Origin of the sequence: Gordonia asplenii (assembly GCF_012933505.1) — a bacterium.
GTDB classification, from domain to species: Bacteria; Actinomycetota; Actinomycetes; order Mycobacteriales; family Mycobacteriaceae; genus Gordonia; species Gordonia asplenii.
The window spans coordinates 230187-286390 of sequence record NZ_JABBNB010000002.1; the positions used below are offsets into that span (position 1 = coordinate 230187).

Below are 56204 nucleotides of genomic sequence, written 5' to 3' on the forward strand. Positions count from 1 at the left end.
GAGGATCGAGCGAGGGTGGTGTCGTGGTCGAGATCTTGAGCAGCAGGATGATTCTGCGGCCCGTCGACTACGCCACCACCCTGGCGTTTTACCGAGACACCCTCGGTTTGGCCATCAGCCGCGAATATCCCGGCGGCACGGTCTTCTTCGCGGGACAGACCCTGATCGAGGTCGCCGGACACCACGCCGACGACGCCGGGTCCGGGTTCAGCGGCGCGATCTGGTTGCAGGTGCGCGACGTCGCGGCAGTCGAAGCCGGTGTGCGTGCCGCCGACGTCGAGATCGTGCGTGCCGCGCAGACCGAGCCGTGGGGGCTCGTCGAAATGTGGATCGCCGATCCCGACGGCGTGCCGATCGTCTTCGTCGAAGTGCCCCCGAATCACCCCCTTCGCCGTGATCTGCGGTGACGCACCGGCGACGTCACCCTCGAGAATCGCGCGGTCGGTGTGACGGATCACACCGACTCGTGGCAGGGTAGATCGGTGACTTCCTCATCTTCGCCGCAACCCGACGCGACGTCGGAGCCGGCTGGACTCGATGCGCGCGTCCTCAAGATCGCCGGCGTGGTGATCGTCGGTGCGATCATGTCCATCCTCGACATCACCGTCGTCAATGTCGCGATCCCGACCTTCGTCGACGAATTCTCCACCAGCCTGACCTTCGCAGCCTGGTCGATGACCGGCTACACGCTCGCGCTGGCCACCGTGATTCCGCTGACCGGCTGGGCGGCCGACCGATTCGGCACCAAGCGGCTGTACATGCTCGCACTGGTGCTCTTCGTGATCGGGTCGGTGTTGTGCAGCACCGCGTGGAACATTCAGTCGCTGATCGGGTTCCGCATCATCCAAGGGCTCGGCGGCGGCATGCTGATGCCGCTCGGCATGACGATCATGACGCAGGCAGCCGGTCCCGACCGAGTGGGCCGCGTCATGGCGATCATGGGCGTGCCGATGCTGCTCGGCCCGATCGGCGGCCCGATTCTCGGTGGCTGGCTGATCGAAGACTTCAGCTGGCACTGGATCTTCCTGATCAACGTGCCGATCGGTGTCATCGCGCTGACCTTGGCGGCGATCGTGTTCGACGCCGACTCGCCGTCGCCGACGCAATCGTTCGACTTCGTCGGGATGCTGCTCGCGTCACCGGGTTTGGCACTGTTCCTCTACGGCGTGTCGTCGATTCCCGGTGAGGGAAAGGTGCTCGCGGTCAAGGTGCTGGTGCCGGGCATCATCGGCCTGGTGCTGTTGGCGGGGTTCGTGTACCACGCGCTGCGCACCGAACATCCGCTCATCGACCTGCGGCTGTTCAAGAATCGTGATCTCACCTTCGCGGTGTTGACGATGTTGTTCTTCGCAATGGCGTTCTTCGGTGCGGCACTGCTGCTGCCGACCTATCTGCAGCAGGTCCGCGGCGAATCGACGCTCGCGGCCGGCCTCCTCATCGCACCGCAGGGCCTCGGCGCGATGCTGACGATGCCGGTGGCCGGTCGACTCGTCGACAAGATCGGGCCGGGACGCATCGTCTTGACGGGTCTCGTCGTGATCTGCGTCGGCCTGGCGTTCTTCACCCAGATCAGCGCGACGACGCCGCTGTGGCACGCCGAGATCGCGCTGTTCATCATGGGTCTGGGCATGGGTGCCACGATGATGCCGACGATGACGGCTGCGATGCAGACGCTGACCCATGAGCAGGTCGCCCGCGGCTCGACGTTGATGAACATCATCAACCAGACCGGCAGTTCGATCGGTACCGCGACCATCTCGGTGGTCTTGACGACATTGCTGGCCCGCCAGGCGCTGGCTGGCCCGGCGATCGGCGCGACGATGAAACCGGAGCTGGCGGAGAAGATGCACATCCCGCCGGAGGTGATCCAGAAGGGCCTCGACCAGGCTTCCACCGCGTTCGCGCACACCTGGACGGTGTCGCTGTGCCTGGTGATCGTGACCCTGGTCCCGGCGTTCTTCCTGCCCCGGCGGCGCCCGCAGCAGATGGCCGATCTGGGCAGTGCGATGGCCCATTAGGAGGCTCCGCTGGTTGAGCCGCGACCATTTCGCTGGTTGAGCCGGGCCCGACGAGCGTAGCGAGACGCGCCCCCTCCGCTGGTTGAGCCGGGCCCGACGCGCCGTGCTGAGCGAGCGCAGCGAGTCGAAGTAAGCGTAGCGAGACGCGCCCGTGTCGAAACCCTGGCGAGACGAATTACCAACTGCTGCTACGTGTTTGGTGCGTTGACATCGTCGGCGTGCGTGGTTTCGACACGGGCCTTCGCTAGCGCTTCGGCCCGGCTCAACCAGCGGGGTGGTGGCCTTCGCTAGCGCGTCGGCCCACCTCAACCAGCGGAGATGGACGCCTCAACCAGCGAGGTGGCACCTCCCAGCGCCCGTCCGCGATGAGTTTTCGGCGTCGTCCTGGTCAGACTCGGTGAGAAGTTTCTTCCCGGTGAGGAGCCGACCATGCAACAGCAGATCGTCGCGTCCGGACACGGACTGGTCGAGTCGGCGCGGATCCGCGACGGCGAGTTCTGGTTCGCGGATTGGTTCGCGCGCAGCATTGTTCGGCTCGACGCCGACGGAGCCGAACACGTCGTCGGGGAACTCGCCTCGATGCCGGTCTGTTTCGACTGGCTGCCTGACGGCACCTTGGTGACGACCGGTGGAGGACTGGCGTTGACGTCGGTGTCCGACGCCGGGGCGCTCACCCGTGTGGCGGACCTGTCCGGGCTCTCCGACAAGGCGTACAACGACATCGCCGTCGACCCGCGCGGCAACGTCTTCGTCAACAACGTCGGATTCGACTTCCCCGGCGGTGAGTTCGCGCCCGGCTTCGTCGGCGTCGTCGGGCCGGACGGATCGGTACGGCGGGTCGCTGAAGATCTGGCCTTCCCGAATGGCATGGCGGTCACCGCGGATGGCTCGACGCTGATCGTCGCCGAATCCTATGCGGCGCGGCTGAGCGCGTTCACCATCGCCGACGACGGCTCGCTGACCGATCGTCGGGTGTGGGCGAACCTCGGCGAAGGCGTTGCGCCGGACGGCATCTCGATCGATCCGTCCGGCGCGGTCTGGTATGCCAGTGTGCCGCAACAACATTGCGCGCTGGTAGCCGAAGGGGGCGACGTGCTTGCCGAGGTGCCGCTGGACCGAGGCTGTTTCGACTGCGCGATCGACGGTTCGACGCTGTACGTGGCGACGGCCCAGTGGCGCGGCGAGATGGCGGGGTCGGGGCAGGTGGTGCGGGTCGACGTCGCGTGACGCCGCGGGCCGCGGGAGCCGACGCCCGCCGCGTCACCGTCGGAAACCGGCGAACGGAGGGGTGCTCACCGAACCGGCGCCGAGCCCACCCCGACGCCACCGTCGGACGTCACCGCACCGCGCGCGGCCGTCGCCCCAGGGCGATCGCGTCGACGATCGACCGTTGTCGTTCGCCCCGCGCCCTCGATGAGGCGTCCCGGCGCCTGCGCAGCACCACCGCGGTGACCGAATAGACACTCGCCGCCGAGCCGAACGCCAGCACCGCCGCGGACAGCGCAACCATGATCGGATACTGGGTGATCAACTGGTCGGCGAACCAATAGCTGCACAATTGCAGCACCGATACCGCCGCCGCGACCGGTGTCAGAATGCCCAGCACCAGAGCGACGCCCAGCCCGACTTCGATCAACGGCACTACGAACCCGAACAGTCCGGGAAATCGGCCCAGCACATCGTTGGTGAACAGCGTGTAGAAATGCGGAACACGCGGATTATTCGCCGTGCTGCCGACCACCAGCAGGATGTCCGATCGCCCGAATCCGGCGTGGTACTTCACATATCCCTCGTGCAGCCATAACAGTCCCAGAGCAACCCGGGCGACGGTCGCCGCGACGGCGACCGACCGCTCCCGCACGACGCTCACTTGCTCAACTTGGCGGCGCCGAACACCGCCAAGGCCTTGTCACAGTGCACCACCAGGTCGGTGTACTTGCCCGCGTCGACGCCCGCGGGCAGCGTGAACGTCTGCATCGTCTTGTCGTAGGCGACCGGGCTGATCTGGACGCCCGCTCTCACGGCCTGCTCGGTGGTGCCGTTGGCGAGGTACAGGTGCAGGTCGGGGCCCTGATCGGAGGAGTAGCCGGTCAGTGTCACCGTCATGCCGTCGATCATCGCCGACCCTGCCACCATCTTGCCGTTGAGTCCGCTGAAGGTGCCCGTCATCTTCGACATCGCCATGGCGGGCATCGACGTCGACGCCGACATCGGTGCGGCCATCGCGCTCGACGACATCATCGCGCTCGACGCCGAGGTGTCGGTCGAGTTCGACGAGCAGGCGGAGATGGAGGCTGCGGCGGCCAGGGCGGCGCCGGCGATCAGAAGTTTGGTGCGCATGAGCTTGATCCTCTTCGAGTGTCATTCTGCGGTGTCCGTCGCGACTGCGGCGGCTGCGGATGAGTCAACCAACGAATTCACCCCCGGTGACCACTCCTTTCAGCGCGGTAATCGATGATTTCGGTTCCGTAAGAAATGCCGTTCGACCCGCGGTGCGACCTACTCTCGGATACATGCAAGCAGGATCGACCGTGATGGTCGTCGAAGACGATGCCGCCGTGCGCACCGTGGTCACCGACCACCTGCGGCTGGCCGGCTGCCAGGTGATGCCGCACCGCGACGGGGCGCTCGCCTGGGAGGCGTTTCAGCAGACGCCGCCCGATCTGCTGATCTTGGATCGGATGCTGCCCGGGCTCAGCGGCGACGAACTGTGTCGCCGGGTCCGCGAGGTCTCGGCCGTGCCGATCCTGATGCTCACCGCGCTGGGCAGCCTCGAGCACCGCATCGACGGTCTCGAGAACGGCGCCGACGACTACCTGGCCAAGCCGTTCTCGCTGCGTGAGTTGCAGTTGCGCGTCAACGTTCAGCTGCGCCGGGGCAACCCGTCGGCGCCGCTGGCGTTTCACGCGGGCCCCTTCCGGGTCGATGCCGAGCATCGCCGTGTGTGGTTGGATGGGCGTGAAATCGCGCTCACCACAAGGGAATACGAGCTGCTCGTCTATCTCGTGCGCAACCCGGACCGGGTGATCAGCCGCGACGAAATCCTGCGTGAGGTGTGGCGGTGGGGATTCGGTGACGCGTCGACGGTCACGGTTCATGTACGTCGCCTGCGCGAGAAGATCGAAGCAGACCCCAAGATCCCCGCCTACCTCTGTACCGAATGGGGCGCGGGGTATCGGTTCGTGCTCGACGGGAACGGCTGATGCTCGCCGCCGACGCCCTGCTGACCATCGTGCTGACCTCGGTGGCGTGCACCGGCGCGGTCACCGCGGCGACCATGCTGACGTTGTGGCTCGCCCGCCGTCGAAGCCTGGCCGCCCGCTCGGCGATCGTGTTGGCCGGCGCCCTCGCCGCGGTGATCGCCTCGACCCTGGCGATCGCGGCCGAGATGTACCTGTCCGGCCACGACCTGGTGGTGCTGTGCTGGGTGATCGGCACGTCGGCCGCGCTGAGCATGATCGCCACCTGGGTGGTCACCGGACGTACGGTGACCGCGTCGGTGACCGAACTGATCGGCGCGACGCGGCGGGTCGGCGACGGCGACGTCGTCGACGCTAATCGAAGCTGGTGGCCGGAGTTCGACGCGGTGTCCGCCGAGTTGGCGACGACGTCGCAGCGCCTCGCCGAGGCGCGCGCCCAGGTCAATGAGCTCGACGCCGCGCGCAGGCAGTTCTTCGCCTGGATCTCGCACGACCTGCGCACTCCGCTGGCCGGGATGCGGGCGATGGCCGAGGCACTCGACGAGGGCACCGCACCCGATCCCGCGGCCTACATCAGAACCATCCGAACCAAGGTCGACACGCTGGGGACGATGGTCGCCGACCTCTTCGAACTGTCCAAACTGGAGACCGGCACGCTGCGGATCGCTCCGGAGGTGGTCGTGCTGCTCGACCTCGTCAGCGACGCCGTCGCCGACGTCGCCACGCAGGCCGCCGCCCGCGGCATCCGCATCGAACGCGACGGCATCGACGAACACCTGATCTGGGTCGATCCGCGCGAGTTGACCCGCGCGATCGGCAATCTGCTCAGCAACAGCCTGGCCCACGCACCCGACGACACCGTCGTGCTGATCCGCGCCGACGTCCTGTCCGAACGGGAACTGATCCTGTCGGTCATCGACCAGGGGCCCGGTGTCACATCGGAGAATCTCGGCCGGATGTTCGACGTTGGGTGGCGCGCGGACGCGGCCCGCTCCGGCGACGACGACTCCGCACCCACCGGGGCGGGTCTGGGACTCGCGATCGTGCGGGGCATCGTCGAAGCCCACGGCGGGGCCGTCGGCGCTCGACACACCGACGCCGGTTTTCAGCTCGAGCTGATCCTGCCGACCGGACCGCCGCCGGCCAATTGAGCCGCCACGCGGTCGGGGTCTTCGGTGCCGTCGAGGACCGACCACGGCGAAAACCATTGCGCCGCAGCCAACTCTCGGTAGGCCGCGTCGACCCGCGACTGGAGGTCGTCGTCGCGTTCGTAGGCGTCCCGCGCACGCGATGCGTCGCCCTGCGCGCGGCGTACCGCCCGCTCGGCGGCTACCGACATCGGAACCCCGAGGAACACTTGGTGGTCCGGCACCGGCAGCCCGAACCGCGTGAATTCGAGCTCGGCGACCCACCTCACCGCCTGCCCGTCGATCGACTCGCGCAGACGCGCCGCGCTGTAGGCGGCATTCGACGCGACGTAGCGATCGAGGATCACGACGTCGTTCGACGCCACCGCCGCGCGGATCGCCGCGGCACCGTCGCGGCGGTCCAGGGCGAACAACGTCGCCATCGCATACGCCGACGACGCGAGGTCGCCGTGTTCGCCGTGCAGCGCTTCGGCGGCGATGTCGGCGGTGACGGCGACGCCATAGCGCGGAAATGCGAAGGTCGCCACCGATAATCCGTGCGCCCGCCATCCCGCCACCAACGACGTCACCAATGTGTTCTTGCCCGCGCCGTCGAGGCCTTCCACCGCGATGAGTTCACCCACGCCCACGATCGTAAAGTGGCATGCTCGGACCCATGGCACTGCAGGTCCACCTCGTCCTCGAACCGCACGGCCCGGCGACCGCGATCATCCTCACCGACGACCAGGTCGAACAACTCGGCGGCGGCAAACGTGCGGCCGTCCTGGTCACCGTCGACGGACGTCGAGTCCGGCTTCGCCTCGGAGTGATGGGCGGCATCAACATGATCGGGCTGTCCAAAGCGGCCCGCGCCGATCTGGGCGTCGAGATCGGTGACGAGATCGACGCCACCATCGAACTCGACGCCGACGCCCGCACCGTCGAGGTGCCCGACGACCTCGCCGCGGCCTTGACGCAGTCGGGACTGCGGGAGACCTTCGACGCCAAGTCCTTCACCTACCGCAAAGAGGCTGCCCGTGGAGTCGCCGACGCGAAGCGCCCCGACACCCGGCAGCGTCGAATCGACAAGGTCGTAGCCGACCTGAGCTAGGTCCGACACAGCACGGCCAACCGTGTTGCCGAGGCTGCGCCCGCCAGCTCCCCGAGTGCCGAAGCGTGGCGACAACCTCGCTCCCCGAGTGCCGAAGCGTGGCGACAACCTCGCTCCTCGAGTGCCGAAGCGTGGCGACAACCTCGCTCCTCGAGTGCCGAAGCGTGGCGACAACCTCGCTCCCCGAGTGCCGAAGCGTGGCGACAACCTCGCTCCCCGAGTGCCGAAGCGAGGCACGAGCTTCGGTGTAACGAGGGGTCTGGTGAGCCGAAAAACCAAGCCGACCACCGCCGCTGGCGCGCGAAATCGGTTGCGTCACCATGATTTCGACTCGGCTAGTTCCTGGCTCAACCAGCACCCCGAAGCCACCACCACCACCGGCGACCCGAACCCGCCCACCTGTGAATGAAACGACACAATTCGCTCGCGCGGCGTGCCGTGCGGACAAGGAGGTCACGACAGTGTCACCATATGGTTATGAAGCCACGCATCCTGGTCGTCGATGACGACGCCGCGCTCGCGGAGATGTTGACAATTGTGTTGCGCGGTGAGGGATTTGAGCCATTCGTCGTCGGTGATGGCACCCAGGCCCTCACCGCGGTACGCGAGATCCGTCCCGATCTGGTGTTGCTCGACCTCATGCTGCCGGGCATGAACGGCATCGACGTGTGTCGCGTGCTGCGGGCGGATTCCGGTGTGCCGATCGTGATGTTGACCGCGAAATCAGACACCGTCGACGTGGTTCTCGGTCTCGAATCGGGCGCCGACGACTACATGGTCAAACCGTTCAAGCCGAAGGAACTGGTCGCCCGCGTGCGCGCCCGCTTGCGGCGGACCGACGACGAGCCGGCCGAAATGCTGTCGATCGGACCCGTCGAGATCGACGTGCCGGCGCACAAGGTGACCCGCGACGGTGTGCCGATCTCGCTGACGCCGCTCGAATTCGATCTCCTCGTCGCGCTCGCCCGCAAGCCGCGCCAGGTCTTCACCCGCGACGTCCTGCTGGAGCAGGTGTGGGGATACCGCCATCCGGCCGACACCCGGTTGGTCAACGTCCACGTTCAGCGATTGCGCGCGAAAGTGGAGACCGACCCGGAGAATCCCGAAGTCGTGCTCACGGTGAGAGGGGTCGGCTACAAAGCCGGACCGCCGTGATCTCTCGCCCCCGATTCGGGCCGCGACGCCGCGTCAACTCCCCTCTGGGCCGCATCACTCGTGCGGCCGGGCGGGTAGGGCGCGGCTTCGGCCATGTGTGGCGCCGATCGCTGCAGTTGCGCGTCGTCGTCTCGACACTTCTGTTGTCCTTCGTGGTCATTCTGATTCTCGGATTCGTGTTGATCTCGCAGATCACCGACCGGCTGCTCGACGCCAAGCTCACCGCGGCGACCGAGGAGATCGATCGTGCGCGGGTCGTCGTCGAACGAGATCTCACGACGTCGGATGCCAGCACGTCGGTGCAGGCACGGCTGCGTCAGACCAGAGCACTGCTGACCGAGCGCGACGATTCGCAGAGCGCCGGTGCGGTCGGCGCCTTCGACACGGTCCTGCTGTTGCCGCGGGGGAGTGGCAACGCCGACTCCGGCGTCGGCCCGACGTCGGAGATCCCGGCCACGCTGCGCACGATGGTGCAGGGCGGGCAGGTCGCCTACCAGTATTCGACGGTCGCCACTGACGGCGGCGGATCGATCTCGGCGCTGGTCATCGGCACACCCACCAATTCGGCGGTGTCCGGGCTGGAGCTCTACCTGGTGTTTCCGCTGACCAACGAGGCCAACACGGTCGCGCTGGTGCGCGGGACCCTGCTGACCGGCGGCATCGTGCTGTTGGGTTTGCTCGCCGCCATCGCCTGGCTGGTGTCGAGGCAGGTGGTGCTGCCGGTTCGGTCGGCCTCGCGGATCGCGGTGCGTTTCGCCGACGGCCGCCTCAAAGAGCGAATGCCGGTGCGCGGCGAAGACGACATGGCCCGCCTGGCCATGTCCTTCAACGACATGGCCGAGAGCCTGTCGAAACAGATCACTCATCTCGAAGAGTTCGGCGGATTGCAACGGCAGTTCACCTCCGACGTCAGCCACGAGCTGCGGACGCCACTGACCACGGTCCGGATGGCCGCCGACGTACTGTACGAGTCTCGTGACGACCTCGACCCGGTGCTCAAACGCTCGGTCGAACTGCTCAGCAAGGAAATCGACCGATTCGAGACGCTGCTGACCGAACTGCTGGAGATCTCCCGCCACGACGCCGGCATGGCCGAGCTCGCGTCCGAACGCATGGATATGCGCATCCCGATCGACCTCGCCGTCGCGACCGTCAACCATCTCGCCTCCGAATCGGGCACCGAGTTGGTACTCGACCTGCCGCGTGATCCGGTGATCGCCGAGATCGACCCGCGGCGTATCGAACGTGTCCTGCGCAATCTGCTGGCCAACGCGATCGACCACGGCGAACACAAGCCGGTGACGCTGACGATGCGCTCCGACGGCGACGCGGTGGCGGTGACCGTCCGCGACCTCGGTATCGGGTTGCGTCCCGGCGAGGAGCGGCTCGTCTTCAACCGGTTCTGGCGGTCGGATCCGTCGCGGTTCCGGCGTTCGGGCGGCACTGGGTTGGGCCTGGCGATCAGCGTCGAAGACGCGCGGCTGCATCAGGGGAGACTGGAGGCCTGGGGTGAGCCCGGCAAGGGCGCCAACTTCCGGCTCACGTTGCCGCTGGTGCGCGGGCACAAGGTGCTGGGGTCGCCGTTGCCGCTCAAACCGACGTCGGCGCGTAGTGGTCGTACGGCATCCTCGGGAGGCGGCAAATGAGGACCCGGCTGCTCGTCGTCGTGTTGGCCGCGGTGTGTGCGTTGGCCGGATGTGCTTCCATCCCGACCGATTCCGCGCCGCAACCGGTACAGCCGTTCAACCGTCAGGTGGCTACGAGCGCGTTGCCGACGCCGCAGAACGACATGGATCCCGACGCCTTGGTGCGCGCGTTCCTGCGGGCGTCGGCTGATCCGCGCGACGCGCACGCGTCGGCGCGGGCCTTCCTCACCTCGACGGCGTCCACCCAATGGGACGATCGCGGCGACACAGTGGTGCTCGACGACGCGTCGTTGCTGGTCGACGACCGCACCGACACCTCGGTGCGGATGCGCCTGATCGCCGATAACAGCGGCACGCTCAAGGTCAACGGGCAACTGCTCCCGGCCAACGGCCGCATCGAAGCGACGATGACGTTGAAGCGCACGTCGGACGGATGGCGTATCGACGGGGCGTTGCCGTCGGGTGTGATGCTCGACCGCAGACAGTTCGAGTCCTCCTACCGCCTCGCGATGCTGTACTTCCCGTCCGTCGCAGCGACCAACAGCGCGGGTGCCGTGACGCTGACCGCCGATCCGCGGTGGTTCTATCTGGGCAATTACACTCCGACCGACGTCCTCACCCGGCTCATCGCGGGGCCGACGCCGGAATTGGCCGGTGCGGTGCAGAACTCGTTCCCCAGCGACGCGCGGCTGAACGGGAAGGTGCGCAGCGTCCGCGGGGAGGGCGTGACAGCCGACTTCAGCGGGCTCGCCGGACTCACCGCCGCGCAACGGAATCTTCTCGCCGCGCAAGTGATCTGGACGTTCAACGACGCCGACGTCGCCGGGCCGTACACGCTGACCGCCGATGGTGCGCCACTGCTCCCGGGGCATGCGCCGCAGTGGCGAATCAGCGACGTGGAGTCATCGAATCCCAGTGCGGTGCAACACACTTCGGTCGGATTGAACATACTGCGAGGTGGTTCGCTGCTCGCGGTCACCGACGGTGGTGCGACGCCGGTCGCGGGCCCGCTGGGCACCGACACCAGGTTGGTGGGGGCCGCGATCTCGGCTGACGGAACGAGGGTCGTCGCGGTGCAGCGATCGGCCGACACTCCCGCGCTGACGTTGGTGGCGGGCACCTACGGCGGCGCGGTGAGTCCGATCACCAGCGGCACGGTGATTTCGCGGCCCAGCTTCGCTGCGAACAATCGCACGATATGGGCCGTCGTGGACGGCAAACCCACCCAGTGGGTACTCGCCGACGGCGGCGCAGCGCGGGTGACGGTGGCCGATTCGTCGGCGATCGGGGTGGTGGCACGTGGCCCGATCATGCAGTTGAAGGTGTCTCCCGACGGCTCGCGGGCCGCGATGCTCGTCGCCGGGCAGTTGTTGTTCGCCTCCATCGTCACGCACTCGGACGGCAGCATCGCGCTGTCCTCGCCCCGGATCGCGGCCTACAACTTGGGCAATAATGCCACCGGAATAGCTTGGGCCACACCGACAACGCTGATGATCGTGCGCGACAGCCCGGAGGCGCCGGTCGCGCAGATCTCGATCAGCGGCCTGCCGGCCGTAGGTTTGCTCAGTGGCAACCTCACACCGCCGTTGCGGTCCGTCGCTGCGAACGCGACCACCGTCTACGTGGCCGACGCACGCGGCGTGCTGCGACTGGGCAGTACCAACGGCCAGCCCGACCGGTCGTGGACCGAGGTGGTCTCGGCGATGACGCCCGACGCCCTGCCGGTGCTGCCCACGCCTTAACCTGCTGGTTGAGCGGGGCCCGACGAGCGCGGCGAGACGCGCCTGCCCCTGCTGGTTGAGCCGGGTCCGACGAGCGCAGCGAGACGCGCCTGCCCGCTGCTGGTTGAGCGGGGCGCGACGAGCGCGGCGAGACGCGCCTGCCCCCTGCTGGTTGAGCGGGGCCCGACGAGCGCGGCGAGACGCGCCCGTGTCGAAACCACGGTGACATGAGTTACCAACTGTCGCTACGCATTTGGTGCGCTGATATCCCCGACTTACCTGGTTTCGACACGGGCCTGCGCTAGCGCTTCGGCCCGGCTCAACCGGCGGGTGGACGGTCTGCGCTCACGCTACGGCCTCAGCTCAACCAGCGAACGGCGGCGAGCGAGGCGAAGCCGATCCCGCTGGTTGAGCGAGGCGAAGTCCATCCCGCGCGGCGAGCGAGGCGAAGCCGATCCCGCTGGTTGAGCGAGGCGAAGCCGAGTCGAAACCCTCGCGAGGCGAGTTCTCAACTGCTTCAAGGTGTTCGGTGCGTTGCCAGCGTCGACTCACGTGGTTTCGACACGGGCCTGCGCTTGCGCTTCGGCCCGGCTCAACCGGCGGGTGGACGGCCTTCGCTTGCGCTTCGGCCCGGCGAAACCAGCGAGTTAATGCTGCGCGCTAGCTGCTTCGGCCCGGCTAGCCACCAGCGGAGACGACAAACCGCTCAGCACGACCTCACGCTCCCGCGATCACGACGACGCTGTGTACGCGAAGCCCTTGTGCGCCAAGCACTCTGACCGACTCGGCCGCGGTCGCGCCGGTGGTGAGGACGTCGTCGATCAGGACGAATCCGTCGGTGCCGGCGTCGGGTCGGCGCAGGCCGGCGGGCAGCGAGCGGCACACGATGGCCCCGGACATGTTCGACGCGCGATGGCGCGCGTCGAGGCCCATCGAATCGCGGACGGAGCCGACGGTGTGCAGCAGCGGGGTGACCCGGACGCCCGCTCCCAATTCGGTCGCCGCCGCGGCGGCGAAGGCGGTCACGGTGTCGCCGCCCCGACGTCGCGCCGAGAGCGCGCGCGTCGGTGCGGGAATCAGGTGCAACCGATCGACGTCGGGCAATTCCGACCAGGCGGCGAGTGTCCGCAGGGCGCCGGCGAGCGCCGCGCCGAGGGGTTCGGCCAGGTCGCGTCGGCGATGTTCCTTCATGGCCAGCACCGACGTCGCGTAGGGGGCTCGGTAGCGGCCCAGCGCCCACGTAGCAACGCCGACGTCGACTCGCGGCGACAGTTCGACCGGGGCGTCGGACATCCGGCTGCGGCAACGCCGGCACCAACGGGTACCGGCGACGCCGCAGCCGCCGCATTCCACGGGCAAGATCAGGTCGGCGAGCGCCGAGAACATCCCCGCCTTGTCCATGACAGAAGATTCTGCGCCGCGTGCGTGCGTCGTGCGAACATACTCGGCAAACACAGTTGCGACATTGGTGGTCGGAAACGTGGCCGGAACGCAAACTTCCGGCTACGGTCGAAGACAACGCATCGAACCCGATGTTTGCGTGTGCTCCCCAGGAGGTGATGCCGCTGCAACTGAGTACCAGCCGTCGGCTGGTGCGCTTACGGGTCCAGTCCTGCGCTAGGCGTGAAAGATGTTGTGCTGCACACTCTTTCAATACTCACGAATCCGCGTTGAGGGCGCAGAATTCTACTGGACGGTGAAACAAGGAGGAGAGTGAATGTCGACAGTCATCCACCGCAAGGGTCACCGCGAATCCAAGGTCGCAGAACCGCGTCCCAATGAAGCGGAGGTGGTAGCGAATGCCTTTGTCCGGCCGCCGGGATTGGTGGAATCCGAAGATCCAGCACAACCGGACGCGAAGGTCACGTTCAACGGTCGCAACGTCGAGATACCCGAGCATTACCGAATCCACGTCAGCGACAAGCTCGCCAGGCTTGAACGCTACGACTCCAAAATTTCCCGATTCGACGTCGTGCTGTACCACGAACGCAACCCCCGTCAGGCCAAAGCATCACAGCAGGTGGAGATCACCGTCACCGGCAAGGGGCCGGTGGTTCGCGCCCAAGCGTGCGGTGAGAATTTCTACTCGTCACTCGAGGCCGCCCTGGATAAGGTCGATGCACGCCTGCGCAGGGTGAAGACGCGCCGCGAAGTCCACTACGGAAACAGAACGCCCAAGTCGGTCGCCGAGGCCACCGGTACGCTGCCCGACGATCTCACGGCGCTGGCCGCCACAAACGGCAATGCAGCCGTCCAGACCGAGTGGGACGACGGCGTGACCGAACACACACCCGGCCAGGTGGTCCGGATCAAGGAGCATCCGGACACGCCGATGACCGTCGATGACGCGCTCTACGAGATGGAACTCGTCGGACACGACTTCTTCCTGTTCCACGACAAGGAGACCGACAAGCCGTCGGTGGTCTACCGACGTCACGCCTTCGACTACGGGTTGATCCGGCTGTCGTAGCTTCCCTCAGCTGACAGCGGCGGTCGCAGAGTTTGCGGCCGCCGCTGTATTCGTTTGGGAGACAAGAGGATCGGTGATCAACGCGCAGATCCGGTCATTCGTCGTCGAAAACGTTTGTGCACGGCCTGCCTGCTGACGCCGAGTGCGGCGGCGATCGCCTCCCAGCTGACATTTCGCTCCCGCAGCTCGAGCACGAGAAAGTACTCCTCCCGGTCGAGTTCGGCCCGACGATCGGCGAGTGCGCGCAGTTGCATCAATCTGGAGACCGGGTCGTCGCCCTCGGGATCACTCTGATCGAATCCTGTCTTGGTCATGGTGTCATCTTAGGTTGACACGGCGATGTTGTCATCCAAGGTTGACGAACCCGGCGTGCGACAGGGTGTCGGAGAGCCGAACGGTCCCAGACCCGTACCATGTCAGAGGGTCTGTCGATTCACCGTGACTGTCGGGTGGGTGGCAGACGAGGAACTTCTCGCAAGTCAACTAGAGGGATTGCCAGTGCTCAACAAGCTGCTTCGGGTCGGCGAAGGTCGAATGGTCAAGCGATTGGATGCGATCGCGTCGCATGTCGAGTCGCTGTCCGACGAGATGGAAGCACTGTCCGACAACGATCTGCGCGGCAAGACCGAAGAGTTCAAGGAGCGCATCGCCGACGGTGCGTCACTCGACGAACTGCTCCCCGAGGCGTTCGCCGTCGCGCGGGAGGCGTCCTGGCGCGTGCTCGACCAGAAGCACTTCCACGTGCAGATCATGGGCGGCGCCGCGCTGCACTACGGCAACATCGCCGAGATGAAGACCGGTGAGGGCAAGACCCTGACCTGCGTGTTGCCCGCATACCTCAACGCCCTGTCCGGTGACGGCGTCCACGTCGTCACCGTCAACGACTACCTCGCCAAGCGCGACTCCGAGTGGATGGGCCGCGTGCACCGGTTCCTCGGTCTCGACACCGCGGTGATTCTGACCGGCATGAGCCCCGACGCCCGGCGTGCGGCCTACGCCGCCGACATCACCTACGGCACCAACAACGAGTTCGGCTTCGACTACCTGCGCGACAACATGGCGCATTCCCTCGAAGAGCTGGTGCAGCGCGGTCACACTTTCGCCATCGTCGACGAGGTGGACTCGATCCTCATCGACGAGGCCCGCACCCCGCTGATCATCTCCGGCCCGGCCGAAGGGTCGAGCAAGTGGTACACCGAGTTCGCACGCCTCGCGCCGTTGCTCAAGCTCGACGTCCACTACGAGATCGATCTGCAGAAGAAGACCGTCGGCGTCCACGAGGCCGGCGTCGAATTCGTCGAAGATCAGCTCGGCATCGACAACCTGTACGAGGCGACGAACTCGCAGCTGGTCGGCTATCTGAACAACGCGATCAAGGTCAAGGAACTCTTCCAGCGCGACAAGGACTACATCGTCCGCAACGGCGAAGTGCTGATCGTCGACGAGTTCACCGGTCGCGTGCTCGACGGTCGCCGATTCAACGAGGGCCTGCACCAGGCGATCGAGGCCAAGGAAGGCGTCGAGATCAAGGCGGAGAATCAGACGCTCGCCACCATCACGTTGCAGAACTACTTCCGGCTCTACGACAAACTCGGCGGCATGACCGGTACCGCCGAGACCGAGGCCGCCGAGTTCGACCAGATCTACAAGCTCGGCGTGCTGCCCATCCCGACCAACAAGCCGATGATCCGCAAGGATCAGACCGACCTCATCTACAAGACCGAAGAGGCCAAGTTCGACGCCGTCGTCGACGATGTGACCGAGCGTCACGAGAAGGGGCAGCCGGTCCTCATCGGCACCACCAGCGTCGAGCGTTCGGAGTACCTGTCACGCCAGCTGGAGCGCCGCGGCATCCCGCACACGGTGCTGAACGCGAAGTTCCACGAGCAGGAGGCGCAGATCATCGCCGAGGCCGGGCGCACCGGCGCGGTCACCGTCGCCACCAACATGGCCGGCCGCGGCACCGACGTCGTGCTCGGCGGTAACCCCGACATCATCGCCGACACACGCCTGCGCAAGGCCGGTCTCGACCCGGTGCGTACGCCCGACGAGTACGAAGAGGCCTGGGACGAGGCGATCACCGTCGCCCGCACGGATGCCTCCGACGAAGCCGAAGCGGTCCGCGCCGCGGGCGGACTGTACGTGCTGGGTACCGAGCGCCATGAATCGCGCCGCATCGACAATCAGCTGCGCGGCCGGTCCGGCCGCCAGGGCGACCCGGGCGAGTCGCGCTTCTACCTGTCACTGGGTGACGAGTTGATGCGACGATTCAACGGTGCGGCCCTCGAAGCCATCATGAACCGGGTCAACCTGCCCGACGACGTGCCGATCGAGGCGAAGATGGTCACCAAGGCCATTCGCAGCGCGCAGACGCAAGTCGAGTCGCAGAACTTCGAGATCCGCAAGAACGTCCTCAAGTACGACGAGGTGATGAACGAGCAGCGCAAGATCATCTACGCCGAGCGTCGCACGATTCTGGAGGGGCAGGATCACAGCGAGCAGGTGCAGCAGATGATCGACGACGTCGTCGGCGCGTACGTCGACGGCGCGACCGAGACCGGCTACGCCGAGGACTGGGACCTCGACGAGCTGTGGACGGCGCTGCGGTCGCTCTACCCGATCAACCTCGACCCGAAGAAAGTCGTCGGCGAGACCGAGTACGGTGAGCGCGACGACGTCAGCGCCGAGGAGCTCAAGGAACTGCTGGTCACCGACGCCCACAATGCCTATGACCGGCGCGAGGACGAGATCGCCCAGATCGCGGGCGACGGAGCGATCCGTCAGCTCGAGCGGTCCATCCTGCTCAGCGTGCTCGACCGCAAGTGGCGCGATCATCTGTACGAGATGGACTACCTGCGCGAGGGCATCCACCTGCGGTCGATGGCTCAGCAGGACCCGGTCGTCGAGTATCAGCGCGAGGGCTACGACATGTTCAACGGCATGCTCGAAGGCCTGAAGGAGGAGACACTCGGTTTCCTCTTCAACGCCCAGGTGGAAGTAGAGGCGCCGCCGCAGCCGACGCTGCAGGTACCCGTCGCGCCGGCCGAGCCGCTGTTGCCGGGCAAGGCGGACCCAGTGACGGTCCAGGAGGGCGACACCACCGAGGCCCCCGCCGCGTTGCGGGCACGTGGGGTCAGCGCTCCGGTCGACGTGCCGAAGACCTATTCGGGGCCGGCCGAAGACGGCGGTACCGAATTCTCTTCGGACGCAGAGGAACTCGAAGATCCCGCCCTCGCGACGGCGAGCCGGCGGGAGCGTCGTGCGGCCGCACGGTCGGGCACCCGGACCACCGCGAAGCCGCCGAAAGCCAAGAAGAAGCGCCGCTGAGACGTCGACCGCGAAAATTCTTCGGTTCGAATGGAACCGAACAGGGGTGTCGCTGCGTCTCTTAGAGCATGGAAACGACGCACCTGTTGGTTCGACCGGCCCCGCGGTATGAGCATGCCGGACAATGGTTCGGTTCGCAGTCGTCCGACGCGCCCGCGGTTGCGGTGTCGCCGCCGGCGTCGCAGCGACCGCCGTCCGCCGATGCCGCCCCGCTCGATGATTCGATCGCGCGGGAGGCGCGCACCTTCGTCATCGGCGCGATGACGCAGGTCCTCGAAGTCGTGGACCGACGCCGCGGGGTGGGCCACCTCACGGATCTGGTGATGCCGCACGTCATCGACCAGGTCACGTCGTTGCTCCGTGCTTGCGAGGTCGCCGCAGCGTCCGGCGGCGCCACGCCGCCGCCCGTGCCGACGGCGGCGTTGCGTCGTGTCCACATCCAGATGTGCGGTCCCGCCGAAGCGGAGTTCTTCGGCAGCTATGTTCGCGGCGCGCGCGTCCAGGCGTTCGCCGGACGCGTGGAACAGTCGTCGGTGCGAGTCCGCAACGAGCCCGGCGCGGGACGCTACGAACGGTCGAAGAAGACCGAATTACGTTGGCGCATAAGGTCTATGGCATTGGGTTAGGTGCGACGCAGGGAGGTGGTCCGGCTAGCACTTCGTCGACGTTATTGCGCCGACACGGCGTCGAACAATCGCAACAACGTCGAGAAAGTCTTGGATCGCCGATCGCCTACCCCAGACCCGCGCCCGACGGTGACACCAGAATCTTGACGGCGGTCTCGTTGCGGTTGAGCAGCGTGTCGTAGCCGTCGGTGACCAAGTCGTCGAGCGCGATCTTGCCGGTGATGAAGGGGGACAAGTCGATTCGGCCGCTCTCGACCAGGGCGATGGTCTGCGGATGACTGTTGACGTAGGCGATGGTGCCGCGCATGTCGATCTCCTTGAGGACCAGCTTCTGCATCTCGATGCTGCCCGGGTGACCCCAGATCGACACCACCACAAGCACTCCGGTGGGCTTGAGGGCGTCGAACAGGGTGTCGAGCGCGGGCTGCACCGAGGTGCACTCGAACCCGACGTCGGCGCCGCGTCCACCGGTGAGCTCGGCGACCCGCGCGACGACGTCGTCGGTCGTCGGATCGAGGACATGCGCGGCGACGCCCGACTCGGTAGCCTTCGCCCGACGCAGCGAGCTGGGTTCGCTGATGATCACCTCGATGCCCTGCGCCTTGCAGATGGCCGCGGTGAGCAGGCCGATCGGTCCAGCGCCGGTGATCAGCGCGACGTCGCCCTCGCTGGCGTCGCTGCGCGCAACCGCGTGGAAGCCGACGGCGAGTGGTTCGATGAGCGCGGCCTGGTCGAGCGGCACCGAATCGGCGACCTTGTGCACCCACCGCTGCTGCACCACGATCTTCTCCGCGAGTCCGCCACCGTGACCGCCGAGGCCGATGAAATTCATGTCCGGCGACAGGTGGTAGTCGTGGCTGGCCGGACCGGTGTCGACGTCGTCGTGCAGGATGTACGGCTCGACGACGACGTGGTCGCCGACGGCCAGGTCGGTGACACCCTCGCCCACCGCGCTGACCACGCCCGACATCTCGTGACCGATGGTGATCGGAGCGCTCTCGCCGCTGATCGGCTGCGGATGGCCGGCCGGCGGAATGAAGATCGGGCCGTCTGCGAATTCATGCAGGTCGGTGCCGCAGATACCGCACCAGGCGACGTCGATGCCGACGGTGCCGGGCTGCAATTCGGGTTCGGGAATGTCTTCGATCCGAACATCGCCACGGTCGTAGTAGCGGGCAGCGCGCATGGGGACTCCTGTGTGATCTGGGAACCTCGTGGGGAGGACTGTCGTGCATCCCACCCTCGTCGTCGACGTGCACGCGCTCAACCGTTGCAAGGGGTTGCATTGCCGCCGCGGCAACCCGGGTGGTTGCGCAGGTCACCGACTAAGATCGGACCCATCATGGTGAATCGATTGTCCCCGCGCGATGCGATGTTCTATTTCCTCGACGAAGCAGGCTCGACGACGCACCTCGGTGCCCTGATGGTGCTGGAAAAGCGGCCGACCGGCTCCGACGACGACGCACAGACCGTCGCCGACCTCGACTTCACCACGTTGGTCGGGCTCGTCGAGAACCGCTTGCAGTTCGTTCCGCACTACCGGCAGATGGTCAAGACCGTCACCCTGGGGCTCGCCCGTCCGGTGTGGGTCGACGACCCGGGCTTCGACATCAACTTCCACGTCCGGCGTGCGGGGCTGCCGCGGCCGGGCGGCTACGAACAGCTGCACGACCTCGTCGGGCGCATCATGTCCCGGCCGCTCGATCGCAAACGGCCACTGTGGGAGCTGTACCTGGTCGAGGGGATGGCCGACGGTCGGCTCGCGATACTGACCAAGACTCACCGCAGCCTCATCAACGGCGGCGATTCGCTGGAGATCAGCGAGGTGCTGCTCGATCGCAGCCCGGAGCTGCGGGCGTTCAGCGAGGATTTCTGGATGCCGGGGTCGGTGCCGGGGAATGTGGCGCTGACTCTCGGGGCAGTCGCCGACGCGCTCGCCCGGCCCGGCGAGATGGTCGACGCGATGGTCAGCGGAAACGGCCCGGTGAGCGATTTCCGTTCTCTCGCACAGGAATCCGCGCGCGCCCTGGGCGGTTTCGTGCAGCAGGCGGTCAGCGGTGCACCGGCCAGCCCGTTGAACAGCGCGAAGACGTCGACGCGTACCTTCACCGCGGCGTCGGTACCGGTCAGCGACTGCGCGGCCATCGCCGAGCGCTACCAGTGCACCGTCAACGACGTCGAATTGGCGGTGATCACCGGTGTGATGCGACGCTGGATCCTGTCGTCGACCGACATCCTGCCCGGCGGGATGTCGATCCGGGTAGCGCTGCCGTTGTCGGCGCGCGGAGCCGACGAGCCGGTCGACGACGACGCGTCGCCCAGTTGGTTCGCCGACGATGCCCGCGGCTTCGTCACCGACCTTCCGGTGGCGGAAGCGAATCCCGCGGTGCGGCTGGCGCAGGTCGCGGGCCTGGCCAATCGGTACTCGCAGTCGTCGCGGCGCCAGGCGCAGGGCGCGCAGCCGTTCCTGCCCGAATTGGGCATGGTGCCGTTCGCCGACTTCAGTTCGCGGGTGTTCAGCAGCTTCAGCCAGCGCACCTACAACCTGCCGATCGCGATCGCCGAGCAGCCGATCGAACAACGGTATCTGCTGGGCTGGACGGTCACCGACGTCTACCAGGTACCGGTCTTGTTGGCGCAGCGAGCGCTCGCGGTGAGCGTCGTCGTCTATGCCGACCGCGTCCAGTTCGGATTCCTGGGGGATCGGGGCGTGCTCTCCGATCTGCCCGCGATGGCCGGCTATGTTGCCGAATCATTCGATGAATTGCTCGCGGCGTCGCGCCATGCGACGCCGACCGAAGGCTGAGAAGGGGACGCATGAGGGTATATCTGCCTGCGACGCTGGAGATGCTGTCGACGCTGACCGACGACGGGCACTTTCAGCCGGTCGGCGGCACCGCGTTCGCGGTGACGCCGACGCTGCGTGAGTCGTTCTTCGCCGGCGACGACGACGAACTCGCCGAGGCCGCCATGCGCGAGGCGGCGCGGGCGTCGCTGCGGTTGATCGCCGCGCAAGAGCCCGGTGAGCTGCCCGTCCGACGCGCGGTGGTCGCCGCCGACGTCGAGGAGGTGAAACTGCGCCCCGACCTCGACGACGCCGTGGTGAAGGTCAGCGGCCCGATAGCGTTGAAATCCGTTGCGGCCGTTCACGTCGACGGCGCCGACGCCGAGGGCGCGGTACGTAAGGCGAGTGCCGTCATCGACGCGGCCGACCTCGGCGACGAAGACGCCGAACTCGCGGTCGGCGACGCCGAAGACTTCGACCTCGGGTGGTATGCGACGCAGGAACTGCCGTTCTTGTTGGAGTTGTTGTAGCGCGGGCATCGTACGGTAACCTACGGAAGCGTAACTTGTGTTTCCGTAGGAGAAGGGAAGGCCGCCATGGGTTGGCTTGAGCGGTTCGAAGCGCCGGTCGAAGGCGTCGCAGCGCGCTATCGCGGCACGCACTGGGCTCGGGCGGCCGTCGCGCGGATCACCACGCCGCTGCTGCCCGACGACTACCTTCATCTGGCGAATCCGCTGTGGTCGGCGCGTGAACTGCGCGGCAAGGTGGTTTCGGTCATCGCCGAATCCGACGACACCGCGACGCTCGTCATCCAGCCGGGGTGGGGCTTCTCGTTCGACTATGAACCCGGCCAGTACATCGGCATCGGCGTGCTGGTGGGCGGCCGGTGGACGTGGCGTTCGTACTCGCTGACGTCGACTCCGGCGACGCCGAACGGACCGCGGCAGAAGACCGTTGCCATCACCGTGAAGGCCATGCCGGAAGGCCGCCTGTCGACGCACCTCGTGAACGGGGTCGCGCCCGGTACCGTGGTGCGGCTCGCATCGCCGCAGGGCGAGTTCACCCTGCCCGATCCGCTCCCCGCCAAAATCGCGTTCCTCACCGCGGGCAGCGGCATCACCCCGATCATCTCGATGCTGCGTACCATGCGACATCGCAACCAGCGCACCGACATTCGCGTGATCCACTCGACGCCGACGCCGGACTCGCTGCTGTTCGCCGATGAGTTGGCCGGTTACCAGGCGGACGGTCTCATCGACCTGCATGTGCAGTACACGCGGACCGACGGCAAGCTCACCGAGGATCTGCTCGGGCAGTTGTGTCCGGACTGGGCGACTCGTCAGACGTGGGCGTGCGGCCCCAGCGGATTCCTGGACCTGCTGCATGGGATCTGGCGCGACGTCGACGCCGAGGATCACCTGCACATCGAGCGGTTCGCACTCGAACGCGGAGCGGTCGGCGCGACGGGTGGCACCGTCACCTTCGGGCGGGAGGGCAAGTCCACCGAAGTCGACGGTGCGACGACGCTGCTCGAAGCAGGCGAAGAGGCCGGGGTGATCATGCCTTTCGGCTGCCGTATGGGCATCTGCCAGAGCTGTGTGGTCATGCTCGACAAGGGCTGTGTACGCGACCTGCGGACGGGCGTGGAGCATGTCGAAGGTGAGCGCATTCAGACGTGCGTGAGCGCCGCTGCGGGGGACTGCACGCTCGACGTGTGAGCCGCGCTCCTGTGAGTTTGCCGCGAACTGGCTTCCATGAGGTGCCTTCGGGCGCAATCGGTGGCAACGTGAGTGGTGGTTCCGCGTCGCAGTGCGCGCGTGAATCCTCAACCATCCCAGTGGGATTCGACAGGAGTCATCATGTTTCACACATTTCGGACTCGCCGCGCGCTGCTCGCGGCCGGACTGTTCGTCGCACTGTCGGCGGTGGTGACGCCGACAGTCGCCGCGGCCGCGCCGGATTTCTCCGGCTTCACCGGCACTTGGACTTCGGCGGGCGGCACGGTGTCCATCGGACCGGGAGGCACGGGTACCGAGACGCTCGCCGACAACGCGCAGGTGCAGTTCCGATTGACGTCGGTCGACAACAGCATCGGTGACGGAATGGTCACGCGCAGTTCGAACTCCGGCGATGCCGCGGTCGGCGCACCGATCAGCGTGTGGACCACCGCGCTCGGCGACGGACCGTTGCTGACCGTGGTGACCGGATCGTCGAATGCGTACTACTGCAGCCAGGCGGTGGTCACCGGCGGGGAGTGCGTGGCCTGAGAGTGGTGCGCGCCACGTGCCCTAGACAACCTACGGTGAAGTAACCTACGATTGCGTAGGTTAGTACGACGCAAGTAGGAGACGACTAGAACATGGCGATCTCAGACATCCCCGAATACGCGCATCTGTCGCCCAGCGACGTCGAAGCGCTGGGCGTGGAGCTCGATGCCATCCGCGCCGACATCGAAGCCGATCGCGGCGAACGCGATGCCCGCTATATCCGCAATACGATCCGTTTTCACCGTGGCCTGGAATTGACCGGCCGCGCGCTGATCTTCGGGTCGCGCAAGCGATCGATGCGGTGGGCCGGCGCCGGTACGCTCGGCGTCGCGAAAATCATCGAGAACATGGAACTCGGCCACAACGTGATGCACGGCCAGTGGGACTGGATGAATGATCCGGAAGTGCATTCCACGAGTTGGGAATGGGACAATACCGGCCCATCGGCGCACTGGAAGCACACCCACAATTACATTCATCACAAGTACACCAACGTGCTGGGCATGGACGACGATGTGGGCTACGGGCTGTTGCGGGTCACCCGCGATCAGCGGTGGCGCCCGTTCTACCTCGGTAACCTCGTCTACAACACGCTGCTCGCGATGTTCTTCGAATACGGTGTCGCCGCACAGCATTTGGAGCTCGGCCGCAAGCGCAAGACCGAGGCCGATCAGCTGGCGCTCAAGCGTGATCTCGCCGACGTCGGTGCGAAGATCGGTCGACAGGTCGGCAAGGATTACGTCGTCTACCCGGTGGCCGTCGGTCTCGCGACCCGTTCGCGGCAGGGAGTGTTCAGCGCGATGAAGGCCAATCTGATGGCCAATATCATTCGCAATCTGTGGACCAATGCGGTGATCTTCTGCGGACATTTCCCCGACGGTGCGGAGAAATTCACCAAGAAGGACATGGACAACGAGACGCACGCCGAATGGTATCTGCGGCAGATGCTCGGCAGCGCCAATTTCCACGCCGGTCCGGTGATGGGCTTCATGAGCGGAAACCTGTCCTATCAGATCGAGCATCATCTGTTCCCCGATCTGCCGAGCAATCGGCTGCCGGAGATCTCGGTGCGGGTGCAGGCGCTGTGCGAGAAGTACGACCTGCCGTACACCACCGGGTCGCTCCCGGTTCAGTACGCGAAGTCATGGCGCACGATCGCCAAACTGTCGTTGCCGAACAAGTACCTCACCGCGACGTCGGACGACGCGCCGGAGACGGCGTCGGAGAAGCGGTTCGACAATCTCGGTGAGGACGACGAGCGTCTCTACCGCGGCGTCGACCCGCAGACGGGACGTCGACGCGGCCTGCGCACGGCGATCGCCGCGGCGCGGGAACGCAAGCGTGCCGACCGGCTCGCGGCTTGATCACAATAGAGCGCATAATGGGTTCCGATGGCGATCACTGATGTAAATGCGTACGCCCATCTGACCGAAGCGGACGTGGAGGCCCTGGGCGCTGAACTGGACGCGCTGCGGCGCGAGGTCGAATCCGACCTCGGGCCGCGCGACGTCCGATACCTGCATCGCACGATCCTGGCCCACCGTGCGCTCGAAATCATCGGGCGCGCAGCACTTCTCGGGTCTCATCGACGGTCGCTGTGGTTGCTCGGCACCACCGCGCTGTCGTTGTCGAAGATCATCGAGAACATGGAACTCGGCCACAACGTGATGCACGGCCAGTGGGATTGGATGAACGATCCCGAGGTGCACTCCACCACGTGGGAGTGGGACATGGTGTGCGCCGCTCCGCACTGGAAGCACTCGCACAATTTCATCCACCACAAGTACACCAACATCGTCGGGCTCGACGACGACGTGGGCTACAAGGTTCTGCGAGTGACCCGAGACGAGCCGTGGCAGCCCAAACGGCTGATGCAGCCGTTGTCGAACATCGTGCTCGCCGCGACGTTCGAGTGGGGTATCGCCCTGCATGATCTGGCACTCGGCGAGGTCATCAGAGGCACTAAGCCCAAGGACATCGCCTACCCGCAGATCAAGGAGTTCGTCCGTAAGGCGGCTCGCCAGTTGGGCAAGGACTACCTGCTCTACCCGGCGCTGACCGGACCCAACTTCAAGCACACCCTGACCGCGAATCTGACGGCAAACCTGGTGCGCAATCTGTGGGCCTATCTGGTGATCTTCTGCGGTCATTTCCCCGACGGCGCGGAGAAGTTCACCGTCGAGTCGTTGGAGAACGAGACGCACGGTCAGTGGTACCTGCGGCAGATGTTGGGCACCGCGAACTTCGACTCGGGCCCGGCGATGGCGTTCCTGTCCGGCAATCTGTCGTATCAGATCGAGCATCACCTGTATCCGGACCTGCCCAGCAACCGGCTGCCGGAGATCGCGGTCCGCGTACGCGAACTGTGCGTCAAATACGACCTCCCTTACACAACTGGTCCGATGTCGGTGCAGTACCTGCAAACGCTGCGCACCATCAACAAGTTGGCGCTGCCGGATCGCTTCCTGACCGCTACGTCCGACGACGCCCCGGAGACGGCGTCCGAGCGACGCTTCGCGGGGCTCGCGAAACGGTCGCGAGGACTGAAGACGGCGATCGCGGAGCTACGCGCGCAGAAGCGTCGCCGGCGGTAGGAGCTCGGGGGTCGGGAGCGCGACCTTCGGCCTCCTCGGTGGGGAGGGGTTGACCCCCCGCTCCCCGAGTGCCGATGGGGAAGTGCGCCCCCGCTCCGAGCGCCGATGGGCGGTGCGGAAATGCGACCCCGCTCCCCGAGTGCCGAAGCGAGGAACGAGCTTCGGTGTAGCCGCCGTGCTGAGTGACCGCGAGGAACGAGCGGTTGTAACGAAGTAGAGGGGCAGGTGAGCCGAAAACCCAACTGGGGAACGAGATTTGGGGAGCCCACTGCTTCCAGGAGCACAGCCGACGTCACCGACCACTCTCACTCCGGCAGCGACGTTTCCGGATCCTCTTCGGTCTCGACGCCGCTCACCGCGGCCAGCAGCCGTCGTACCGCCATGGCCCGACGATGCGAGTGACCCTCCAGCTCGTCGAGCGCGCATTCCGGATCGGCGGGCGGGCCCAAGTGCGTGCAGCCGCGCGGACAGTTCTCGATCGCGTCGCGCAGGTCGTCGAAGGCGTCGACGATGTCGTTCGCGCTGACGTGAGCCAGCCCGAAGGAGCGGATGCCCGGGGTGTCGATCACCCAGCCCTGCGGCCCGCCGTCGTCGGGGAGCGCCAGCGCAACCGATTGCGTCGACGTATGCCGTCCCTTCCCAACGCCGGATACCACTCCGGTGGCCCGATCTGCCTGCGGCACAAGACGATTGACGAGTGTTGACTTGCCGACGCCGGAGTGTCCGATCAGTGCGGTCACCTTGCCGCGCAGGATCGCCGACACATCGTCGAGCGGATCGGCCCGACCGGCCAGCACCACCGGCAGATCCAGGTCGGCGAATGCGGCCCGGAAGTCGGCGCCGTCGGCGAGATCCGACTTCGTCAGGCACAGGATGGGCGACAATCCGCCCACATACGCGGCGGCGAGCGCCCGTTCGACGAATCCGGTCCGCGGCGGCGGATCAGCGAGCGCGGTCACGATCAGCAGTTGATGCGCATTCGCGACGACGATCCGCTCGTACGGATCGGTGTCGTCGGCGGTGCGTCGGAGCACCGTCGACCGCTGCGCCACCCGGACGACCCGCGCGAGTGTGTCCGGGCGACCGCTGACATCCCCGACGACCGACACGTTGTCGCCGACGACGATCGGGGTGCGGCCCAGCTCGCGGGCACGCATCGCGACGACGATGGAGTCGGGGTCGCCGCCCAGCGCGCAGCCCCACCGGCCGCGATCGACCGACACGACCATCGCGTCGGTGGCGTCGGAATGCGCGGGTCGGGTCTTGGTGCGCGGCCTCGACCCCTTGCCGGGGCGCACGCGCACGTCGGACTCGTCGTAGCTGGCCGCGTCCCGGCCCCCACGCCGGCGCCCCGGGCTCACTGCTCGCCGATCATCGCGCTCCACATTCCGGGAAAGTCGGGCAGCGTCTTACTCGTCGTGGCGATGTCGTCGACGCCGACCCCCTCGACGACCAGGCCGATCAGGGCGCCCGCCGTCGCCATCCGATGATCGGCGTAGGAATGCCATACCCCGCCGTGCAGCGGCCGCCCGACGATCCGCAATCCGTCGGCGGTCTCGGTGCAGTCGCCGCCGAGCCGGTTGATCTCGGTGCTCAACGCGGCCAACCGATCGGTCTCGTGACCGCGTAGATGCCCGATACCCGACAGCACCGACTCGCCGTCGGCGAGCGCACATAGTGCGGCGATCGTCGGGGTCAACTCTCCGACGGCGCGCAGATCCGCGGTGAGCGGCCGCAGCGATGCCGGCCCCGTCACCGAACACAGGCCATCGGTCAGCGTTGCGGTGGCGCCCATCTGCACAAGTAAGTCCACGATCTGAGCCCCCGGCTGCGTCGTCGACGCCGGCCAGCGCGGCACCGACACCGTGCCGCCGGTCGCCGCGGCCGCGGCGAGGAACGCGCCGGCGTTCGACAGGTCCGGCTCGATGCTCCAGTCGACGGCGGCGATCGGACCCGCGGCGATACACCAGGTATCGGCCTCGGTGCGGTCGACGACGACGCCGGCGGTCGCGAGCATGTCCACGGTCATCTCGATGTGCGGCATCGACGGAACCGGTCGACCGCTGTGCCGTACCACGACACCGTCGTCGAATCGGGCGCCCGACAACAACAATCCGGAGACGAACTGCGACGACGCCGACGCGTCGATGGTCACTTCGCCGCCGGGCACCGAGCCCGACGCGGTGACGGTGAACGGCAGGCCGTCGCCGTCGATGTCGACGCCGAGGCCGCGCAGTGCGTTCAGGATGGTGTGCAGCGGTCGGGAACGCGCTTGCTCGTCGCCGTCGAAATGCACCGTTCCGGTGGCCAATGCGGCCACCGGCGGCAGGAAGCGCATCACGGTGCCGGCGAGTCCGCAGTCGACGTCGGCGTCGTGCATGGCAGCGGGGGTGATCGTCACCCTGGTGGGGTCGTCGATGTCGGCGTCGACTCCGATTCCCAACGCGGACAACGCATCGAGCATCAAATCGGTGTCGCGGCTGCGTAACGTGCCGGTGACGGTGCTGACGCCGTCGGCGAGGGCGGCGAGAATGAGAGCGCGATTGGTGATCGACTTCGATCCGGGCAGGTCGACACGAGCGTCGAGACCGGTGGTGAGAGTGGGTGCCTGCCAGACGGATCGACCGCTCGTCGGATTCATGACCTCTAGTCTGTCATGTGCGAAATATCCACCCGTGAAATGCCGATGCGGGGTGACCTTTCACACTTGCGGGTGCAACAATATGGCGGTGCCACGATCCCGATTGCCAAGCGCAGGAATCCTGCTCTTCCGGCTGCGCGCCGGAGCTCCCGAATTCTTGATCGTCCATCCCGGCGGCCCGCTGTGGTCGAAGAAGGACTCCGGTGCATGGTCGATACCGAAAGGTGAGTACCGCCCCGGCGACGACCCGCTCGAAGCGGCGCGACGCGAGTTCACCGAGGAGACCGGATTTCCGGTTCCCGATGGCCCGCTGATCGAGCTGGGCGATGTCACGCTGAAGAGCGGGAAGGTCGTCACCGGTTACGCGCTGGAGGGCGACATCGACGAAAAAGCCATAGCTAGCAACACTTTTGAGATGGAATGGCCGCCGCGTTCGGGGCGCACGCAGTCATTCCCCGAAGTGGACAAGGCAAGCTGGGCGACGTTCGCGGCGGCCCGCCGCAAGCTCAACCCGGCACAGGGCGAATTCCTGATCCGGCTGCTCAGCGTCGAACTGCCGTCCTGAGGCCGCTCGCCGCGGGACTCAGGTCCGCGGCACCAGCACACACGAGTGGGCCGGGAACTTCACACCGACCGACGTATCGGGTCGGTACATCGCACGACCGGCGACGTCGGCGATCACGGGCTGATCGGGCAGCCCGTCGACCGCCAGCGTCAGCCGCGTCGATGCGCCACGCCACCGCGTGTCGATGATCCGCGCCGTCGTCGCACCGGCCGCCGACGCCGCGCACACCTCGATGTCGTAGGGCCGGATGCAGACGAACGCCGCGGCGCCGGGCGTCCAGCGGTGCCCTCGGGTGGTGGGATAGGCGACGGCCGACAGCATCCGCTGACCCACCGACACCACCGCCGACGCACCGTATACCCGTCCGACCGCGCACTCGATCAGATTCGCGTCACCCAGAAAGCGTGCGGTGAACGTGCTCGGCGGGTGATCCCACAGTTCACCCGGCGTGCCGACGTCGACGAGGCGGTGCTCGCTGATCACCGCGACGCGGTCGGCGACGCTCAGGGCGTCCGTCGGGTCACCGGGCGCGAACACGATCGTCGACGACGGGTGTGTACGACGCAGCGCGGCGACGTCGTCGACGACAGACGGACTGTCGCCGGTGCACACCAGTATCGGCGAGTCTTTCGAAATCCTTGTGGCAGAGGGACTTTCGACGACGTGTACCGGATCGCCGAAGGACACGCTGCCGTGCCGGGCGACGACCATCCCGGCCAGTGCGCGCAGCGCCGTCGTCTTGCCGCCGCCCGTCGGACCGACGAATGCGAGGGTTTCGCCGCGGGCGATTCGCAGGGTGAAATCGGCAAGAGCGACCCGCGCCCGACGACGCCTGCCGTAGGCGACGGTGACCGACGAGAACACCGCCGCGGGCGCCGGCGACACGGCGGCGTCGTCGGAGCCGTGCTCGAGTCCGCGCGCACTGATGTGCAACTGCCGCGACATCAGTTGTCGCCCACCAAGGTTCGAGACGGTTTCGGCCGCATCGGGTCATGATCGCCGACGCGGACGACTATTCGCTGTCGCCCGGTGAAATGGCGTGTGAAGTCCTGCGGGCTAAGCGATGGGGGTGCGGGCGTCGAGCCACGAAATGGTGTCGAATCCGAAGGAGCGGCTGGCCTCCCGGAGCGAACCGTTCATCGGCTGGCCCTCGGCACGCAGCACGTACTCGCCGTCGACGTTGTATATCGACGCGATGATCGTCGTCGACGCCGGGGGCGTGGCATCGATCGGAATGTCGACGCGGCCGCCGCCGAAGGTGGAAATGCTCAGGGTGCCGGTCCAACCGAGGACCGCGCCGGTGGTCGACGTCGCGACGACGATCAGCCGATCGAGTTCCCGCGAGCGGCGCAGGTTGATGCCGAAACTGCCGAAACCGTTGCCGGAGAACGTGATCAGCGGGTCGACGGTAGTCGGCGGCGGCGGACCCTGCGGGTGCGTCGGGTCGATCACCGATGAGTCGCCTGCCGTGTCGGTGACCACGCACGCGAGTGCCAGGGGGCCGGCCGGTGCGTGCAGTTCGATGTCGATCCGGCCGACGCCGGATTGCACGCGGGTCAGCGCGAGCGTCGGCCGGTCGGCTGTCAGCAGTTCGCGGTCGTCCGCGGCGAGGCGACGGACCGGGTGAATCGACGGCGGCTGCGGCGCAACAGGATTGGGCTGTGCCGCAGGCGAAGCCGTGGTCGACAGGCCACCGGACAGGTCGAGGAGGTCGTCGACGACGGGCGGCTGGAGCGGCGTCGACGGTGTGGGGCGGGGCGCGGGGGCGGGCGCCACCGGCGTCGACAGGTCTAGCGAGTCGGGTGCAGAAGGTCCGGGTGCAGACAGATCCAATGGGTTGGGCGACAACGGTTCTGGCGCCGAGAGGTCCAGCGGGTTGGGTGCCGTCGGTATCCGCGCCGGCGGCTCGGTCGGCGGTGGCGCCTGGGATGCGGGGCGCCGATCACGGCGGACATAGTCGATGGTGGGGGATCCGGCCGGGCGCGCGGGTGCCGTCGGCGGCGCCGGACGCACCGGCGAGGGTGCGGGCGTCGGGCGGGGTGGAACAGCTGCGGGTGTGGCAGGTCGCGGTCGGCTCCGCGTCGTGAGGAATCCGAGGTCGGTGCGTCGTGGCGCCGTGGCCGGGTCACCGATCACAGCGGGATCCCGTACTCGGCGGCGACGCCGCGGATTCCGGTGGTGTGCCCCTGGCCGATGACCTTGAATTTCCAGCCGCCGCGGTAGCGGTAGACCTCGCCGAGTGTCGCGGCGGTCTCCGCGTTGAACGTGCCTGCCAGATCCTCCGACCGCACCAATTCGACGTTGTCGGCGCCGTTGACGACCCGCAGCACGCAGCGCCGAAGCTGGCCCAGACTGCGGCGTCGGGCGGTTCCCTCGTTGAGATAGAGCACCGTGACGATCCGACTGACCGAGTCGGGTACCGCGTGCAAGTCGACGTCGATCTGCTCGCGATCGGGTCCCATCACCGATTCGAGTTGGTGCACGGAGAGATTCGGGTCGGCGAGCTGATTGAAGAAGACGAAGTCGTCACCCGAGCGGGCGCGTCCGGTGTCGTCGCACAGGATTGCCGCGAACACCAGGTTCTGATCGATGATGGTCTCGCCGCCGGAGTTCCAGTCGATGCCGAGCACGACGTGGGCCAACGACGGAATCTCGCGCGTCAGTTCGACATTCGCGCCGCGTTGCATGATGGTCACAGCTGAAGATCCGATCGGGAGAACTTGGTTCGCAGGAAATTGCCCTGGGTGCGCAACGCGTCGAGGTCGCGGGACTTCGCTGCGGTGAACACCTCGGCGGCGCTGTCCCACAATAACCCGAGTTGCTCGTCGAGCAGCGCGGCGTTGGGGTCGGTCCCGCCGCGCGGCGATCCACTCCCGGAAAGACTTTGCGCCGCAGCGAGATACGTCGCCAGCGACGTGCGCGCGTAGTCCGCGGCGATGGCCTTCACCGAGATCACCGCGTACACGTCGAGCGGGCGCGTGTCGGCGGTGGCGATCGTCGCGGTCAGCAGATCGCAGATGTAGCGCGAGGTCACGACCGCCCGGTTCGGCAACCGCCCGGCGTGGGCGTTGACATACCAGACCAGCTCGGTGACCAGCCGGTTCAGTTCGGCGGGGGAGTCCTCGCCGAGTCCCGTCCCCCCGTCGGCGTCGGGCGTCGACGGGCGGGCGTCAGAGTTGTCGGATCCTCGGCGGCCGCGGCGAAACCACGAGGTCAACGATTACCCGCCGATCTGCTGCTGCTGAATCCGGGCGAGGTAGGGCTTGGCCTGCTCGATCTGACCCTCGAGCGCGGTCACCGTCTGCGACATCGAATCCACCGCCTGCGCCCGGAACGTGTCGATGGCGTCCATCGCCTGGAACACGTTGTTGAAGGCCAGTTGAAGCTTCTCGACGTCGATCATCGCGCCGGCGGCCTGCTCGTTGATCGCGGCGCCCTGAATGCGCAACTGGTTGGACGTCTGTTCGATGAGATTCGACGTCGTCGTGTTCAGGGCGTTGATCTGGTCGAGGACGAGCTTCTGCCGGGCGAGGGCCTGCGAGACGATCACCGCCGTGCGCAGCGCGGTGATGGTCGTGGTCTGGGCACGATCGACACCCTTGATGAGTTCGAGGTTGTTCTTGCGCACCAGATCCAGAGCCATGTAGCCCTGCACGTTGACGGTCATCTGCGTCATCAGGTCCTGGCGGCGCTGCCGGATCGCGAACAGCGCGTCGGACTTGAGTGTGTTCGCGTCCTCGGCGCGTCCTGCGGCCTCGAGCTGGGCTACCTTCGCCGTGACGGCTTCGTCGAGGGCGCCGGCGAGTTCGTTGTACTCGGCGAGTTTGCCCATCAGCGTCCACATGTTGGTCTTCTCGGTTTCGATGGCCGCGTTGTCTTTACGCAGCTCGTCTTGACCGGAGTCGAGGGCTTTGATGATGGCGTTCAAATGTGTCTGCGACGCTTGGTATTTCGCAAAGTACCGGTCGATGGCGTTGCCGCCGGGCAAGAATTTCAGCAGCTTCTTCGCGCCGGTGAGTTCGGCCCGGCCGGGGTCGAGTTCGGTGACCGTGTTGCGCAGATCGTAGAGGGTGTTGGCGACGCGGGTCTGGGCGTCGCCGCCACCGCCGCCTCGGGCATTGCGCACGGTTGCGGCCGGACGTTCGAGGATCCGATTGGCGACCCCCGCCGACGCTCGCATCTCGCTGGTGCCCATCGAGGTGATGGAGGTGACCTTCTGCGTGAATTCGGGGGAGCGGCTGTCGAGGGAGGCGAGCGAATCGGCGAATGCCGCGGCCTTCGCCTGAAGTTCGGTCTGGGCGGCCGCGGGAACCGCGACGGCGCCGACGGCCTGTTCGGGTTTGACGAGCGTGACCGGGGCCGGCGGCGTCAACACCAGATCGCCGGAGGCCGCGGGTTGTGCGGGCGTCGCCGCGAACGTGCTGCCGCCCAGATCGAGTTCAGACATGAATGTGCCTCTCTAGAGCTATTTGGATCCCGCGGTCCAGCGCAGGCCCCAGTTGTATGCGGCGTCGAGATGCGACTGATCGCCCTCGACGTAACGTTCCTGGCGGATGACCTGAAGGTCGCCGCCCACGTTTTCGAGCATAGCGATCGCGCAGAAGCGCACGCCGTTGCGCGGATTGTCCAGCCGTACCTCCACGGCCGGCCCCGCCGTCGGGAACAGCGTCACCACACCGTTGGCCGCGGACCAGTTCGCGACACCCTCGTAGATGTAGGCGAATACCAGGATGCGCCGGATCTCGTGGGCCCGCGACAAGTCGATGTGCAGGTTCTCGCCGCCGACGGCACTTCCCGAGCGATCGTCGCCGTCGAGCTGGATGACGTTCACCGGGCCGCGCTTGTTGGTGAACGCATTGCCCAGTGCCTGAACGACACCCTTGCTGCCGTCGGTGAACTCGTAGAGGCAACCGAGGTCGAGGTCGATGCGGGGTGTGGCGAGCCGCTTGAAGAATCCGCCCGACGTCGGGGCCGCCGACCAGTTCAGATTGACCCGCATGCTGCCGCCAACCGAACCGTGCTTGGTCAGCGACACCGCGGGCGCATCCTTGGTGAGCGTCACCTTCGACAGCGACACCGGTGGCCCGGCCGGCGGTTGCCCGGTCGGCTGCTGCTGGTAGGCCGGAGGCTGCTGCGGATACTGCTGCTGCGGCGGCGGTGGGTACGCCTGTGGCGGTGCAGGGTAGCCCTGCTGTGGCGGCGGGTACTGAGGTTGCTGCTGGGGGTATTGAGGTTGCGGCGGTTGCGGGTACCCGGGCTGCTGTTGCTGGGGGTATTGAGGTTGCGGTGGTTGCGGATACCCGGGCTGCTGTTGCTGGGGGTACTGCGGTGGTTGCGGGTACCCGGGCTGCTGTTGCGGCGGCGGGTACTGCGAGCCCTGCTGCGGCTGCTGTGGGGGGTAGGTCGGCGCAGCAGGGGGCGGTGGCGGCGACGCCGGGGGTGGATTCGGCGTCGCCTTGGGGCGCTTGTTGTAGTCGATGCCCATCGGGGACTTCCTAACGAGATTGGGTTGTCTGCGGCTCGGGCAGATCGTCGTCGGTCTCGCTCGATTCGTCGTCGGGCATGTTCCTCTTGCGGATGATCGAGCTGATCAGCGAGAGACCGATCAGACCGACGCCGACGAGTCCGACCACGACTTCGGGCACCTCGTAACGCATGGTGATCAGCAGCAAGACCGCAAGGGCGCCGATGGCCCACATCGCGCCATGCTCGAGGAAGACGTATTCGCTGAGCGTGCCCTTGCGGACCAGGAACACCGTCAGAGATCGGATGAACATCGCGCCGACGCCGAGGCCGATGGCGATGATGATCGGATCGGAGGTGATCGCGAATGCGCCGACCACGCCGTCGAAGCTGAACGAGGCGTCGATGAACTCCAAGTAGATGAACAGGAAGAACGCCGCCTTGCCGGTGGCGACCGCCAGCTGCGTGTTGCCGCCGGTCTCTTCGTCTTCTTCGAGGTTGAACAGTTCGCCGAGGCCGTTGACGAGCAAGAAGGTGATCAGGCCGAGGATGCCGGAGAGCAGCACGGTCGAGATCTTGTCCGCCGGGGCGAGGGTGTAGGCCGCGATGGCCAGCGCCGCGAGCGCGATCACCACTTCGAGCTGATCGAGTTTGCCGACCTTCTCCAACGGGCGTTCGACCCAGGTGAGCCAGTTGATCTCCTTTTCCTCGAACAGGAAGCCGAGGAACAGCATCAACAGGAACATGCCTCCGAATGCCGCGATCGCCGGGTGAGCGTCGTTGAGCAGGTAGCCGTAGGTGCCGGGAGTCTCCGGGTCACCCTTCTCCATCGCCAGTCGCAGTGCCTCTGCGGGACTGAGTTTCGCGGTGACCCCGACGACGAGCAGCGGGAACAACAGACGCATGCCGAAGACGGCGATCAGGATGCCGACGGTGAGGAAGATCTTCTGCCAGTACGGGCTCATCTTCTGCAAGATGGTCGCGTTCACCACCGCGTTGTCGAAGGACAACGAGATCTCCAGGACGGCCAGAATTGCCACGACGGCCAATGCGGTCGTGCCGCCGTACCAGAAGCCTCCGGCGAGGCCCAGTACGGCGATGACCAGGGACCAGCCGAACGTTCGCAGGAACGTGGGGTGCGGTTCAGCCAACGTTGACACCGAAGTCCGTGGCGAGACCGTGCAGGCCGTTGACATAACCCTGACCGACTGCGCGGAACTTCCAGTCGGCGCCGTTGCGGTACAGCTCGCCGAAGATCATCGCGGTCTCGCTGGAGGCGTCCTCGGTGAGGTCGTAGCGGGTCAGTTCGGCGCCGTCGGCCTGGTTGAGGACATGGATGTAAGCGTTGCGGACCTGCCCGAACGACTGGCCGCGGGCCTGGCCCTCGTAGATGGTGACGGCGATGATGATGCGATCGACGTTGAGCGGAACCGAGGTGAGTGCGACCTTGAGGACTTCGTCGTCGCCGCCGCTGCCGCCGACCAGGTTGTCGCCGGTGTGCTCGACGGAGCCGTCCGGGCTGGTCAGGTTGTTGAAGAAGACGAAGTGCTGATCCGACAGCACTTTGCCGTTGGTGCCGACCATGAACGCGCTGGCATCCAGGTCGAAGTCCGCACCGCTGGTGGTGCGGGCCTCCCAGCCCAATCCGACGAAAACCGACGTGAGGCCCGGTGCCTCTTTCGTCAGGGAAACATTTCCGCCCTTGGCCAGACTGACACTCATATGACTTCCTCCCAATTCGTAGGCCGTATGTCCTGCCGCACATTCCTAACAGAACTGTTATGCGGGGGTGCGGTGTTTATCCTAGGCGGCGTCGGCGACTGGACGCCGAGTGCGGCGAAATGTCTTCGCTGTCAGCGTCGTTCACGCAGGACCCGTGGTCGGCACCGTCATCTGATCGGCCTACGGCCGGGGGCGGGTTCGGGTCGCAGCGGTCGATGTCTATCGTGAGTCGCATGCGTGCATTTGCGTGTTTCTAGGCATTCGACGGATTCGACATTCAGGAGTAGTCAGCGTGGCACAGGTCGACGAGCAGTTGCAGGACCTCTTTTCCGAGGTCGTCGCACGAAATCCGGGGGAGCAGGAGTTCCACCAAGCGGTCCGCGAGGTGTTCGACAGCCTCGCACCGGTGGTGGCGCGCCATCCCCACTACGCCGACCTGGCGGTGATCCAGCGATTGTGCGAGCCGGAACGGCAGATCATCTTCCGCGTGCCGTGGGTGGACGACACCGGGCAAGTGCAGATCAACCGTGGTTTTCGCGTGGAGTTCAACTCGGCACTCGGCCCCTACAAGGGCGGCCTGCGCTTCCATCCGAGCGTCTACCTGGGCATCGTCAAATTCCTGGGTTTCGAGCAGATCTTCAAGAACGCGCTGACCGGTCTGCCCATCGGCGGCGGCAAGGGCGGGTCGGACTTCGACCCGAAGGGCCGCTCCGACGCCGAGGTGATGCGGTTCTGTCAATCGTTCATGACCGAGTTGTACCGCCATGTCGGTGAGTACACCGACGTTCCCGCCGGTGACATCGGCGTCGGTGGCCGTGAGATCGGCTACCTGTTCGGCCAGTACAAGCGGATCACCAATCGCTACGAGTCGGGTGTGCTGACCGGCAAGGGCCTGGCGTGGGGCGGTTCACAGGTGCGCACCGAGGCGACCGGCTACGGCCTGGTGTTCTTCGTCGACGAGATGTTGCGCGCGAACGGTCAGTCCTTCGACGGGCGGCGAGTCTCGGTGTCGGGGTCGGGCAATGTCGCGATCTACGCGATCGAGAAGGTCACCGCACTCGGCGGGACCGTCGTGGCGTGCTCGGATTCGTCGGGTTATCTGGTCGATGAGGACGGCATCGACCTGGACCTGCTCAAAGACGTGAAACTCAATCGTCGTGAGCGCATCGACGCCTACGTCGCCGAACGCGGCGGCAAGGCGCGACTCGGTACTGCCGGATCGATCTGGCACGTGCCGGTCGACGTCGCGCTGCCCTGCGCCACGCAGAACGAGCTGTCCGATTCCGACGCCGCCGCTCTCATCGCCAACGGTTGCCGGGTCGTCGCCGAAGGGGCCAACATGCCGTGCACCCCGGAGGCCGTCAAGGCATTCGACGCCGCCGGCGTGCTGTTCGCACCGGGCAAAGCGGCCAACGCGGGTGGTGTCGCGACGAGCGCGCTGGAGATGCAGCAGAACGCATCACGTGATTCGTGGTCGTTCGAGTACACCGAGGGACGCCTCGCCGAGATCATGCGTGGCATCCACGACCGCTGTCTGCGTACCGCCGACGAGTACGGCGACCCCGGCAACTATGTGCAGGGCGCCAACATCTCCGGGTTCGTGCACGTCGCCGACGCGATGCTGGCGCTCGGCGTCATTTAGCGACCGATGCCGGGACGGCGGCGGGCGCCGACAGCTCGCCGGTCATCCAGCCCAGCGACTCGGTGAAGGCGGTCTCGGCGAACTGCCAGGTGTGCCCACCGTCGGACAGATGCACGGTGCAGTCGATGTGCACGGTCTTGGCGGTGGTGCACAGCTGTTTGGCGGCGTTCAGTTCGGTGCCCGGCGGCATCATTCCGCCGCCGTCGCGCCCGCCGGTGCCGTCTCCGCCTTGGTGGTATTGACCGCCGGGCGGGTGATGGCCGCCGCCGAAGTGTCGGTGCTCGCCCTTGCCGTCGGAGTCGGCGAACCACCCGACGACGCCGGTGTATGCGCCGTGCCGAGTCATCACCGACGTCGGGTCGAACGCGGTCCACGCGGCGGTGCTGCCGCCGAACAGCCGTGCGACGGTCTGCGCCTTGGTGCCCGACACCGGGCCGAGATCACCGGCGATGTCGGTGAACGCGCTGAAGTCCTCGGGGTGCATCACCGTCAGATCGATGGCGCAGGTACCGCCCATCGACCATCCGACGATGCCCCACGCCTTCGGTGACGGATCGGCTCCGAACTGCGAAATAACTTGCGGCCGAACCTCTTTGGTCAAATGGTCGGCGACATTTCCGCGCGGACCGTTGACGCACTCGGTGTCGTTGTTGAAGCTTCCGTTGACATCGGGGAAGACGAGGATCGGGGCGTGGCCGGCGTGCGCGGCGGCGAACGCGTCGACGATTTGAACCGCGTTGCCGGTGCGCATCCAGTCGGCCGGGGTGTTGAACTCGCCCGGCAACATCATGATGACGGGCAGTTTCGGCGGAGGCTGGTTGGCGGGCGCCGACAGCCATTGCGGAGGCAGGTAGATGTATTCGCCCCGGTGCGGGAAGCCGCTGATGTCGTCGGGGGTGGTGATCGGTACGACGCGCCCGGTGTTGGTCGGCTTGCCCCGCAGAGCGGGTAGATCACCTGCGGCGATCTGGTCGGGCAGCGGACCCGCGGTCAGCGCGCCCCATGCGGCCTGCACAGTGCGGTAGTAGCCAACCCACTGATTGCCGACCAGGCCGACGCAGGTGACGGTCGCGATGATCGCGAGGACCGACGCCGTGCGGGTGAACCACCGAGCGCCACGGAAACCGACGATCGCGAGGACTACGCAGAATCCCACGGCGGCGACCCACCACCACAGCGCGGCGGGCGCGGGGTCCGACGCTAGTCCCTGCGTCGTCAAGATGTGGTGGGCGAGGAGATAGAGAGCCACGCCACCGGCGATCGCGACGGGCAACCACAACAGATAGACCCGGCGCGTGCGGAAGGCGAGCATGATTGCGATCGCAACGACGGCGATGATCTCGACCGTGACCGGCAGCCACCCGCTCAGAAGCGAGACGCCGTGTTGATAAGGACCCACGTGACGCGAGTGTGGTCAGAAAGTCTGTGAATCTTCTGGAAATAGACGGGCAGCACGCTGTCTATCGCCCAAATCAGGCCGGAACAGCTGGCATTTCCGGTAATTCCGGCGTCGCGTGTTATGTTCGATTGATTGAAATCGGCATTCGCGGGAGGAATGATGCCATATCTCAGTCTTCTGCTCTTCGTTGTGCTCGTGGTCGCGCTGATCGACATCATCGGAACTGACGATGCGTTGATCCGGGGCCTCCCGAAAATCGGCTGGGTGCTCGTTGTTGTCATACTGCCCCTCATCGGGGCACTGGCCTGGTTGGCAGTGGGTCGTCCAGTGGCCGACGACGTGCGCGGCAGCCGCCACGGTCAGACGTCGGAGTTCCCCGAGTACGACCGGCCCGGGCGCTATGTGCCCGCCGATCCGGAAGCCGACCGCGAGTTTCTGGAGGGCCTGCGCGCACGCGCGGAGGAGCAGCGTCGAAGGGCGCGCGACCAGGAACGCGAACGCGCGCGGCGGGACGACTCCGGCAACGACGATCAGACTTCCTAGTGTTGTGTGTTGCACTTAAAGAGTTGTGTGACGGTTGCGGTCCTCTGCCGGTTGAGCGACGTTCCTCTGCCGGTTGAGCGAGCGGAGCGAGTCGAAACCCCGCCGGCCGGGCAATGACGGACCTCGCGGCGTCACAGTGGTTTCGACTCGGCTTCGGCTCGCTCGACCTGAATCCACCGATGGTAGGCCCTTTTCGCTGGTTGAGCCGTGAGGAGCGTTAGCGACGAGCGTGTCGAAACCCTTGGATTGAGCGAGCGCAGCGAGTCGAAATCACGGTGACACAATGGTATTCGATGAGTCGCGGCTGACCACCACCACTGCAGCATCAGCGCGACCGTCGAATGCACCTGTTGGGTGCGGGGCTGGAGATGATCACGACCATCGGAACGCGAGAAAAACGGTCGCGCGAAATCTGTTGTGTCACCGTGGTTTCGACTCGGACCTCGGCTAGCGCTACTTCGACTCGGCTAGCGCCTCGTTCAGCACGGCGCTCGGACCGGCTCAACCAGCGGAAGGGGTGCCATCGGTGGATCCAGGCTCAACCTAGGCTCAACCGGCAGGATGCGGCGACGCGGGGTACGCGCAAGATATCAATACCATTAGGCGCGACACACCCTAGATCGCTTCGTACACGGCTTTCTCGAATGCGCTGTAGTGCCCGAAGCTCACCCGGTCGGCGAACGGGAACAGTTGCGCCGCCCAGTAACCCGCGATCTTGTTCCGCGGGTCGAGCCAGAAATACAGATTCGCAAGTCCCGCCCAACTCTGCGAGCCGGCGGGTCGGCCGGTCGGTGATGTGGCACCGTCGCGCGCGAACGCGAGCGACCACGATTGGTGCGGAAGGAATTTGGTGTCATTGGACAGCGGCGGCAGGACCGTGCTGAGGTCGGGCATCGGCAGCCCGTGAAGCTGGTCGGCACAGGCTTCGGCGATGGTCGACGCCGCGACAAGTTGGCTTCCGTCGTCGGAGCGGCCCTCGCGCAGCCACATCCGTAGGAACCTCAGGTAGTCCTCCACTGTCGAGTAGAGCCCGTGACCGCCCATGTGGACTTCGGGATTCTCGACCGGACCGAATCGATGGTTGGGTTTGAGCGATCCGTCGGGGCGGCGGTGATGCAGTGTCGTCAGCCGGTCGCGATCGGCCGGGGCCACGCCGAATGCGGTGTGCGACATGCCGAGTGGGACGAACAGACGCTCGGCCATGACGTCGCCGAGGCGTCGACCGGTGATCGCCTCGATCACCAGGCCCACCCAGTCGAGGCCCGTTCCGTAGAGCCAGTCGGTGCCCGGATCGAACAGCAATGGCGTGCCGATCGATGCCCGTCTGCAGGTCGCGATGTCGGGGACGCCGAAGTCCTGTTGCAGTCGGAGATAGCGTCCGCTGTAGAAGGCGTAGCCGAAACCCGAAGTGTGCGTCAGTAATTGGCGAGTCGTCGGGACCGAGCGGGCTGGCCGGAGGAGTTGACCGCCCGCAGCATCGAAGCCCTCGATGACCGATATCCCCGCCAACTCCGGTAGGTAGGTGTCGGCGGGGACGTCGAGGTCGAGGAGTCCGGCGTCGACGAGAGTCAACGCCGTGGTGGCGGTGATGGCCTTCGTCGTCGAGAAGATGCCGAATACCGTGTCGGTGGTCATCGGGGTGTCGGCGTCGAGGGCGCGAACGCCGCTGGCCGACAGGTAGACGGTCGCCGCGTCGGTGGTGACTCCCGCGACGACTCCGGGTACTCGCCCCTCGCCGGTTGCCGGACCGGCCGTGGCCGCGCGCACCACCGGGTCGAGATGGTGCGCGAGACGATCGGCGAGCGGAGAGGCATCAGCGGCAGTCATGCCTCCATTGTGGGTCACGATGCGATCTGTCCCCGATCGCCACCCAGAAAGCGGCCCACCGCAACGAATTTCGCGTGCAGCAGTGACCACGTCTGTGCTTGTTCGGCCGCGGTCTGCGCGGCGTCGAACTGCGCGAGCGTCTGACAATGCCGCTCATTCTCGGTCCACCGGGCGGCTTGCAGCGATGCGTGGGTGACGAGGCGGGCGACGAGTGACGGATCGTGGTGGCAGGCGAGGGCGACCTGCTCGACGGTGAGGTCGACGGACAGCGTGTGGGCGGCGGAGGTGTGGTTGGTGTCCATGGCGCAGACGTTAGCGCGGCCCTATGACACATCTGTTCGAGCGGACTGTGGGGCGCCTGGGAAGGTCGTAGGGTTGAGGTCGTGGCGTCGCAGAAGAGAAATCGAAGCAGTAGCCGGAATGCGAAGAATCAGCGTCGAGCGACCCGCAAGGCTCGGGCGGGTGCGTCTCGCGGGTCCAGCTCGCGCGGCTCGCTCTGGTCGGGTTATCGCACGTGGTTGCGCGACGACGCCGAGGTGCCGGGGTATCTCACTGAGGGAGTGGTGGATCAAACCAGGTCACTATTGGACTCGATCGCTCTGTATGAGCCGAACTTCGATCCCACCGCGTGGACCGTCGACGACGCTCTCACCGCGATGACCATGCTCGACGAGGTCGACGGCGACGACGAGGACGACCTCGGGCGGCGGGCCGCGGGTATCGCATCCGCGCGGTGGTGGCTGGAGTATTGCGGCGATGCGCAGATCTGGCGCGGCGAGAACGTCGATCGCGAGATGATTCTGTCGCTCTTTGGGAAGGCGCTCAGCGAGATGGGCGATCCCTCCGATAAGGACGACTTCGACAGTGACATGTTCGCCGACGTCGAGTACACCGAGTCGTTCGAACTGCAGCGTGACGCGCTGGCGCAATCGCCGATCGTCAGCCGGTTCGCGAAGTTTCTGGACTGGTATGACCGGCACGGACGGCCGATGCCGGGTGAGGCGTCGGTGGAAAAGCTGGAGGCGCTGTATGCAGGGCTTGGCCTGACGCCCGACGGTGAGAACATGATGGCCGATCTCAAGAGCATCGCGGTGATGTGGAGTTGGGTTGTCGTCAGTGGACCGGAGCCGCAGGAGCGATGGCACGACGACGGCGATGCGAGTGCGATGCCCTTCGACGTTCAGTTCGGGATCGTGTCGGCCCGCATCAGCGATGTCATCGAATGGGAGATCGCCGACGACACGTCGTCGGACTTGTCGGACGACGAAGCCCGGCGTCTGGCAGGGCAGGTGGGCCTGGCGTTGCGTGCCTTGCTGCTCGCCGCGGTCGTCGAGGAGCCGATTTTCATCGCAGACTGGGAGCACGACGTCGCAGCCTCCGATTCTCGGTTGCTGCCCGCTGTCGCTGCCGAATGCCGTAAACGGATCGAGATACTCATCGCCGAGGGCGTTCTGTCGGTCGTCGACGGCCGGTGGACGCTCGTGCCGGGTCTGAAAGCGGTGGTCGAAGACGCAGTCGCGCTGGACGACATGTTTGCGAGCGGCGTGGTTGGCGACGACTTCTTGCCAGACGATTAGACGGTCAGCGTCGCGAGCAGGTAGTCGACGACTGTCGGCCAGTCGGGGAATCGCGACTGGCCGAAATGAATGTGCTCACCGGCGAAGTTCTCGGCACCGTTGTGGAGGCGGTCGTCGATGAGAAAGTCCCCGACGTTGAGGTCTTTGTGGTGGGACAGGATCAGCCGCTTGTACGCGGGGCTGTCGGGCGTGGAGCCGAGGTGCCGATGTACCCAAGACAGCTTGTCCGACCATGCCGTGGGATTGTCCCAGGGCGCGGTCGACAGGATGTAGGTGTCGAAATGCCTTGCGAGAGTGATGAATCCGTCGATCGCGCCGGGCCGCGGGGCCATCAACGCGAAGATGCCGGGCGCGTCGTCGTAGTGTCCGCGATAGCGCTCGACGTCCTGCGCGGACAGGCGAGCGATACCGGTCGGAAAGTCGACGAGCACATTGTCGATGTCGACGTAGACGACGGGTTTGGGGTTCATGCGCCTCCGTGTCGGATTGCGTTTGCCCGAATCGCGACGAGTGCGGCACTCGGTCGGTCAGGATGTGAGTATGCGTATCAAGATAGTGGTTGCTGTGCTTGCGTCGGTAGCGCTGGTGACGGGTGTCGCCGCCTGCTCGTCGAGCGATGACGGGTCGACGTCGTCGACCTCGGCGATGTCACCTGCGATGTCTTCTGTGGCCGGCGCGTCGTCGAGCACACCGGAGATGACGGCACCGACGCCGAGTAGCGTCGCACCGGGCACGCCGTCGGCGACGCTCGCGTCGACGCCGTGGGAGACCACGTCGGCGACCGATCAGCACGGGATGAAACTGGCGCTCACCGACAAGAACGTCGCGAACTACGTCGGGTTCGCCTATTTCAAGCCCGACGGCACGTTCACGATGTTCACCCTCGACGACAAGCCCAAGATGCACGGCGTGTGGTCGGTGTCCGCGGACGGGAAGACCCGTACTATCACATCGCTGAACGACGCGGGGAAGGTCGCATTCACCCGGCAGTCGCCGATCGTCACGCTGACCGACAAGGAGTTCGTCTACCGGACGTTCCCCGACCCGGCCAACAAGTCCGTCTACGTCGACATCGTGCATACCCCGACGAAACACCAAGCGCCGCAGGGATAGTGCACTTCTCGAGTTCCCAGACCACATCTCGAAACTCGCTCGACGGCGCGCTGTGTCCGATTTCGGCACTAGTGGGGTGTCGCGGTTAAAGAGTTGTATGACGTTGCGTTCCTCTGCTGGTTGAGTGACGTTCCTCTGCCGGTTGAGCGAGCGGAGCGAGTCGAAACCCCCACCGGTCGGGCAATGACGAAACCCGCAGCGTCGCAGTGGTTTCGACTCGGCTTCGCCTCGCTCAACCAGCAGGATGCGGCGAAGCAGGGGGTGCGCAACTGCCCCTCGGCGACCCTGGATTCATCGACGGGAGGGGGTGCCATCGGTGGATCCAGGATGAGTGAGTGGATGCATCCGATCCGCACAACGATGTCGTCAATTGGACAGCATGTAGTCAAGCGCGGAGTCGACGCGCGTAGGTGACGGCGAGTCGCGACAGGGCGAGTGCGGCCACCAGCAGCCCGAAGTCGCGAAGTGCGACGTCGTAGAAGCCGGAGAGCGTCAGCAAGTCGACGATGATGCCGGCGAGCCATGCTGCCACCAGCAGCGCCCCGTATCGAGGTGCGATGGCAACCGCGATCCCGGCGACGATCTCGATCACGCCGACTACGTACATTCCGGTCTGTGCCGATCCGGGCAGAATGTGATCGATCCAGGGGGCGAGATACTGCGGCCAGTCGGTCAGTAGATTCGCGAACTTGTCCAGGCCGAACAATATCGGCGCCACGGTGAACACGGTGCGCAGCAGTAGAAATGCCTGGTAACGAGGGTCTTTGAGGTCCCGCTCCGCGGTCGTGGCGGGGCCGGCGGCTGTAGTAGTCATCTATCGCTCCTTCTAAAAACAGTGTGTGTTGTTAATAGTAGGAGCGGCTGGATATTTACGTCAATAGTCATGGGTTTTAGAATTCCGATATGACAGACACACCCGAGTTCGACGCTGTCGCCGCGATCGCGATCCTCGACGAACCCGCTCGGCGCGCGCTCTACGACTATGTTGCCGCCGCGTCGGGCTCGGTTGGGCGCGACGACGTCGCAGCAGCGATGCAGATGTCGAGGTCGACCGTCGCATTTCATCTCGACAAGCTCGTCGACGCCGGTCTCCTGACGGTTGAATACGTGCGCCGAACTGGTCGCCGCGGGCCGGGCGCAGGGCGGCCGGCGAAGATGTACACGCGATCGTCTCGGACGATTGCAATGCACCTGCCGTCACGCGCGTACGAACTGGCCGGCCAGTTAATGGCAGCCGCCATCGAAGGTTCGGCGGCAACGGGCGAGAACCCGACGGCTATCCTGACGCGTGAGGCGGCAAGCGCCGGTCAAGCCATCGGGGCACAGGGAAGGACCTGCGCAGCAGGTGGGCTGACCGATATTCTGCGTAACTGCGGCTATGAACCCCGGAACGTGACCGACTCCGAAATCGACCTCATCAACTGCCCGTTTCACTCACTGGCGCAACGACATACGGCGATGATCTGTTCGATGAACAAGGCGCTGCTGGAGGGGATTCTGGTCGGCGCGGACCACGCCGGTGAAGTGCGGGCCGAGTTGTCGCCCGCGCAAGGCCGGTGCTGCGTCCAGTTGCGGCGAGACCCCGCCGACAACGACGGGCGAGAAACTCGCGAAATCCCTCGATCGACGGATGCGTAGCCTCACTGCCATGGCACCCACCCGATGGCAACGTTCGGCAGCAGCCTCGCGGCGCTACGTCGAGCGGTTCGACCGACTTGAACGCGATGGCGTCGACCTACACGGTGAAGCGCGGTTGATCGACGCCGTTCTGCCGCGTGGCGCCGACGTGCTCGACGCCGGATGCGGCACTGGACGCGTCGGTGCAGAGCTTGCGCGTCGTGGGCATCGGGTCACCGCGGTCGACCTCGACCCGGTGCTCGTCGCGCAGGCGCGCGCCCACTCGAATCTCGTTGTGCATCAAGCGGATCTGGCGACTCTCGACCTCGGAACGGACTTCGACGCGGTGGCGATGGCGGGCAACGTCATGGTCTTTCTCGAGCCCGGAACCGAGCGCCGGGTCGTCGCCAACGTCGCACGCCACCTTCGTCCGGATGGAGTCTTCGTCGCTGGATTCGCCACCGACCGCGACTACCGCGTCGAGCAGTTCCACGACGACCTGCGTGCTGCGGGGTTCACCGTCGAGACGACGCTGTCCACCTGGGATCTGCGACCCTGGCATGACGGCGCGGATTGGGCTGTGACGATCGCACGTCTGCACGGCCCACTGGCGATAGGGTCGAAGAATGAGTAGCTACGCCCAAGAGTTTGCCCGCAGCATCTCCGACCGGGATGGTTTCTGGCTTGACGCCGCTGCCGCCGTCGACTGGGTGACGCCGCCGACTCGGGCACTCGACGACTCCGCGGCGCCGATCTACCGCTGGTTCCCCGACGCCGAGCTCAACACGAGCGTCAATGCCCTCGATCGGCATGTCGCTGCGGGTAACGGTGAGCGGATCGCGCTGATCTGGGATTCGGCGATGGTCGGTGAGCAGCGCAGCTTCACCTACGCCGAACTGCTCGACGAGGTGGCCCGATTCGCCGGCGTGCTCGCCGGTCGCGGTGTCGGGAAGGGCGACCGGGTCATCATCTATTTGCCGATGATCCCGGAGGCGGCGATCGCCATGTTGGCGTGCGCTCGTATCGGCGCGGTGCATTCGGTGGTGTTCGGTGGTTTCGCAGCGCCGGAACTGGCGACCCGCATCGACGACGCCGAGCCTGTCGCGCTCATCACGGCGTCGGGCGGACTGGAACCCGGCCGGACGATCGAGTACCTGCCGATCGTGGCGAAAGCCGTTGAGCTGTCGGCGGTTGCGCCGTCGACGATTATCGTCAAGGATCGCCCACAAGTGCCCGGATCGGCCGCCGATCACGGTTGGCTCGACTGGGACGGGCTGGCGGCGGGCGCGCAGCCCGCCGGTCCGACGACGGTTGCGGCGACCGACCCGCTCTACATCCTCTACACGTCGGGTACGACGGGCAAGCCTAAGGGTGTGGTGCGCGACAACGGCGGTCATGCGGTGGCGTTGGCGTGGTCGATGCGCAATGTCTATGACATCGGTGCCGATGACGTGTGGTGGACCGCGTCGGATGTCGGATGGGTGGTCGGGCACTCCTACATCGTGTACGGGCCGTTGCTGGTCGGCGCGACGACGGTCATGTACGAGGGCAAACCGGTCGGCACCCCGGATGCCGGCGCATTCTGGCGAATCATCGACGAGCACAAGGTGAATGCGTTGTTCACCGCGCCCACCGCGATCCGCGCGATCCGCAAGGTCGACCCCGAGGCCGCCGAACTGGCCCGCTACGACGTGTCGTCGCTGCGGACGTTGTTCGCCGCGGGTGAGCGGCTCGATCCCGATACATTCCATTGGGCGGGAAGGGTGTTGGGTGTGCCGGTCGTCGATCACTGGTGGCAGACCGAGACGGGGTGGTCGATCGTGGCGAATCTGCGTGGTCTGGAACCGATGCCGATCAAGGCCGGCTCACCGACGGTGCCGGTTCCCGGGTATGACGTGAAAGTCGTTGACGCGCAAGGGGCGGAGCTGTCGGCGACCGAGGAGGGCAATATCGTCGTGAGCTTGCCGCTGCCGCCGGGCACGCTCGCCGGCCTGTGGCGTGACGAGGCGCGGTACCGGGATTCGTATCTGTCGGCGTTCCCCGGCTTCTATCTCACCGGTGATTCGGGGTACATCGACGCCGACGGGTACGTGGTTGTGCTCGGGCGTTCCGACGACGTGATCAACGTTGCCGGGCACCGACTTTCGACGGGCAGCATCGAGGCGGTGGTGGCGACTCACCCGGCGGTTGCGGAGTGCGCGGTAGTCGGCATCGCCGACGATCTCAAGGGGCAGCGGCCCAGCGGGTACGTCGTGCTGAAGGCGGGAGTCGACATCGACCCGGACACCCTGCGCAGTGAGCTGGTCGCCACTGTGCGCGAGGAGATCGGCGCGGTCGCCACGTTCCGCGACGTGACAGTTGTTGCGGCCCTGCCGAAAACGCGGTCGGGCAAGATTCTCCGCAAGACGATGCGCCAGATCGTCGACGGCGAGCAGTACACCGTGCCGTCGACCATCGAAGACCCCGCGGTACTCGACGCGCTCGCACAACAACTGGCGCCACAACGGTGAACGGTGGCCGAATATGTTGCGGCACACGCTGATCGACAGTCCTCTCGGTGCGATCAGACTCGTCGCCGATGACGCCGCGTCGGGTGCCGACAGTCTGATCGGGCTGTACTTCGACGCCAGCTACGACGGTGCGGGCGCGCAGCACGGGCCGCGGGTCTCCTGCGAAGTCGACGAGTTCCTGGCGCGCGTCGCGGGGCAACTCGCTGACTACTTCGCCGGCGTCCGACGCGCCTTCGACATTCCGATAGATTTGCGCGGCAACGATTTTCAAGTACGAGTCTGGGAGCAGATCGCCGCGATCGAATTCGGACACACGCGCACCTACGGTGAGGTGGCCCGCGACTTGGGCGGCGTCGGTCTGGCGCAGGCGGTCGGCCGGGCCGCCGGGCAGAATCCGGTGGGCATCGTCGTGGGGTGTCATCGGGTGGTCGGCGCCGACGGAAAGTTGGTCGGGTACGCGGGCGGGTTGAAGCGTAAGCGCTACCTGTTGGACTTGGAGGAACCGCGCGAGGTGAAGGAATCTCGGCTGTTCTGATTCGGCTCGGAGAGCGCCGATATCGCTACCGCTCAGGCTTTCAGCGCGATCATCCGCAGGGCGGTGCGCAGTGCGTCGCTGGTGTTCTTCCACTCGTCGGCCGACGCCCGATCGTGCGCGGCGTCATCCGGGTCGAGGTCGTGCTCTGCGTCCGAACGTAGTTGTGTCTCAAGGTTGTTCGACAGCGCGAGCACGTTGAGCACGGTCTGCTGGTCGCTGCGGCAGATGGCGACCACGTCGTCGACGCTGATGGCGTCGTCGGCGTGCTGCAACTCGAATATCGTTCGGAGGATGGTGCGTTCACGTTCCTGCTCGTCGTCGCGCCAGTCGGGTTGCGGGGTGTCGGCGGCGCGGCCACTGAGCGAGATGGCGAGTTCGTTGCGTCCGGCGAAGGCCTGTGAGAGGTGTCCGAGCATTCGATCGACGTGCGGGGTGACCAGTGGATCGGCGGGTACCCGGCAGCCGACGATGAGGCGATCGGCCAAGAGCCGGAACTTCAGCTCGGGAAACTTGTTGTTGAGGAACGCGGCGGTGAAGGCGGCTTGTGCGGTGTCGTTGATGGCGACGACGAGCGGGGCCCACATGTCGATCGCGCGGGCGTCGTAAGCGGTGCTGACGTAGAGGGTGCAGGCGTCGAGTTGCAGCGGGATGTCGCCGTCGTCGTCGCGGGCGGGTGGGGCGTCGAGCAGGGTGGCGAACACGGCGTTGACTTGTTCATCGAGTCCGTCCGGGGTGAGCTCGGTCATCACTCTCCAATCGTCAACTGCGACGTTACTTGTCGTACGCCGCGCATACGGTCGCCGACACGTAACAACTTCGGTGCGAGGTGTCGCGTCAAGACTGCGATCGCTGAGACGTGCTGATGATTGAGCCGGTGGCCATCTGCTGGTTGAGTCGGGCCGGAGCGCTACAGCTAGCGACGTGCCCACCGGCTGGTTGAGCCGGGCCGGAGCGCTACAGCTAGCGACGCGTCCACCCGCTGGTTGAGCCGGGCCGGAGCGCTAGCGTAGCCCGTGTCGAAACCTCGTGAGTTGGTGGCGCCGGCCTGGTCGATCATTTTGTGGGGGTTGGGAATTCGCCTTATCCGCTGGTTGAGCCGTGAGGAGCGCTACTTCGACTCGGCTGGCGCCTCGCTCAACCTGGTTTCACCGGTCGGGGCACTGCATCTGCTGGTTGAGCCGCGAGGAGCGCTAGCGACGAGCGTGTCGAAACCCCTGTACCACAATGCATTTGGTGGTAGCGCACGTGTCGAACTGTGATGGTATCGAATATCGAGGCGTGTGCACCCGTAGAGTGCACACGCGTCACTTGCCGGGTGTCATCGCCGTAATTGGCGCGGACCGTCGAAAGTCGTTGTGGCTGAGAGGTTTCGACTCGGCCCGCGCCTCGCCCAACCGGTAGAGCCGCCGCTCGGTGGACCACCGAGTCACGGATGGAGGATGAACTTTCCGCGCGGATGCGCGGTCGCCAACTCGGTCAGTGCAGTAGCGGCGTCGTCGAGGTCGAAGATCTTGGCGACGTCGAGGACCAGGCGGCCCGCAGCGGCGTCGTCGAGCAATTGTCCGATGGCCCGCGCTCGGTTGGCCCTGCTCTGCTCGGTGGAGCCGTCGACGAGGGTGACGTCGCCGCCGCGACCGAAGGCCGCGATGCTGACGATCCGTGCCCGATCACCGACGAGCGCGGTCGACACGTCGACGGCTTCGTCGGTGCCGACGGTGTCGATCGCGGCGGAGACGCCGTCAGGAGCGGCGGCACGTACTCGATCGAGTAGGCCGTCGCCGTAGGTGACCGGTATCGCGCCGAGATCGCGCAGGAAGTCGTGGTTGCGCTCGGCGGCCGTGGCGATCACTTTGGCGCCCTTGGCGATAGCGAGCTGCGTGGTGATCGCGCCGACGGCGCCCGCGCCGCCGTGGATGAGCACGGTGTCGGTGTCTGAGACTCCCGCGGTGGCGATCGTGTCGGCGGCGGTGACTCCGACGAGGAGCAGTCCGGCCCCGACGTCGAACGAGAGGCCGGCGGGCTTGGGGTGGACCGCGGAACCGGTGGCGAGGATCTCGCTGGACAGGCCGCCGACCGCTCGATACACCACGACCTCGTCGCCGACGACGATGGGCGTGCCCGTGGAGTTCACCGCGCCGTCGCCGACGGCGGAGACCACGCCGGCGGCTTCGAAACCGATGTGGATCGGCAGTTTGGCGGGGTCGGAGCCCATGACGCCGGCGACCGTCTTCACATCGATCGGATTGAGGGCGCTGGCGCGGACGTCGACGACGACCTGACCGGCCTCCGGCACCGGGGAGGGGATTTCGCGTACCTCGACGACGTCGGAGGGTTGTCCATATGCGGTTGCTACGACAGTTCTGGCCATGATTCGTTCAAGGTGACCTACCGCGGAGATATTCCGCAGTCCCGCTCGTGGCGGACGTTTCTTCAGTCCTCGCTCGAGTCGCGGTCGCCGATGAAGGCGATGAGGTCCGGCGTCGACGATGTGATTCGATCGACTTCCTCGCCGCCGTCGCAGCGGAACAGGCCGACGGTGATCGTCCCGCCGCGTCGGGACAACACTCGCCACACGGCACCCGAGTCGGTCCAGCGTTCGAGAGTCTCCACCGCGGTCATGGCTTCGACAGTAGCCCTTCCCGGATCGGCCCAGTTCATCGAACGTATTAGCGAAAGTTGTCAGGGGGTCGTGCTCTACTCGATTCAGCCCAGAGGACAGGAGCAGTCATGGCAACACCTGATCGTCACGACATCGAACACGGTTCGTCAGTGCCCGACGCCGCCGATTCACCGTGGGGTGCGGCCGCCGGCTGGTTACGGGGGTGCATCGACGACATTCCGCTCGCCGGCGTCCTCGACGTCGGGCCGCACCATGTGCGGGTCGGCGACTCCTACGACGTCCACTGCGCGCAGATCCAGCGGCTGGAGCGCGGGCGGCTGCTCCTGCGATTGTCGACGATGCTGATGATCATCCCGCTGCTCGACGGATATGACGCGCCCGACGCCCGGCTCGACTGTTGGTATCACGACGACCTATTCGAAGACTGCACCCACGGCTACCTGATCAGCATGTCGTCATCGATGGTCGCCGACCTGGTGATGGCGTGGTTCCGTGACCGCGGTGGGTTCGTCAGCCCGGATGAACTCGGGTACTGCACCACGGTCGCCAAGCAGCTGCCCGGTGGGTGAACGCCCTGATCTTTCCCCCAAAGGTGCTGCTGACCAGTGAAATCGCTCGCGAGTGGGATCAGAGTGGAGTCATGACTACATCAACATCCAATTCCACCGGCACCTCCTTCTGGAAGGTTCTCGGCATCATCGTCGCCGTGCTGATCGGTCTCGCCATCATCGGCCCGCTGCTCAAGGGACTGTTCTGGCTGGCGTTCGTCGCGCTGGCCGTCTACGGCGGTTTCGTCCTGTTCCGTCGGATGCGCAGCGGGTCGTCGACGCACCTGTGAGCGGGGCGCGATAGCGTGGCCGAATGGCTGATTATCTGACATCCGCCCAATCGGAGGATCTTCTCGCGAGGTGGTCGCAGCCGCACCGCCGCTATCACACCGTCGACCATCTCAACGCGGTGCTCGCCCACCTCGACACCCTCGCCGCGAACGGCGTGGCGTTCGACGCAGAACCCGTGTACCTCGCGGCGTGGTTTCACGACGCGATCTACGAGATCGGCCGGTCGGACAACGAGGCCGCGTCGGCACAGCTGGCGCGGGACATGTTGAGCGATAAACCAGCCGACGTCGTCGATGAGGTGGCCCGGTTGGTCGAGGCGACAACCGACCATGATGTCGACCCACTGGACCGTAACGCTGCCGCATTGAGCGACGCAGATCTCGCGGTCCTCGCGGGCAGTCCCGAGCAGTACGACGACTATGCCGCGCTGGTACGGGAGGAGTACGCCGATGTACCCGACGCGACTTTCGGGCCTGCGCGTGCAGCCGTGCTCGATGCGATGATGTCGGGCGGGCCGATCTACGCGACCGAATACGGCCGGCAGAACTGGGAGGCCGTCGCCCGTGACAACGTGACCAGCGAGATCACGCGATTGCTGACGGCCTAGTGCCCGACACGCGACCTAGAAGTCAGTAGGCTCAGCGTGATCCGTGCTGACCCGGTCGTCGAACCAATCGGTCCGATGTGGAACAGCTGAACGACGTCACACCGGCGGCAGCCGTCTGAGGCTGCCACCGGTGTGACGAAGCGTTCGACCACGCGACTGCGGAAGTTCAGGCGAGCGTCGATTCGGTCAGAGCTTCCTTGGACTCGACGTCCGAGTCGACGAGCTCGGCTGCGGCGACCTCCGCGGGCTCGACCGGCTTCGCGTTGACGGCCAGGTCGGCCTCGACAGCCTCAGCCGATTCCTTCCAGATCCACGGCTGGTGGTCCTGAACGACGCGGCGGTAGAAGTACAGCACCACCGACAGTGAGAGCACGAACACTCCGACGATCAGTTCCTTTGTCGTTCCGTAGCCGGTGATCTTCGCACTCAGCGCCCCGACGACCAGCATCGCGGAGTCGACTACCACCAGGAACCCGGCGATGTAGAGCCACTGCCCGCCCAGCTTGATGGGCCGCTCGGCGTCGGGCATGTCCCGGCGCAGGTGCAGGAATCCGGTCAGCGACAGAATGTGGCAGAGCAGGTAGCCGACGATGCCGGCGACGATCACGGCCAGCGCCTCGCCGACGAAGAGGATCAGGATGACGTTGACGACGAGGTCCAGCGACATCGCCCGACCGGGCACCTTGAACCGATTCAACTCACCCAACTGCCGGATGGTCAGTCCTTCCCGGGCACTGCCGTGCAGTACTCGGCCGCCGTCGGCGGTGGTCATCACCATCAGCAGCACGAGACCGGCGATGAGGCTGATCGTCATGAAGATGTCGCCGCCGGGGAACAGCTTGCCGAAGGTCTCTAGATAGAAGGTCACCGGATTCGCCGCGACGTCGGCTTGGTGGGTCAGGCCGCCGACACCGAGGGGCACCAGAATGTAGACGGCGATGACGAAGAAGCCGGCCAGCCGCAGGGCGATCTTAGAGTCTCGAACGGTGAACTTGAACTCCGGCACGAACGACGCGACTGCCTCGATGCCGTACACCGACCAGGCGAGCACGAACATCCACGCGAGGGCCGTGCGCCAACCGGACTCGCCACTGGCGCCGAGGTCCCAGTGCATGTTGGAGATCGACCAGTCCGCCGAGAAGAGCGGCGCCGCAGCGAAGATGATGATCGGAACGACCACCAGCACCCCGGTGACATACATGATGCTCATCGCCACGCGCATGCCGATGACGTTGAGCCCCCAACCAGCGAACAGAACACCGAGCGCGATCAGGTGCGGCAAGCCGATGGTGGCTAGCCCCGTCGAGAACGTCCAGGTCTGCGATGGTAACCACTCGGCCTGGACCAACTTGCCGATCTGCAGGCCGTAGATCGCCAGGGAGCTCGACCAAGAGAACCAGTAGCCGAAGGTGGCGATCGGGCCGACGAGGGTGGAGTGTCGACGCCACCCTTCGTGCGCGAACATCGAGATGCCGCCGACCTTGTCGGCGAACATCGCGGCCATCTCCGAGTAGATGAAGTTCTGCAGGCAGGCCAGCACGGCGACCGCGCCGAGCAGGACCATCGTGGTCCATCCGCCGATCGCACCGAGGGCGTAGCCCATGCCGACGAACAGGGCCGCGGGTATCGACAGGCTGATGGTGAAGCCGTCCCACCATCGCAGGTTCTTTTGATAGGCGTGGTCGTCGGCGAATGTGTCGTGCATGGTCATGGGTATCTCTCCAGTTCGCCCTAGGTGATCATCCTCCGTGCGGTGCCGGACTGCCAGATGCGCCGGAAGGAAGAGGGCGGGTCAGTGATTCGAGGACACCGGCCGGCGGTTCGGCATTGAACTGCGCAGTGCGGTGTGATTCATGACACTAGCACCACGCAATGCGTTGCGCAATCGCTAGAAAGTAACGAAATTCGTTAACATTGCGCGATGAGTGTGCGCATTGGTAGACGACGGGTCGTCGTCGTCTCGCAATCGGACAAGCGGGCCGCGTGCGCCGCGGGGAGACTGCGACGAGCAGGTGACGATGGCTAGAGTTCTCTCCATGCAGTCGCACCATCTCGATGACTTGGACCGTGAAATCCTCGACCAGCTCGGCGACGACGGCCGACGTGCGTTTCGTGAGATCGCGCGCAACCTCGGGTCGTCCGAAGCGACGGTCCGCGCGCGCGTCAAACGCATGCAGGACCTCAACATTCTGCGGATCGTGGCATTCGCCGATCCGGAGGAACTGGGCAATTCGCAGCTCGCGATCGTCTTTCTCACCGTCGACCCCAAGCGGCATTCGGCGATCGTCGAAGAGCTCTGCGAGATTCCCGAAATCTCTTATGTGTCAAGCATTCTCGGGCGTGCCGACATCTGCATCGAGGTGTCCAGCGCGAACAACACGCAGCTGTGGGCCTTCCTCAACGAGCGAGTCAGCACCATCGATGGCGTCCAGGCCACAGAGACGGTGTCGGTGGTGAAGGTCCACAAGCTGCGCTATTCCAGCCGCGGGGAGCGGTGATCAACGGAGGCCCTGAGGCATAGCCGCGCCAGGGCCCCTGCCGGTTGAGCCGGGCCGGGGTCTCCTGCTGATTCGGGCATAGCCGCGCCAGGGCCCCTGCCGGTTGAGCCGGGCCGGAGCGCCAGCACAGGCCCGTGTCGAAACCGCGTAGGTCGGCTCGGAAACAGACACCGCAGGCGGATCCACGAAATCGATTGCATCACCAGGGATCGGTTCGACCCCGCCGCGCTCACGCTGAAACAAGCGGCCGGGCAGCTCAAACTCGGATCGACCGATGAGCCACGACGCAGTGTCGGACCACGGTGTCCGGACTTCCGCCGATCCGGTCCGGCTCAGTCGGCGCTCAGACGATCGGGCGGAACGGATCAGGCTCTCCTCGGCGCGGTGATCAGTCGAGGCGGAAAACCGTTCGATGCCACGGCTTACGTGCGACGCCGGT

The 56204-nt window shown here is 66.0% G+C and carries 57 protein-coding genes (1 of these 57 only partly in view); 31 read left to right on the top strand and 26 right to left on the bottom strand.

The annotated features are described in order from the left end of the window. The first annotated feature begins 47 nt into the window (after positions 1-47). The 3 genes from HH308_RS03050 to HH308_RS03060 all read left to right on the top strand — a co-directional run bounded on the left by HH308_RS03050 (position 48) and on the right by HH308_RS03060 (position 3245). Positions 48-407, top strand: coding sequence for a VOC family protein (locus tag HH308_RS03050; RefSeq protein ID WP_170192761.1), 360 nt, complete (start codon positions 48-50; stop codon positions 405-407). Positions 408-482: 75 nt separating this feature from the next. Continuing rightward, on the top strand, positions 483-2018 hold the full coding sequence (locus tag HH308_RS03055; protein ID WP_170192698.1) for a DHA2 family efflux MFS transporter permease subunit: 1536 nt from the start codon (positions 483-485) through the stop codon (positions 2016-2018). Between the two features lie 429 nt (positions 2019-2447). Beyond that, a complete protein-coding gene (locus HH308_RS03060) occupies positions 2448-3245 on the top strand; it encodes an SMP-30/gluconolactonase/LRE family protein (RefSeq protein ID WP_170192699.1) in 798 nt (265 codons plus the stop codon). 109 nt (positions 3246-3354) lie between these two features. Here the strand turns inward: HH308_RS03060 and HH308_RS03065 are convergent, their stop codons facing one another. Continuing rightward, a complete protein-coding gene (locus tag HH308_RS03065) occupies positions 3355-3888 on the bottom strand; it encodes a DoxX family membrane protein (protein WP_170192700.1) in 534 nt (177 codons plus the stop codon). Then, entirely contained in the window at positions 3885-4358 is a 474-nt protein-coding gene (locus HH308_RS03070) for a DM13 domain-containing protein (protein WP_170192701.1), read from the bottom strand. Before HH308_RS03070 ends, HH308_RS03065 begins: the two co-directional genes overlap by 4 nt. A gap of 173 nt (positions 4359-4531) precedes the next feature. Between HH308_RS03070 and HH308_RS03075 the strand changes: the two genes are divergently transcribed. Together HH308_RS03075 and HH308_RS03080 are read left to right on the top strand one after the other, a co-directional pair. Next, the gene (locus tag HH308_RS03075; RefSeq protein ID WP_170192702.1) at positions 4532-5221 is read left to right on the top strand and encodes a response regulator transcription factor; all 690 of its coding nucleotides are present in this window, start codon (positions 4532-4534) and stop codon (positions 5219-5221) included. Next, positions 5221-6369: a sensor histidine kinase gene (locus HH308_RS03080; RefSeq protein WP_170192703.1), complete on the top strand. Its 1149-nt coding sequence runs from the start codon at positions 5221-5223 to the stop codon at positions 6367-6369. Before HH308_RS03075 ends, HH308_RS03080 begins: the two co-directional genes overlap by 1 nt. Here HH308_RS03080 and HH308_RS03085 read toward each other — a convergent pair. Beyond that, entirely contained in the window at positions 6324-6989 is a 666-nt protein-coding gene (locus HH308_RS03085) for a dTMP kinase (protein WP_170192704.1), read from the bottom strand. The genes HH308_RS03080 and HH308_RS03085 overlap by 46 nt on opposite strands. Before the next feature lie 32 nt (positions 6990-7021). Between HH308_RS03085 and HH308_RS03090 the strand changes: the two genes are divergently transcribed. From HH308_RS03090 to HH308_RS03105, 4 genes are all read left to right on the top strand, one after another. Further along, positions 7022-7456 (top strand): YdeI/OmpD-associated family protein, encoded by a 435-nt coding sequence (locus HH308_RS03090; RefSeq protein WP_170192705.1) that lies wholly within the window; start codon positions 7022-7024, stop codon positions 7454-7456. 477 nt (positions 7457-7933) lie between these two features. Further along, positions 7934-8611: an MtrAB system response regulator MtrA gene (gene mtrA, locus HH308_RS03095; RefSeq protein ID WP_040524131.1), complete on the top strand. Its 678-nt coding sequence runs from the start codon at positions 7934-7936 to the stop codon at positions 8609-8611. Then, positions 8608-10257 (top strand): MtrAB system histidine kinase MtrB, encoded by a 1650-nt coding sequence (mtrB, locus tag HH308_RS03100; protein WP_170192706.1) that lies wholly within the window; start codon positions 8608-8610, stop codon positions 10255-10257. Before mtrA ends, mtrB begins: the two co-directional genes overlap by 4 nt. Continuing rightward, positions 10254-11999: an LpqB family beta-propeller domain-containing protein gene (locus tag HH308_RS03105; RefSeq protein ID WP_170192707.1), complete on the top strand. Its 1746-nt coding sequence runs from the start codon at positions 10254-10256 to the stop codon at positions 11997-11999. Before mtrB ends, HH308_RS03105 begins: the two co-directional genes overlap by 4 nt. A 696-nt stretch (positions 12000-12695) precedes the next feature. Here HH308_RS03105 and HH308_RS03110 read toward each other — a convergent pair. After that, positions 12696-13379, bottom strand: a complete 684-nt coding sequence (locus HH308_RS03110) for a ComF family protein (RefSeq protein ID WP_170192708.1) — start codon at positions 13377-13379, stop codon at positions 12696-12698. A 316-nt stretch (positions 13380-13695) separates the two neighbouring features. On the opposite strand from HH308_RS03110, the gene hpf reads away from it, so the two are divergent. Continuing rightward, a complete protein-coding gene (gene hpf / locus HH308_RS03115; protein WP_170192709.1) occupies positions 13696-14448 on the top strand; it encodes a ribosome hibernation-promoting factor, HPF/YfiA family in 753 nt (250 codons plus the stop codon). A gap of 77 nt (positions 14449-14525) precedes the next feature. Here hpf and HH308_RS03120 read toward each other — a convergent pair whose 3' ends face one another. Continuing rightward, entirely contained in the window at positions 14526-14762 is a 237-nt protein-coding gene (locus tag HH308_RS03120) for a helix-turn-helix transcriptional regulator (RefSeq protein WP_170192710.1), read from the bottom strand. A gap of 184 nt (positions 14763-14946) precedes the next feature. Between HH308_RS03120 and secA the strand changes: the two genes are divergently transcribed. Both secA and HH308_RS03130 read left to right on the top strand, forming a co-directional pair. Beyond that, positions 14947-17775 (top strand): preprotein translocase subunit SecA, encoded by a 2829-nt coding sequence (gene secA / locus HH308_RS03125; protein WP_170192711.1) that lies wholly within the window; start codon positions 14947-14949, stop codon positions 17773-17775. 68 nt (positions 17776-17843) lie between these two features. Next, positions 17844-18401 (top strand): Rv3235 family protein, encoded by a 558-nt coding sequence (locus tag HH308_RS03130; protein WP_170192712.1) that lies wholly within the window; start codon positions 17844-17846, stop codon positions 18399-18401. Between the two features lie 106 nt (positions 18402-18507). Here the strand turns inward: HH308_RS03130 and HH308_RS03135 are convergent, their stop codons facing one another. Beyond that, positions 18508-19587: a 2,3-butanediol dehydrogenase gene (locus HH308_RS03135; protein ID WP_170192713.1), complete on the bottom strand. Its 1080-nt coding sequence runs from the start codon at positions 19585-19587 to the stop codon at positions 18508-18510. A 156-nt stretch (positions 19588-19743) separates the two neighbouring features. Between HH308_RS03135 and HH308_RS03140 the strand changes: the two genes are divergently transcribed. The 6 genes from HH308_RS03140 to HH308_RS03165 all read left to right on the top strand — a co-directional run bounded on the left by HH308_RS03140 (position 19744) and on the right by HH308_RS03165 (position 26047). Then, positions 19744-21207 carry a wax ester/triacylglycerol synthase family O-acyltransferase gene (locus HH308_RS03140; RefSeq protein WP_170192714.1) on the top strand — a complete coding sequence of 488 codons (1464 nt, stop codon included), beginning with the start codon at positions 19744-19746 and terminating at the stop codon, positions 21205-21207. Positions 21208-21218: 11 nt separating this feature from the next. Further along, positions 21219-21716, top strand: coding sequence for a DUF6912 family protein (locus HH308_RS03145; protein WP_170192715.1), 498 nt, complete (start codon positions 21219-21221; stop codon positions 21714-21716). 66 nt (positions 21717-21782) lie between these two features. Further along, positions 21783-22904, top strand: a complete 1122-nt coding sequence (locus tag HH308_RS03150; protein WP_170192716.1) for a ferredoxin reductase — start codon at positions 21783-21785, stop codon at positions 22902-22904. 141 nt (positions 22905-23045) lie between these two features. Next, entirely contained in the window at positions 23046-23453 is a 408-nt protein-coding gene (locus HH308_RS03155) for a hypothetical protein (RefSeq protein ID WP_170192717.1), read from the top strand. Positions 23454-23545: 92 nt separating this feature from the next. Beyond that, on the top strand, positions 23546-24817 hold the full coding sequence (locus tag HH308_RS03160; RefSeq protein ID WP_170192718.1) for a fatty acid desaturase family protein: 1272 nt from the start codon (positions 23546-23548) through the stop codon (positions 24815-24817). A 27-nt stretch (positions 24818-24844) separates the two neighbouring features. Further along, complete coding sequence (locus tag HH308_RS03165; protein ID WP_170192719.1) at positions 24845-26047, top strand: fatty acid desaturase family protein; 1203 nt, start codon at positions 24845-24847, stop codon at positions 26045-26047. A 305-nt stretch (positions 26048-26352) separates the two neighbouring features. Here the strand turns inward: HH308_RS03165 and rsgA are convergent, their stop codons facing one another. Together rsgA and aroA are read right to left on the bottom strand one after the other, a co-directional pair. Next, a complete protein-coding gene (rsgA, locus tag HH308_RS03170) occupies positions 26353-27408 on the bottom strand; it encodes a ribosome small subunit-dependent GTPase A (protein ID WP_170192720.1) in 1056 nt (351 codons plus the stop codon). After that, positions 27405-28688, bottom strand: a complete 1284-nt coding sequence (gene aroA, locus HH308_RS03175; protein WP_170192721.1) for a 3-phosphoshikimate 1-carboxyvinyltransferase — start codon at positions 28686-28688, stop codon at positions 27405-27407. Before aroA ends, rsgA begins: the two co-directional genes overlap by 4 nt. A gap of 82 nt (positions 28689-28770) precedes the next feature. On the opposite strand from aroA, the gene HH308_RS03180 reads away from it, so the two are divergent. Continuing rightward, positions 28771-29253, top strand: a complete 483-nt coding sequence (locus HH308_RS03180; RefSeq protein ID WP_170192722.1) for an NUDIX hydrolase — start codon at positions 28771-28773, stop codon at positions 29251-29253. An 18-nt stretch (positions 29254-29271) separates the two neighbouring features. On the opposite strand, the gene HH308_RS03185 is transcribed toward HH308_RS03180, so the two are convergent. From HH308_RS03185 to HH308_RS03220, 8 genes are all read right to left on the bottom strand, one after another. Further along, on the bottom strand, positions 29272-30198 hold the full coding sequence (locus HH308_RS03185; protein WP_170192723.1) for a TOBE domain-containing protein: 927 nt from the start codon (positions 30196-30198) through the stop codon (positions 29272-29274). 111 nt (positions 30199-30309) lie between these two features. Further along, positions 30310-31266: a hypothetical protein gene (locus HH308_RS03190; RefSeq protein ID WP_170192724.1), complete on the bottom strand. Its 957-nt coding sequence runs from the start codon at positions 31264-31266 to the stop codon at positions 30310-30312. A gap of 119 nt (positions 31267-31385) precedes the next feature. Then, a complete protein-coding gene (locus HH308_RS03195) occupies positions 31386-31940 on the bottom strand; it encodes a TerD family protein (protein ID WP_211188130.1) in 555 nt (184 codons plus the stop codon). 5 nt (positions 31941-31945) lie between these two features. Beyond that, on the bottom strand, positions 31946-32470 hold the full coding sequence (locus HH308_RS03200) for a hypothetical protein (RefSeq protein WP_170192726.1): 525 nt from the start codon (positions 32468-32470) through the stop codon (positions 31946-31948). Between the two features lie 3 nt (positions 32471-32473). Next, complete coding sequence (locus HH308_RS03205) at positions 32474-33700, bottom strand: toxic anion resistance protein (RefSeq protein ID WP_170192727.1); 1227 nt, start codon at positions 33698-33700, stop codon at positions 32474-32476. Between the two features lie 18 nt (positions 33701-33718). Further along, complete coding sequence (locus HH308_RS03210; RefSeq protein ID WP_312870318.1) at positions 33719-34738, bottom strand: TerD family protein; 1020 nt, start codon at positions 34736-34738, stop codon at positions 33719-33721. 10 nt (positions 34739-34748) lie between these two features. Continuing rightward, a complete protein-coding gene (locus tag HH308_RS03215; RefSeq protein ID WP_246284164.1) occupies positions 34749-35867 on the bottom strand; it encodes a DUF475 domain-containing protein in 1119 nt (372 codons plus the stop codon). After that, positions 35860-36438 (bottom strand): TerD family protein, encoded by a 579-nt coding sequence (locus tag HH308_RS03220; RefSeq protein ID WP_170192729.1) that lies wholly within the window; start codon positions 36436-36438, stop codon positions 35860-35862. Before HH308_RS03220 ends, HH308_RS03215 begins: the two co-directional genes overlap by 8 nt. Positions 36439-36730: 292 nt before the next feature. Between HH308_RS03220 and gdhA the strand changes: the two genes are divergently transcribed. After that, a complete protein-coding gene (gdhA, locus tag HH308_RS03225) occupies positions 36731-38080 on the top strand; it encodes an NADP-specific glutamate dehydrogenase (RefSeq protein ID WP_170192730.1) in 1350 nt (449 codons plus the stop codon). Here the strand turns inward: gdhA and HH308_RS03230 are convergent. Further along, positions 38073-39392: an alpha/beta hydrolase gene (locus tag HH308_RS03230; RefSeq protein WP_170192762.1), complete on the bottom strand. Its 1320-nt coding sequence runs from the start codon at positions 39390-39392 to the stop codon at positions 38073-38075. The two genes, gdhA and HH308_RS03230, sit on opposite strands and share 8 nt — an antisense overlap. A gap of 246 nt (positions 39393-39638) precedes the next feature. Here HH308_RS03230 and HH308_RS03235 point away from each other — a divergent pair, with 246 nt between their 5' ends. After that, complete coding sequence (locus tag HH308_RS03235; protein WP_170192763.1) at positions 39639-40022, top strand: PLD nuclease N-terminal domain-containing protein; 384 nt, start codon at positions 39639-39641, stop codon at positions 40020-40022. A gap of 615 nt (positions 40023-40637) precedes the next feature. Here HH308_RS03235 and HH308_RS03240 read toward each other — a convergent pair. Then, positions 40638-41849, bottom strand: a complete 1212-nt coding sequence (locus tag HH308_RS03240; protein WP_170192731.1) for a serine hydrolase domain-containing protein — start codon at positions 41847-41849, stop codon at positions 40638-40640. A 14-nt stretch (positions 41850-41863) separates the two neighbouring features. Continuing rightward, positions 41864-42151, bottom strand: a complete 288-nt coding sequence (locus tag HH308_RS03245) for a hypothetical protein (RefSeq protein ID WP_170192732.1) — start codon at positions 42149-42151, stop codon at positions 41864-41866. Positions 42152-42412: 261 nt separating this feature from the next. Between HH308_RS03245 and HH308_RS03250 the strand changes: the two genes are divergently transcribed. Then, the gene (locus HH308_RS03250; protein WP_170192733.1) at positions 42413-43426 is read left to right on the top strand and encodes a hypothetical protein; all 1014 of its coding nucleotides are present in this window, start codon (positions 42413-42415) and stop codon (positions 43424-43426) included. Here HH308_RS03250 and HH308_RS03255 read toward each other — a convergent pair. Beyond that, positions 43423-43896 (bottom strand): 5' nucleotidase, NT5C type, encoded by a 474-nt coding sequence (locus HH308_RS03255; protein ID WP_170192734.1) that lies wholly within the window; start codon positions 43894-43896, stop codon positions 43423-43425. The genes HH308_RS03250 and HH308_RS03255 overlap by 4 nt on opposite strands. Before the next feature lie 70 nt (positions 43897-43966). Between HH308_RS03255 and HH308_RS03260 the strand changes: the two genes are divergently transcribed. Next, positions 43967-44539: a DUF4822 domain-containing protein gene (locus HH308_RS03260; RefSeq protein ID WP_170192735.1), complete on the top strand. Its 573-nt coding sequence runs from the start codon at positions 43967-43969 to the stop codon at positions 44537-44539. Positions 44540-44924: 385 nt separating this feature from the next. Here HH308_RS03260 and HH308_RS03265 read toward each other — a convergent pair whose 3' ends face one another. Then, a complete protein-coding gene (locus tag HH308_RS03265; protein ID WP_170192736.1) occupies positions 44925-45353 on the bottom strand; it encodes a DoxX family membrane protein in 429 nt (142 codons plus the stop codon). An 89-nt stretch (positions 45354-45442) separates the two neighbouring features. Between HH308_RS03265 and HH308_RS03270 the strand changes: the two genes are divergently transcribed. The 4 genes from HH308_RS03270 to HH308_RS03285 are packed head-to-tail and all read left to right on the top strand — an operon-like array spanning position 45443 to position 49201. Further along, entirely contained in the window at positions 45443-46177 is a 735-nt protein-coding gene (locus tag HH308_RS03270; protein ID WP_170192737.1) for a helix-turn-helix transcriptional regulator, read from the top strand. A gap of 10 nt (positions 46178-46187) precedes the next feature. Beyond that, positions 46188-46790 carry a class I SAM-dependent DNA methyltransferase gene (locus HH308_RS03275; RefSeq protein ID WP_170192738.1) on the top strand — a complete coding sequence of 201 codons (603 nt, stop codon included), beginning with the start codon at positions 46188-46190 and terminating at the stop codon, positions 46788-46790. Next, positions 46783-48666 (top strand): propionyl-CoA synthetase, encoded by a 1884-nt coding sequence (locus tag HH308_RS03280; protein ID WP_170192739.1) that lies wholly within the window; start codon positions 46783-46785, stop codon positions 48664-48666. Before HH308_RS03275 ends, HH308_RS03280 begins: the two co-directional genes overlap by 8 nt. A gap of 13 nt (positions 48667-48679) precedes the next feature. Continuing rightward, positions 48680-49201 carry a methylated-DNA--[protein]-cysteine S-methyltransferase gene (locus HH308_RS03285; RefSeq protein WP_170192740.1) on the top strand — a complete coding sequence of 174 codons (522 nt, stop codon included), beginning with the start codon at positions 48680-48682 and terminating at the stop codon, positions 49199-49201. Positions 49202-49233: 32 nt separating this feature from the next. Here HH308_RS03285 and HH308_RS03290 read toward each other — a convergent pair whose 3' ends face one another. The 3 genes from HH308_RS03290 to HH308_RS03300 all read right to left on the bottom strand — a co-directional run bounded on the left by HH308_RS03290 (position 49234) and on the right by HH308_RS03300 (position 51820). Next, positions 49234-49947: a T3SS (YopN, CesT) and YbjN peptide-binding chaperone 1 gene (locus HH308_RS03290; RefSeq protein WP_170192741.1), complete on the bottom strand. Its 714-nt coding sequence runs from the start codon at positions 49945-49947 to the stop codon at positions 49234-49236. A gap of 680 nt (positions 49948-50627) precedes the next feature. Further along, positions 50628-51569, bottom strand: a complete 942-nt coding sequence (locus tag HH308_RS03295; protein ID WP_170192742.1) for an NADP-dependent oxidoreductase — start codon at positions 51567-51569, stop codon at positions 50628-50630. Positions 51570-51631: 62 nt separating this feature from the next. After that, positions 51632-51820 carry a hypothetical protein gene (locus HH308_RS03300; protein ID WP_170192743.1) on the bottom strand — a complete coding sequence of 63 codons (189 nt, stop codon included), beginning with the start codon at positions 51818-51820 and terminating at the stop codon, positions 51632-51634. A gap of 108 nt (positions 51821-51928) precedes the next feature. Here HH308_RS03300 and HH308_RS03305 point away from each other — a divergent pair, with 108 nt between their 5' ends. The 3 genes from HH308_RS03305 (at position 51929) to HH308_RS03315 (ending at position 53267) form a co-directional block, all read left to right on the top strand. Further along, a complete protein-coding gene (locus HH308_RS03305; protein ID WP_170192744.1) occupies positions 51929-52390 on the top strand; it encodes a hypothetical protein in 462 nt (153 codons plus the stop codon). Positions 52391-52461: 71 nt separating this feature from the next. Further along, a complete protein-coding gene (locus HH308_RS03310) occupies positions 52462-52659 on the top strand; it encodes a hypothetical protein (RefSeq protein ID WP_170192745.1) in 198 nt (65 codons plus the stop codon). 23 nt (positions 52660-52682) lie between these two features. After that, complete coding sequence (locus HH308_RS03315) at positions 52683-53267, top strand: HD domain-containing protein (RefSeq protein ID WP_170192746.1); 585 nt, start codon at positions 52683-52685, stop codon at positions 53265-53267. 166 nt (positions 53268-53433) lie between these two features. Here the strand turns inward: HH308_RS03315 and HH308_RS03320 are convergent, their stop codons facing one another. Continuing rightward, positions 53434-54978 (bottom strand): APC family permease, encoded by a 1545-nt coding sequence (locus HH308_RS03320; RefSeq protein ID WP_170192747.1) that lies wholly within the window; start codon positions 54976-54978, stop codon positions 53434-53436. Positions 54979-55303: 325 nt separating this feature from the next. Here HH308_RS03320 and HH308_RS03325 point away from each other — a divergent pair, with 325 nt between their 5' ends. Continuing rightward, positions 55304-55765, top strand: a complete 462-nt coding sequence (locus HH308_RS03325; protein WP_170192748.1) for an Lrp/AsnC family transcriptional regulator — start codon at positions 55304-55306, stop codon at positions 55763-55765. 388 nt (positions 55766-56153) lie between these two features. Here the strand turns inward: HH308_RS03325 and HH308_RS03330 are convergent, their stop codons facing one another. Then, positions 56154-56204: the end of a gamma-aminobutyraldehyde dehydrogenase gene (locus HH308_RS03330; protein WP_170192749.1), read on the bottom strand. Its footprint extends 1470 nt past the window's final position; only the last 51 of its 1521 coding nucleotides appear in the window; the start codon falls outside the window, past its right edge — the gene reads right to left on this strand; it ends in the stop codon at positions 56154-56156.

Bases quoted from the DNA above. Each gene is read 5' to 3' on its own strand.
- HH308_RS03050 (WP_170192761.1), top strand. From the start codon at position 48: ATGATTCTGCGGCCCGTCGACTACGCCACCACCCTGGCGTTTTACCGA.
- HH308_RS03060 (WP_170192699.1), top strand. From the start codon at position 2,448: ATGCAACAGCAGATCGTCGCGTCCGGACACGGACTGGTCGAGTCGGCG.
- HH308_RS03070 (WP_170192701.1), bottom strand. From the start codon at position 4,358: ATGCGCACCAAACTTCTGATCGCCGGCGCCGCCCTGGCCGCCGCAGCC.
- HH308_RS03075 (WP_170192702.1), top strand. From the start codon at position 4,532: ATGCAAGCAGGATCGACCGTGATGGTCGTCGAAGACGATGCCGCCGTG.
- HH308_RS03080 (WP_170192703.1), top strand. From the start codon at position 5,221: ATGCTCGCCGCCGACGCCCTGCTGACCATCGTGCTGACCTCGGTGGCG.
- HH308_RS03090 (WP_170192705.1), top strand. From the start codon at position 7,022: ATGGCACTGCAGGTCCACCTCGTCCTCGAACCGCACGGCCCGGCGACC.
- mtrA (WP_040524131.1), top strand. From the start codon at position 7,934: ATGAAGCCACGCATCCTGGTCGTCGATGACGACGCCGCGCTCGCGGAG.
- HH308_RS03105 (WP_170192707.1), top strand. From the start codon at position 10,254: ATGAGGACCCGGCTGCTCGTCGTCGTGTTGGCCGCGGTGTGTGCGTTG.
- HH308_RS03110 (WP_170192708.1), bottom strand. From the start codon at position 13,379: ATGGACAAGGCGGGGATGTTCTCGGCGCTCGCCGACCTGATCTTGCCC.
- hpf (WP_170192709.1), top strand. From the start codon at position 13,696: ATGTCGACAGTCATCCACCGCAAGGGTCACCGCGAATCCAAGGTCGCA.
- HH308_RS03120 (WP_170192710.1), bottom strand. From the start codon at position 14,762: ATGACCAAGACAGGATTCGATCAGAGTGATCCCGAGGGCGACGACCCG.
- HH308_RS03130 (WP_170192712.1), top strand. From the start codon at position 17,844: ATGGAAACGACGCACCTGTTGGTTCGACCGGCCCCGCGGTATGAGCAT.
- HH308_RS03135 (WP_170192713.1), bottom strand. From the start codon at position 19,587: ATGCGCGCTGCCCGCTACTACGACCGTGGCGATGTTCGGATCGAAGAC.
- HH308_RS03140 (WP_170192714.1), top strand. From the start codon at position 19,744: ATGGTGAATCGATTGTCCCCGCGCGATGCGATGTTCTATTTCCTCGAC.
- HH308_RS03145 (WP_170192715.1), top strand. From the start codon at position 21,219: ATGAGGGTATATCTGCCTGCGACGCTGGAGATGCTGTCGACGCTGACC.
- HH308_RS03150 (WP_170192716.1), top strand. From the start codon at position 21,783: ATGGGTTGGCTTGAGCGGTTCGAAGCGCCGGTCGAAGGCGTCGCAGCG.
- HH308_RS03155 (WP_170192717.1), top strand. From the start codon at position 23,046: ATGTTTCACACATTTCGGACTCGCCGCGCGCTGCTCGCGGCCGGACTG.
- HH308_RS03160 (WP_170192718.1), top strand. From the start codon at position 23,546: ATGGCGATCTCAGACATCCCCGAATACGCGCATCTGTCGCCCAGCGAC.
- HH308_RS03165 (WP_170192719.1), top strand. From the start codon at position 24,845: ATGGCGATCACTGATGTAAATGCGTACGCCCATCTGACCGAAGCGGAC.
- aroA (WP_170192721.1), bottom strand. From the start codon at position 28,688: ATGAATCCGACGAGCGGTCGATCCGTCTGGCAGGCACCCACTCTCACC.
- HH308_RS03180 (WP_170192722.1), top strand. From the start codon at position 28,771: ATGGCGGTGCCACGATCCCGATTGCCAAGCGCAGGAATCCTGCTCTTC.
- HH308_RS03185 (WP_170192723.1), bottom strand. From the start codon at position 30,198: ATGTCGCGGCAGTTGCACATCAGTGCGCGCGGACTCGAGCACGGCTCC.
- HH308_RS03195 (WP_211188130.1), bottom strand. From the start codon at position 31,940: ATGCAACGCGGCGCGAATGTCGAACTGACGCGCGAGATTCCGTCGTTG.
- HH308_RS03205 (WP_170192727.1), bottom strand. From the start codon at position 33,700: ATGTCTGAACTCGATCTGGGCGGCAGCACGTTCGCGGCGACGCCCGCA.
- HH308_RS03210 (WP_312870318.1), bottom strand. From the start codon at position 34,738: ATGGGCATCGACTACAACAAGCGCCCCAAGGCGACGCCGAATCCACCC.
- HH308_RS03220 (WP_170192729.1), bottom strand. From the start codon at position 36,438: ATGAGTGTCAGTCTGGCCAAGGGCGGAAATGTTTCCCTGACGAAAGAG.
- HH308_RS03230 (WP_170192762.1), bottom strand. From the start codon at position 39,392: ATGCTCGCCTTCCGCACGCGCCGGGTCTATCTGTTGTGGTTGCCCGTC.
- HH308_RS03235 (WP_170192763.1), top strand. From the start codon at position 39,639: ATGCCATATCTCAGTCTTCTGCTCTTCGTTGTGCTCGTGGTCGCGCTG.
- HH308_RS03240 (WP_170192731.1), bottom strand. From the start codon at position 41,849: ATGACTGCCGCTGATGCCTCTCCGCTCGCCGATCGTCTCGCGCACCAT.
- HH308_RS03245 (WP_170192732.1), bottom strand. From the start codon at position 42,151: ATGGACACCAACCACACCTCCGCCGCCCACACGCTGTCCGTCGACCTC.
- HH308_RS03255 (WP_170192734.1), bottom strand. From the start codon at position 43,896: ATGAACCCCAAACCCGTCGTCTACGTCGACATCGACAATGTGCTCGTC.
- HH308_RS03260 (WP_170192735.1), top strand. From the start codon at position 43,967: ATGCGTATCAAGATAGTGGTTGCTGTGCTTGCGTCGGTAGCGCTGGTG.
- HH308_RS03265 (WP_170192736.1), bottom strand. From the start codon at position 45,353: ATGACTACTACAGCCGCCGGCCCCGCCACGACCGCGGAGCGGGACCTC.
- HH308_RS03270 (WP_170192737.1), top strand. From the start codon at position 45,443: ATGACAGACACACCCGAGTTCGACGCTGTCGCCGCGATCGCGATCCTC.
- HH308_RS03275 (WP_170192738.1), top strand. From the start codon at position 46,188: ATGGCACCCACCCGATGGCAACGTTCGGCAGCAGCCTCGCGGCGCTAC.
- HH308_RS03280 (WP_170192739.1), top strand. From the start codon at position 46,783: ATGAGTAGCTACGCCCAAGAGTTTGCCCGCAGCATCTCCGACCGGGAT.
- HH308_RS03285 (WP_170192740.1), top strand. From the start codon at position 48,680: ATGTTGCGGCACACGCTGATCGACAGTCCTCTCGGTGCGATCAGACTC.
- HH308_RS03290 (WP_170192741.1), bottom strand. From the start codon at position 49,947: ATGACCGAGCTCACCCCGGACGGACTCGATGAACAAGTCAACGCCGTG.
- HH308_RS03295 (WP_170192742.1), bottom strand. From the start codon at position 51,569: ATGGCCAGAACTGTCGTAGCAACCGCATATGGACAACCCTCCGACGTC.
- HH308_RS03300 (WP_170192743.1), bottom strand. From the start codon at position 51,820: ATGACCGCGGTGGAGACTCTCGAACGCTGGACCGACTCGGGTGCCGTG.
- HH308_RS03305 (WP_170192744.1), top strand. From the start codon at position 51,929: ATGGCAACACCTGATCGTCACGACATCGAACACGGTTCGTCAGTGCCC.
- HH308_RS03310 (WP_170192745.1), top strand. From the start codon at position 52,462: ATGACTACATCAACATCCAATTCCACCGGCACCTCCTTCTGGAAGGTT.
- HH308_RS03315 (WP_170192746.1), top strand. From the start codon at position 52,683: ATGGCTGATTATCTGACATCCGCCCAATCGGAGGATCTTCTCGCGAGG.
- HH308_RS03320 (WP_170192747.1), bottom strand. From the start codon at position 54,978: ATGACCATGCACGACACATTCGCCGACGACCACGCCTATCAAAAGAAC.
- HH308_RS03325 (WP_170192748.1), top strand. From the start codon at position 55,304: ATGCAGTCGCACCATCTCGATGACTTGGACCGTGAAATCCTCGACCAG.